This is a genomic window from Microbacterium sp. B24, from assembly GCF_000333415.1.
Classification (GTDB): Bacteria; Actinomycetota; Actinomycetes; order Actinomycetales; family Microbacteriaceae; genus Microbacterium.
In genome coordinates this window covers 1-48,138 of record NZ_BADB01000522.1, presented here as the reverse complement: position 1 = coordinate 48,138, position 48,138 = coordinate 1, and the positions used below count along the sequence as shown (strand labels likewise).

Here is a 48,138-nt window from a genome sequence, read left to right as displayed (position 1 = left end):
AGCTCGGTCCCGGGGATCCTCTAGAGTCCACGCGTGTACAATGTAACCATGACGAACACCACCGCCACAGCCACCCACTCCTCCACCGTCGGCTCCGTCGAGGTCGCCGCAGACGTCTTCGAGGAGGCTGGACGCTTCATCATTCACGTCCGCGAGAACGGCCGCCACACCGGCAGCGTGTACGTCGCCGACTCCGCTGCCGCGCGTGACGAGCTCATCGACATCATCCTGGGCCGCGCATGAGCGCCGCTCACGGCGTGCTCCTCTCCCACGCGTCGCGCGACTCGTGTGGTGACGACCTCGTGCTACCGGCGCCCTCGTTGGCCGCTGCCGAAGCGCAGCTCGCCGCGATCCGACGCGTGCAGCCTGGCGCCACGGGGGTCGTCATGCACCGCGGCCCGGACGGCTGGCGCACGGCCGAGGGGCTCACTGTTGCGGGCTACCTCACGCGATTCTAGTTGCGTGTGCGTTTACACGCGTGTACACTGGGACCATGACGAACACCACCGCTACCGCCACCTACCGCATCGGCGAGGCCGTCGAGGTCCGCACCATCGACTTCAAGGCAGCGGGGCAGCCGGTCCTCTGGGTCGAGGGCACGGTCTACGACGTGGCCGTCGTTGACGGGAAGCTCCTCGACGTCACCGTCGCGACCGACGAAGGCGTCAAGGCCGTTCGCACGACCTATCGCTCGCGCGCGGCGCTCCGCCCGGCCGGCGCCTAATAGCCCGAGAACATCAGCCCCCGGCTCATCCCCGGGGGCTTTCTCTTTTCCTCTGGGCAGCTTCCCGCCCGCTGGCGGCCTCCTCTGGCATGACCAACACCGAAGCACCCGAGGCCCCCGAGCCCGGCGCCTACGCATCCGAGGCGCTCGACCGAAAGCTGATCGAGTGGCGCAACGCGCCCAACGCCGGCCCGGTCGACCTGCGCCTCCACCTCCTCCGCACCGGCATCGCCGACTACATCGACGACTTCCGCCACCTCGGCAAGGGCTACGCCGCCGCACACGCCTCCGTCGTCGCCATCATCGCCGAGCTGCCCACGCCGGTCGACGAGGAGGCCCAGGAGGCCGCAGCCGCCGAGCTGACCGCCACCCTCGCCGCCGTACCGACCACCGCGGAGCCCACCCGCCGCACCTCCCGCAAGACCGACCCCAAGACCGAGGACTGACCCGCCATGCCCATGCTGACCTGCCCTTCGACCTGCCGACTCTGCTACCCGCCGCGCCCCGGCTCCGTCGGCGACCTCCTCGATGGCTCCACGCGTCCGCGTCCGGTCATCTACTTCCCCGCCTCCGCTCAGCCGGGCGCCCGCGTGAAGCTGACCTCGCGCGGCTCACTCGCGGGCCCGAAGACAACCGTCGAGTTCACCGTCGAGGCCGCGACCGAGCAGCGCGGGCGGATCGTCACCCTGCGCGCCTTCGGGCGGGACTACCGCGCCGTCGACTACACCTTCGAGCTGGTCAAGGCGGCACCGCCGAAGCCGGAGCCGCTGCCGACTGTGAGCGGCCTCTACGCCCGGAAGGCCGACCTCGACAAGAACCCGGCCAACCTCAAGGACGTTCGCCTGTTCGCCCTCTACGGGGGCAAGTGGTCGAGCTGGCTGCCCGGCAGCCCCTCCGTCATGAAGCACTACGACCTCGACAGCTTCAAGGCGCGCAGCGTCGGCGATCAGGTGCTCGTCCCCGTGACCGCTCCCGCCCCCGAGCCGCCGAAGGTCGCGCCGCGCTTCGAGCGGCGACAGGCGCGCTTCGGTACCAGCACGGTCTACGGCATTCACGACTCGGCGCTCGGTAAGTTCGCGCCCTTCGGCTACGCCGCCGAGGCGTCCGGCGACCTGTCCCGCATCGCCGACGAGTTCAACATGGACCCCTCGCGAGCGACGCGGTACATCTGGGATACCCTCCGCACCGGCTACTCGCTCATCTGACCCTTCCCGCTGGGCAGCCTGGCGGCCTTCCCTATTAGGAAGACCTCCACCCCCTAACACCCGCCGACCGGGCGCGCATCTACAGAATCGCGGCCCGGCGCGGGTGCCCTGACCACGAGTCTCGTGGGCCCACAGGCCTCCACTCGTGGCTATCGAATGACCGGTACAGGTCACGCGGACCCGTCGCTGGGTCTAGCTTCTACAGTCCCGCCTCGTTGCGGGTTTGGTCGCACGCTCTCACGAGGCGCGTGCGGTCCCCGGGGACATAGCTCAATTGGCAGAGCATCGGCTTCCAAACCCGAGTGTCTAGGTTCGATTCCTAGTGTCCGCCGCAACGGCGCCCATCTTCATGTCGCAGCTCAGCTCAACCGCGCGACTACCGGATGCGATGGGCGCCCTCGGAAGTGTGCGAATGGCTCGCACGCGGGCTGTAAACCCGCCGTCTTCGGACACCGCAGGTTCGATCCCTGCCGCTTCCACGAGGCCCGCACCGGGGCCGCCCTGAGCCCCCGGTCAGCGGGCCTACCAACGCCCCGACAGCGCGCATGTCGGGAGCTGTCCTGCCCGCCTATAGACGCCCTCATCGCTGAGGGCTGCGAGGTGAGCGTCTCCCCGACGCCCTCGCACCCCGCCCACGCGATACCCCCTACGCGTGAGGCCCGCCCCCTCCCCGAGCGTCCTCCTCTCCGCTCGGGTCGAGGGGGCTTTGTCGTGCGCCCAGGAGGTCACATGCCATGGGATACGAGCGATCGCAAGAGTCGCCTTCCTGACGATTGGAACACCCGCCGCATGCGCGTCCTGCGCCGGGACGGCTACCGCTGCCAGGCCCGAGATTCGCTCGGCTACCTGTGCGGGCAGCCTGCCAATCAGTGCGACCACATCGTTGCCGGCGACAACCACGAGCTCGACAACCTCCAGGCCCTATGCCGCTGGCACCACGCTCGCAAGAGTTCGCAAGAGGGCAACGCCGCCCACCCGCGTCGCCCATCCCAGCGGCGCCCACCCGAGAAGCATCCCGCGCTTCGCTAGCCCCCACCCCAGGGGAGGGTCTCCCCCTCCCCCGGGTCAACGCCTCCCGGGGCGGCATAGCGTCTGCCAGTGGATGCGCATGGGTCTCCGTTTTTCCGCCGCCCGTTTACAAGCCCCGAGGAGGTGCTCCGTGGCAGATTCCGCGACTTTCCGCGCCCGCTCGACCTGGAGCGCCCCCGCGAAGCGCACGTTTCGGGACATCGCCGAGGCGCATCCCGCCATGGATAAGGCGAAGCTAAGCGGCCTCTACGCCGCATGCGACCTCTTCTCGGCGGCCGACAAGCTCCAGCTCCAGATCGACGAGGACGGCCTCATGGTCGCCGGCTCGATGGGCCAGAAGGTCGCCCACCCCCTCATCTCCGAGGTGCGCCAATACCGCAAGGCCGCCACGGACGCCCTCCGCGCGCTCGGCCTCGACGGCCGCTCGGCGTCTTCCGCCGCAGGCTCCGCCCTGGCGACGAAGCGCTGGAGTTCCGCGCCGGCTGCCGGCGCCACCGTGACGCCCATCGGCGCCGCTCGCTCCGCTGCCCCGTTCTAAGCCACCTCTGGAGGCGTCATGGACGCCTTCGGCCTCCTCCCCCCTTTCCCCTCCGACCGCCCCACCGTCGGGCACGCCGTATGCGCGTGGATCGAGTCGACGCTCTACCGCCCCGACGGCGTCCCTGAGCTCCTCATCCTGACCGCTGAGCAGCGCAACTTCATCCTTTGGTTCTACGAGGTGGAGCGCGTGGGATCAGACGCGTTCGGTCGCCCCATCTGGCGCTTCGTCTGCCGTCGTGGCGTCCTCCGCCGCGCTAAGGGCTGGGGCAAGTCGCCCTTCCTCGGCGCCATCGCGCTCGCTGAGCTGTGCGGTCCCGTGGTGCCCGTCGACATCGACGAGCACGGCCATCCCTTCGCCGAGGGGCAGCCGCTCCCGTGGGTGGTCGTGGCGGGAGTCTCCGAGGCGCAGACCAAGAACACGACCGACGCTATCCGCGCGATGGCCGGTAACCCCGACTTCGTCGCCGCCTACGGCGTGGACTTCGGCATGACTCGCATCCTCACGCCTGGCGGCGGCAAGCTCGTGTCTGTCACCGCCTCGGCGTCAACTGCCGAGGGTGGCCGCTACACGTTCGCCATTCTCGACGAGACTCATCACTGGACTGCCTCCAACCGCGGCCATGACCTCGCCGACGTCATCCGCCGAAACCTCGGCAAGATGGACGGGCGGTCCATCGAGACGACCAACGCGCACGAGCCCGGTCACGACAGCACGGCTGAGAAGTCCTACCTCGCCTACCTCGCGATCCGCGAGGGCCGCGCGGACGCTGACGGCATCCTCTACGACAGCCGACAGGCTCCCGACGACATCGACATCACCGACCGCGAGGCGGTCAAGCGCGGCCTCGCTATCGCCTACGGCGATTCGCACTGGGTCAACCTCGACCGTATCCTCCGCGAGTTCTACGACCCGGACCTCCCACCCGAGCAGGCGCGCCGCTTCTACCTCAATCAGATCGTCGCGGCAGCCGACTCCTGGGTCTCCCCCGCGGAGTGGGAAGCGAACCGTAAGACCATTGCGCCGCTCGCGGTGCGCCAGGTCGCAAGGAGCGTAGAGGTGCCTTTCGACCAGGCAACGGAGCGCGAGCAGAAAGGCGCACGGCGCGACTGGGCCGACTGGGGCTTCACTGGTACGCCGAAGACCGCAATCCGGGACATCCCGGCCATGGAGGGTGACGAGGTCACCCTCGGCTTCGACGGCTCGCTGACGGACGACTCCACGGCGCTCGTCGCGGTGCGAGTCTCCGACGGTGCTGCCTTCCTCCTCGCCATCTGGGAGAAGCCCGAAGGCCCCGCAGGGGCCGGCTGGGCCGTCCCCAAGGACGATGTCCGCGCCGCCGTCGACTGGGCCTTCGCCCACCTCAAGGTGCTCGCGTTCTTCTCTGACGTCGCCTACTGGGAGACGGATATCGACGCATGGCGCGACGCCTACGGTGAGCAGCTCCTCGTGAAGGCAACGACCCGCCACGCAATCGGATGGGACATGCGCGGTCACCAGATGGACACGACGCGCGCCGCCGAGGCGCTGCACCGAGCCATCTTCGACCGTGACCTCCCGTGGTGCGCTCACGACCTCATGGCCGGCGCTTCGGCCGGCCTGAGCGGATCAGAGATCCTCCGGCGCCACGTACTTAACGGACGCCGTCGCATCAACCGATGGGGCGTCAGCTTCGGCAAAGAGAGTCGCGAGTCCCCCAAGAAGGTCGACGCCCTCGCCGCGCTCATGCTCGCCCGAATGGCGCGCACTCGCCTCCTCGCCGACGGCGCCTACACGAAGCGCCGCAAGCGCACCGGACGCGTCGCCGGCTTCTAGTTCGACCCGCGCCGCTGGCGCCGTACCCGGCTTTCGAGCCACCGCGGCGCCATGCGCGGGCCTTCATCTTCCCCTACCGCCTGGAGACCTCCATGACCGTTCCCACGGGCTTCGTCCATTGGCCGCTCGTCGGCGGTCCCGGCGTCGTGATCGAGGGCGAGGCGCGCCTGACGCTCGCCGTCGCGCGCGCCGAGGAGTTCACGCCGCCCGCGTCCGCCATCTCGCGGCAGATCGTCGTGCGCCTCGCTGACGGCTCGATGCCGGCGACCGAGCTCATGGTTGGCCGCTGGGAGATTGCGCTCTCGCTGGTCGGCGCCTCCCGGCCGCGCTTCTACTTTGACGTGACCCCGCAGCACACCGCGGCGGAGCCTCTCAGTCTCGCGCTCGTCGCGCCGATCACCCCCAGCGCAACCGAGCGACTCGTCGTCAATGAGCAGCTCCGCCGAGACGCTCTGGAGGCCGCGCAGGCAGCGGGGCTCTCCGCGGAGCAGGCGCGAGCCTCGGTCGACAACGCCGGCACGCAGGCAGCACGCGCGGAAGCCGCCGCCTCCCTCGCTGTAGACGCGAGCGACATAGCCGCCTCGAAGGCCGGCATTGCCGAGTCCGCACGCCTGGGCGCCGTGAACGCCCGCAGCGGCGCCGAGGCCGCGCAGACCGCCGCCATCGGGGCGAGGGACACCGCGGCCCAGAGCGCCATCGACGCCGAAGCGCAGCATGCCGCCGTCTCGGCGATTCGAGGCGAGGTTGACGCCGCCAAGGGCGCCGCCCTGGATGCCCGCGATGCCGCCGCTGCCTCGGCCTCCGACGCTCTCACGGCACGGTCACAAGCGCAGGCCGCAAAGGCCGAGGCCGAGACGGCAGCATCCGGCGCTGAGCTAGCGAAGGCCGTAGCGGTGACCATGAAGGCTGGCGCCGAGGCCGCTCTGAGCGCTGCCATCGGCGCCCGCGCCGACGCAGAGACCGCCCGCGACGTCTCACAGACGGCACGCGCGGCAGCCGAGACCGCACGCAGCGGAGCGGAGACCGCTCAGGATGCCGCACAGACGGCACGCACCGGAGCTGAGTCGGCCCGTAATGAAACCATCGTCGCCGTCAACAACAGTCCCGCGGAATGGACGGGAGCCGTAACGCTCACTGCCAACTTCACGCGGTCGGCCTACGTGCGTCGGCGGCTGACGGGCAACGTCACCTTGACGGTATCGCCCGGCGACACCGGCCGCGCCTACTCCTGCACCCTGGAGCTCACTCAGGACGGCACGGGCGGGCGCTCGATTCTCTTCGCGAACGTCGCGACGCCCTACGGCATCGCGATCCCGCTCTCATCCGCGGCCAACGCCGTCGACATCGTGCGCCTTGAGTGGAACGGCTCCCGCTGGGCAGCTTTCCTCGGCGGCGCGCAGCTCGTCATCCCTACCTCGTGGATCGTCTAGGAGACCCGCATGACTGACTCCCCCGAGGACCGCCGCAACGCGGTCATCGCCGAGGTCGTCGCCGCTGGCGGCGTAGTCCTCGCGACCGCACCGCTGGCGACTGCAGAAGACCCGCACACCGTGGCGGCATACCGGCTCTCGCTCGGCTCGCCCGACCTGACGACTCGCGCCGCGCTCGCGGCCATCCGCACGCGTACTAGTTCCGACCTCGCCGACCTCGTCGACTGGACGCCGGCCCCTGAACCCGAAGTGCTCCCCGAGCCTGAGCCGGAAGCGGAGCCCGTCCCCCTGGAGGACTAGATGCGCTCCGACATCGCTGACGCTCGCCTCGCCCCAGTCGTGAACTTCGTGACGAACCCAAACTTCGAGCGTGCGGCGCCGGGCACCGCCGTGGCGCGCCGCAACCTCGCGACTCGCCCTGACGCATCGGCCTTCAAGCCTGGTGCGGAGAACGGCGCAGGTTTCCAAAACAGTAGGTGGGGCGCGAACGGGACATATTCGCTAGTGGTGGGCGCAGATGGGCCGACGGTGTCGGCCGTGCGCCGCCTGACGACCTATGCCCGCTTCACGCTGACGACATCCGTGGCGGGGGGCCGAGGCTTCGAGCACACGCCCAACATCGAAGGCGGGAGCACCCCCGGGGGCGTTCTAGTGACCCCTGGGCGGACCATCACTGTCTCGTCATACTGGCGCTACCGCGCGACCGGGGGCGGAGTCTCAAGTCACGCCGTGATGCGCGTTCGGTTTGCCGACGCGGCCGGCGCATGGCTGGGGCCCGTAGTGTCCGCGCAGACAGTTGTCGCCCCCAGCGGACAGTGGGCTCGTCCATCGTGGACGGGGCCGGTCCCGGCCGGAGCCACATACCTGTGCGCTCAGACGACCGCGACGGGCACTGTCTCCGCCAGCCCTGGCGACACATACGACGGTACTGGCCTCCTCATCGAGTACGTGCCCGGTGTGCTCCCCTACTTCGACGGTGCGACGGTAGATTCCACAGGCATCGCGTATAGCTATGACGGTACGCCGGGCGCCTCGACGTCGACCGCGCGCGCCGAAATCGGCGAGGTCCGTAAGAACTTCTGCGCCCGCCCGCTCGGCCCTGCGTCACCTGTCAACACCGTCAGCGGCTACGGAGCCGTCAACGGCGCCACAATCAGCGGCGACGCTTCCGCGGCCGGCGTTGTCGTCGATTGCTCGGGCGGTACCGTCACGGACGCTGGGGTGGCCATAGGCGGAGTCGTCGCTGATCCTGGAGTCGCTACCGTCACTGCCAGCGTGGATATCACCGGCATTACTGCCGGGCAATGGCGGCTGAGTGCACAGGGTCCGTGGGTGGCCTCGTCTGTGAATGGCAGCTATGTGAGCATCGCCGCGGGAGAGACCAAGCGCATGTCGCTCACCTTCAACGTCACAGCCTCGGGCGTCGCTCGGGCGCTCTATGTTCTTCGCGGTCCAACCGCAGGCGGGAGCGAGAAGGCGCGCATATCGAGTGTGTTGGTCGAGGTTGCCGGCGCCGCGCTCCCGTTCTTCGACGGCTCGACAACACCGGACGTCGACCTCGTTCCCGCGTGGCAGAACACCGAGCACACCACCACGAGCACGCTATCGGGCGTGAAGGTCAACCGCGCGGGCTCGGTCCTGTATCACTCAATCGTGCGCTCTTGGACCGGAGACGCGCGCATCGACCGCAGAGACGGCGGAGGTGGATGGGCAGTCGCCGCTCAAGACCTTCCGAACGCGGCCGGGCGCACATACACCGTGCTCTGTGAGATTGAGGCACGCTCCGCGGTCTCTAGTGTCTCTGTCGGCATCGACCGATCCGGCCTCCCATCTGTGCCCATTGCGACGGAGTCGAGCCTCACTCCAGGGGCGGTGCGGGTGTTCCGCGCTACTTACGTGGGCAACGACGCTGGCAGCAACGCGCGCATCAACATCCCCATTGCACCTGTCGGGGCCTCCCTCGCGCTGAGGCGCATGGCCGTCATCGACGGCATTTACAGCGGCCCCTACCTCGACGGCGACATGCCCGGATGCATCTGGCGCGGCACCCCTCACGCCTCGCAGTCCGTCGGCTATCCCGCCACCGTCTGACACTGAACCCACCACGGCCCCGGCCCTCCACACGGAGGTGTCCGGGGCCGCCCCATTTCTACGCCCTGGAGGCCCTGTGCTGATCACGCCGAAGCTGGCCGCCGAGCTCGACGACAAGCTCCGCCGAGACCTCGGCTCGGATGCGCGCCTCGGGCTCCCCAAGCGCTACCTCGCGGGCGAGCATGACCTCCCCTACATGCCCCGCAAGGTCCGCGCCGAGTACCGCGACCTGGCGCAGAAGAGTCGCGAGAATTGGCTCCCTCTCGTGGTCGACGAGTTCGTCAAGGGCCTCGCTGTCGACGGCTTCCGCCTCCAGCGCGAGCAGGAGAACGTCCCCGCCTGGAGTTACTGGCAGGACAACGGACTCGACGCCCGCCAGACGATCACGCACCGCGGGGCGCTGGAGTACGGCACGAGCTACGTTCTCGTGCTACCCGGCGAGGACCGCTCGCGCCCCGTGATCAAGCCGCTGTCGCCCCTGCGCTCCGCAGCTTGGTACGCCGACGACGATGACGACTACCCCGTCGTCGCGGTCGTCCGCCTCGACGTCTTCACCGAGGGCGACGAGCGCCGGCAGCGAGTCGCGGTCATCGACGACACCAAGATCATCTACTACACGCGGCCGGCACACGGCGGCGACATGCGCTTCGAGCGCACCGATATCCACGGCCTCGGCGTCTGCCCGCTCGTGCGATTCCGGGACCGCCTCGACGGCGAGGCCCTAGGTCTCGTCCGGCCGTTCAAGCGGCATCAGGACCGGATCAACGACATCAAGTTTTCCATCGCGGTCGCGATGCAGTTCGCGATGTTCCGGCAGCGCTGGGCGACCGGCCTCGCGATCCCCGAGGACGAAGACGGCAACCCCGTCGAGCCCTTCCAGTCGGCCGTAGATCGTCTCTGGGTCTCCGACGAACCGACCGCCAAGTTCGGCGACTTCGCCCAGACCGACATCCGCGGTCACCAAGACGAGTACAAGGCAGCCGTCGCGGCTCTCGCAGCCGCCGCCCAGATCAGCCCCGCCATCCTGACCGGCGACCTCGTGAACGTCTCCGCGGACGCGCTCCTGTCGATCCGCACCGGGACCAACCGCAAGCTCGACGAGTACAAGCTCCTCTTCGGTGAGTCGTGGGAGCTCGTGCTCCGACTCGCCGCGCGAGCTGCCGGTGCCCCCGAGCCCGACGCCTCCGCTGAGGTCCGCTGGCGCGACACGTCCGGTGAGCAGATGGCCGCGAAGGTCGACGCTCTCGGCAAGCTCGCGACGATGCTCGGCGTCCCCGAAGAGGCACTCTGGGAGGACGTCCCCGGCATGACCGACGCGAAGCTCCAGCGCTGGCGTCAGCTCGCGAAGCCCGACGCCCTCGACTCTCTCACCGCGGAGATTCAGCGCCAGGCGGCAGCGGCAGAGGCAACCCTCGCCGCAGCGTCCAAGCCTCCAGAGGCTAGCGCGTGACGACGCCGCAAGAGTGGGACCGTCTCGCGCGCGCCCACATGGCGAAGCAAGTGACGGACGCCGGCAACGTACAGGCCGCGCTCTCCCGCCTATGGGACGAGACGGTCGACCCGGCAGACCTGACCCGATCCTTCCTCCGCTTTCGGGAGGCATCGGTCGACCTGATCATGGCCGGCCGCTCCATCTCGAAGGCGGAGGCGCAGCGCTACTTCGAGGCCGTGCACAACATCGCCGGCCTCGACAGCGACCTCGCCGACGTCTACTCGCCGGAGTACGGAGCGCGGCAGATCAAGAGTTCGCTCACCGCAGCTAGCTCCAAGTCCCTCGCCCGCGCCGAAGCGCTCGCGGCGAAGGGCCTGCCGGCTGCCGCCGCGCTGGAGATTGCGAAGCGCACGATGCTCGCCTCAGCGAAGCGTCAGATGCTCAACGCCGGCCGTGACCGAGTGATCGGTCTGACGCGCACGAGCGGATACGGCCGATGGGCTCGCGTCAGTGACGGGAGCCCCTGCGCCTTCTGCATGATGCTCGTCTCCCGCGGAGCCGTTTACACGGCGGACACCGCGCGCTTCCGAGCGCACGACGGGTGCGGATGCTCCGCACGCCCCGTGCAAGCCGGCGAACCGAAGTACAGCAGTCAGGCCCGCGACTTCCTCGACCTGTGGAAGACCAACGGCGGCACCGTCCAGGAGCTCCGCCTAGCACTCGACCGCCGCGCACGCGCTGGCGGGCTCGACCTCGCAGCCTGACCCCAAGCCCCTGAGCAAGCGCTCGGGGGCTTTCTCATGCGCCCGATGGCGCACCCGCACACCTCGGGAGGTCCGAGGGTGCAACCCGTCCCAGGAGGACGTTACGCATGGCCGAAACCGACAAGACCGCTACGCCGCCGTGGGGCGATGACTTCGACGCTGAGAAGGCGTGGGAGCTGATCACCACTCTCCGCGCAGCCGAGAAGACCCTCAAGACCGAGCGCAACGCGTTCAAGGCCGAGCGCGACGAGCTCGCGGTCAAGGTCCAGGGCTTCGAGGACGCAGGGAAGACGGAGGCCGAGAAGGCCGACGCCAAGGCGCAGGCGGATGCCGCAGAGCTCGCCAAGGCGCGCCGTGACCTCTTCGTCGAGCGCGCGCTCCGCAAGCACGCGATCCCCGAGGAGCTCGTCGAGTTCCTGACTGGCGATGACGAGGAGTCGATCCTCGCGAAGGCCGAGAAGCTCGCGGGTCTCAAGTCGGCCAAGCCCGACGCCGACGCGACCGACACGGACGCCGCGGACGCCGCAGCCTCCGGCCGTCCCAAGCCCGGCCTCAAGCCCGGCGAGGGCGGAGACGCCCCCGAGGAAGTCGACCTCGACGCTCTCGTCGCCTCGATCCGGTAAGCACCCCCACCCTCCAAACCTCCCGCGCCTCTGGCGCAGAAAGGGGCACTCATGCCTCACGTCTACGACTACGACGCCGCACAGGCCGCCGTCGTCTCCGCCAAGTTCGTCGAGCAGGACGGCTTCCTGTCCGCGCTCGTCGGCCACGACTACCAGGACGAGTTCCTTGCCCCTGGCACGGCGAACCGACCGATCAAGGTCAAGTTCCCGACCACGCTCTTCGCGCGTGAGCGGGACATCGACGACGTCACGAGCAACATCGAGCTCGACTACATCGCCGAGTCGGGCACCACGATCAACCTCGACAAGAAGATGGTCTATTCGGCCGTCCCGCTGTCGGAGGGCGACCTCAACCTCAAGCTGACCGACTTCTCGCGTCAGGTGCTCCGCCCCCAGGCGGCGGCCATCGCCGACGACATCGAGAACCGCGTCGCGACCAAGCTCCTCGCGGTGCCGCGCCCGTCGGCCGCGCAGTTCTCTGCGACCTACGACCCGACGAACCCCGTGAAGTACTTCACGGCCCTCCGCGCCTTCCTGCGCAAGCAGGGCGTCCCGCAGGCCGGCATCCAGGTCGCGGTCGGTGTCGGCATCTACTCCGACCTGATCAACGCCAAGGCGATCCAGGATGCCTCGCAGTCCGGCTCCACCGCCGCGCTCCGTGAGGGCCAGGTCGGCAAGGTTCTCGGCTTCACGCTGATCGAGTCGACGCGCCTCGCGGACAACGAGGTGCTCATGTTCCACAAGGACGCGGTCACGCTCGTCACGCGTGCGCCGGCCGTGCCCGCGGGTGCGTCCTTCGGCGCCTCGGTCGCCGAGGGCGGGTACAACCTGCGCTACCTCCGCGACTACGACGCGATGAAGACCGTCGACCGCTCGATCCTCGCGACCTTCGTGGGCGTGGGCATCCTGCCGACGTTCAAGATCGTCCGCAACCGCACCACGCGCGTCGCGACCTACGAGCCGATCCCGAACGGCGGCATCGCGCACATCCCGGATGTGACGGTCGCTGCCTCCTAAGCGAGGCCGATAGCTGACTCCATGGGCGGGCCGTTTACACGCGCTCGCCCATGGGGCTCCCCTTCGTCTCGATAGGAGCGCCATGCCCCGCACGATCCCACCGCCCCTGTCTGAGCTGGAGGTCCGCCTCGGCCTGGAGGAGGGCACCCTCGAAGGGACCGACAAGTCCCGCGCCGAGCGCGCGCTCGACGACGCAACATCCCTCGTCCTTGCGGAGGTCGCTACCTCCGTGGGCGAGAAGTGGGGCTCCGACGCTCCCGCCGTCGTCGAGCTCGTCGTGCTCACCGCCGCGCGCCGCGGATACGAGAACCCCCGAGGTATCCAGCAGGAGACCTTCGGCGCTCACACGGTCGGCCTCTCCGAGTCGACCGGCGTCTACCTCACGGCCCGCGAGCTGGCGCAGGTCCGCCGCGCGGCGACCGGCCGCCGCATGGTCGGCTACACCGGCTCGGTGCGCACGCCTTCCGCTTACGAGGGCGGCGACCTCCCGGCAACAACGTACATCCCTGTGGATGGCTCGCGCCCCGTCCCCTTCCTCAGCGCCGCTGACATCGGGAGTTTCTAGTGCTCACCTCGATCACATCTCCCTATCCCGTCTACCGCCTGCGCCCAGGCCGCCGCACCGACAGCGTCGGCGACGAAGTGACGTCATGGGACACGCCCACTAGCAAGCGCATCCCGCGTGCCGTGGTCGACGACGCCCAGGGCGGCACGACGCAGGGGCGCATCGACGGCACAGCCGACCTCCTCATCATCGGCGCCTTCGACATCGTGAGCGGCGACCGCGTCGAGTACCGCGGCGAAGTGTGGCGCATCGACGGCAAGCCGATCACGCGCCGCTCGCTCGCGACTGGCGACGTCGTCGAGGTCCGACTCAAGCGACTGGAGGTGACGCGATGAAGGCCACCCTCGACCGCGCCGCGATGGTCGCCCTCCTCAAGGGTCCATTCGGACAGAAGGTCGTGACGTCCGGCGCACAGAAGATCGCGCGCAGCACCTCGGCATCCGCGCACGACGGCCCCGTCGAGGCGGTCGTCGAAGACCCCCACGAGGGCAAGTTCTCGGCCATCGGCGCCGTGACGCTCGACCACCCGGGCGGCTACGCCATGGAGGCCAAGCACGGCTACCTGGCGAAAGCCGCGACGGCGCAGGGCTACCGCGTCTCTGGAGGTGCCGAGTGAGCTCCACTCCGATCCTCTACGCCTATACGCCGGTCCTCCTCCGCGATCACCTCCGGCAGCACCTCCCTCTCGTCCCAATCGGCGAGGGCGTGACGGTCTCGACGAAGCCACTCCCTGGCGCCGACGAGTCGCGCCCGCTCCCCTACGTGCGGATCTCCTCGGATGGCGGCGTCCGCACTCCCGGACTCCTCGCCACCGACGAGCTCCGCGTGAACGTCTGGCACCCCGACGAGGGCCGCTGTGCGCAGCTCGCCGCGCTCGTCGAGGCCATCGCCGTCGCCGGCCCCTGGCCCGACGGCATCCGCAGCGTCACCCCTCGCTCGCGCCCCACCTCGCCCGTCCCCGACCCGGACACGGACGACCCCATGGTCGCGCTCGGCGTCACCGCCTACCCGACCCCGCGCAACCTCTCCACCCTCAACTCTTAAGGACTGACCAATGGCAGGTAACGCCGCAAACACTTCCCAGTGGGCCGGGGCCGACGTCTTCATCGCGCCGACCGGCACCGCTGGCCCCTCCGACCTCACGACGCAGTGGGCCGCCGCCTGGCTCCCTGTCGGTCTCCTCGACGGCGAAGAGGGCATCACTGAGGCCCGCGAGCAGGAGTCGACCGAGAACTACGCGTGGGGCGGCATCCTCTACAAGCGCACGACCTCGAAGCACAAGCGGACCTTCCGCTTCGTGGCGCTGGAGACCAACGACACGACCTTCACGCTCGTCAACCCCGGCTCGACCCGTGCGACCGCGACCGGCGTGACCACGTCCGTCGTCAAGGTGCCGTCCGTCGGTGCGCAGTTCGCCGTCGGCTTCGAGCTCCGCGAGGGCACGAAGAAGAAGCGCCGCTTTGCGAAGACGGCGGAGGTCACCGAGGTCGCCGAAATCAAGGAGTCGGAGACCGAGCCGACCGTCTACGACATCACCGTCGTGGTCTTCCCCGAGTCGGACGGGACGCTCTACCGCACCCTCGAAACCGCCTCGGCGTAACCCTCTCTCTCACACCCCACCCGGGGCCGCTCGCGCGGGGCGGCTCCGGGTGCCTTTCCCATGCCCGCGCACCCTCACCTAACCCGCGCTAGGAGACCACATGACCGCTCGCAAGACTTCCACCGCTGCCGCAGACGCCATCGCCGCCGAGGCCGTCGCGGAGCCGATCACCTTCCCTTTCCAGGGCGAGACCTACTCCATCCTGCCGACGAGTGAGTGGACCTACTCCACCATCGTCGCATTCGAGCAGGGTCGCCTCTCGACCTTCCTCTCGGCCGTCCTCGACAAGGACAGCCTCGCCCGCTTCGCCGGCCACGACTTCAAGATCGCCCTCGTCGGCGAGTTCGTGGACGCCGCTTCGACCGCCGCAGGCATCCAGGGAAACTGACGGCGCTCGCCCGGCTGATCCGCGAGGCTCCCGACGCGGTAGAAGCTGACCTCCTCCGCTTCTACCGCGTGGACCTCGCGGACTACTTCCGCGGCGAGCTCTCACTACGGCGGCTGTCCGTGCTGATCAAGCACCTGCCCGCCGATGCCGCTGTCCAGCGCATCGCCCACAAGGGCGAGACGGCTTGGACGCGCGAGGAGCTTCTCCTCACTCACCTCATCCAGGTCTGGACCGGCAAGCCCCACCCGTGGCTTCCGAAGGCCGACCGCCGCTCGCGCTATGCGGACCTTCGCGCGCGCCTGGAGGCGCAGCAGCGTCGCCTAGCCAACCCCGAATAGGAGCCGCATGGCAGGGAACGTCATTGGTCACGCGACACTCAACGTGGTCCCGTCGACCAAGGGCTTCGGCTCCAGCCTCAACGGCGACCTTGCCGGCATCGGCGCCTCGGGTGGTCGCGCAGTCGGCAGCGCGATCACCTCAGCGATGGGCGCCGTGTTCAACACGGGCATGGTCGCTGTCGGCGGCGCGGCTGCCGTGGCCCTCACCAAGGGCTTCGGCCGCCTCGAAGCTATCGACACGGCGCAGGCGAAGCTCACCGGCCTCGGTCACAGTGCCGAGAGCATCACGAGCATCATGCAGTCGGCCACCGCGGCCGTCAAGGGTACGGCGTTCGGCCTCGGCGACGCCGCCAGCGCGGCGGCGCAGTTCTCCGCCGCAGGCATCCCGCTTGAAGGCATGGAGCGCTCGCTCCGCGTCCTCGCCAGCACCACCGCAGTCGCGGGCGGCGAGATGAGCGAGATGACCACCATCTTCGGCAAGGTCGCCGCGACCGGCAAGCTCAACGGCGAGGTCGTACAGCAGCTCGCCGAGCGAGGCGTGCCGATCCTCTCGCTCCTCTCGAAGCAGCTCGGCGTCACCGCAGCCGACGTCTCGAAGATGGTCTCCGACGGCAAGATCGACTTCGAGACCTTCCAGGCCACCCTTGAGGCGAACCTCGGCCCGGCCGCACAGGCCATGGGTGAGTCCTTCTCGGGCATGCTCTCCAACGTCGGCGCGGCCCTCGGTCGTCTCGGCGCGAATCTCGAAAAGCCCGCGTTCGAGGCGCTCAAGACTCTCTTCCCTGGGCTGATCAGTCTCCTCGATCAGTTCGGCAAGGCCGTTGCGCCGCTGTCCGCACTCATCGCTGAGGGCCTGAATCCTGCCGCTGAGCGGCTCGCCGGCTGGCTGTCGTCGATCAGCTTCGACGCCAGCACCGAGGGCGCCTTCGGCTTCCTTCTGGCCCTCGGGCCGCTCCTGCCCCTCCTCGGCGGCCTCCTCGGGCTCCTCGGCCCGATCATGTCCGCGCTGCCGATTGTCGGCGGTCTGTTCGCCGGGATCAGCGGCCCGGCTGGTATCGCCGCGGGCGCGCTCCTCATGCTCACCGCAATCCACCCGGCCGACCTCATGGCGGGCTTCGACGAGCTGGCACAGTCGTTCCCCGGCATCATCGAGAAGGTCGCATCGGGCGCCGCCTCGATGCTGCCCACGATTCTGTCCCGGGTCGTCGCCAACGCCGGCATCTTCGTCGAGGGCATCCTCAACGTCTTCACGGCGCTGATTCCCGCCATCGCGACAGCCATCCCGCAGCTTGTGACCGCCTTCGGCGCGATCATCCCGCAGCTAGTCGGAATCCTTCTGCACTCGGTGCCGCTCATCCTGACCGCGGCCCTGGGCCTCTTCCAGGGCATCATCCAGGCCATCGTGACGGTCCTCCCGCAGATCGTCTCGACTCTCGTCGCGCTCCTCCCTCAGCTCGCGACCGCGATTCTCGGGATGCTGCCGCAGATCATTTCGTCGGCTCTTGAGCTCTTCATGGGTGTCGTTCAAGGCATCGTCCAGGCAGTCCCGGTCATCATCACGGCGGTCCTCGACCTCCTGCCGGTCCTGATCAGCACGCTCCTCGGGATGCTGCCGAACATCATCGACTCGGCGCTGGAGCTGTTCCTCGGAATCGTGACGGGTCTGATCACGGCGCTGCCGCAGATCATCACGGCCGTCCTCGGGATGCTCCCTCAGATCGTCTCGACGCTCCTGGGCATGATCCCTCGCCTGATCGACGCCGCCGTGCGTCTCTTCACGGGGCTCGTCGATGCGCTGCCGATCATCCTGCCGCAGCTCGTCGAGGCGCTGATCGGGCTACTGCCCGTCATGATCAGCACGCTCATCGGCATGGTGCCGACCTTGCTCCAGGCCGGCGTCGACCTGATCGGCGGTCTCGTCTCGGGTCTGTGGAAGGCCGCGGGTTCTGTGGCCTCGGCGCTCCTCGACATCATCGGCGGCGCGGTCGACGGCTTCCTGAGCTTCCTCGGCATCCACTCGCCGTCCCGACTCTTCCGATCCTTCGGCGAGTTCACGGGCGAGGGCTTCGCAATCGGCATCCGCTCCATGGCCGGCGACGTGTCCAACGCCGCCGACTCGCTCGCGGATGCCGCCACCTCGTCGCTGTCCGGCTTCACGGTCTCGCCGTCTCTCGACGTGCCTGACGTGGCGCCGGCAAACGGACGCCCGGGCGACTTCCCGGGCGACGAGCCGGGGGCCCGAGGCGACTCCTACCCGATCCACTACTACGACTACTCGTCCTCCACGGAGGACAAGGCGGCCAAGCTCGCCCGCGCACGCGCTCAGCAGCAGGCGGCGATGGCAGCGGGCGCCTGGAGGTAACTGAATGGCTGACGTCGACCTGTCCCTCATCGCCCCATCTGGGAGCGAGCTCAGTCTCGCGTCGTCCATCTGGGATGCCGGGGCCTTTCGTGTCATGGACGGCACGTCGGGCCTCGGCCTCCCAGTCCAGCTCGCCGCGTTCACCGAGTCAGCCGGCGACGGTCGCCGCCTCGGCAACGTGCGGACCTCGGGCCGGCAGATCAACCTCGTCGTCGGCATTTTCGAGGAGACGCGGGCCGCCGTCCAAGCGCGCATCGACGAGCTCGCGGATCACCTTGCGCATGCTGACGGCCTGCCACTTCCGCGGCTCCGTGCGACCTACGCGGACGGCACAGCTCGAGAAATCGAGTTCGTCCACTCGGGCGGCGGTACGGCCGGCCTCACGGCCATGGGTGACACGGCGACCGTGCTCCCCCTGGTGCTCGATTGCGTCTCCGCGTACTTCACGGACGTCAACTTCCAGAGCTTCACTGTCGCCCAGGCGCAAAGCTCCCAGACGTTCCTTGAGTCGCTCCCCAACGTCTTTCTCCTGCCGTCCGGCGCCGTCGGCTCGATCCAGGTGACGAACCCGGGCAAGGCCCCTTCCTTCGTCGAGTGGGAGCTCAAGGGCCCGTTTACACGCCTGCGTGCGGAGTGCGCAGGGCAGGTATGGGAGTTCGCTGCCCCGCTGGCGGCCGGCGAGACCGTCTTCATCCGCAAGACGAGCGCCGGGATCACCGTGACCGACGCAACGGGTGCCAACCGCTACGCGAGCGTCGCCGACGCCCCGCGATTCTTCCAGCTCCCTCCGGGCACTTCGACACTCCTCGTCACCATCGAGGGCACGAGCACGGAGACGCGCGCCATCGCTCGCTACAAGCCCCGATACCGGCAGGTGTTCTGACCCATGACCAACCTTGTCGTTCAGGTGCGCGACCGCAGCCTCGCGCGTGTCGGCATTCTCTCCGATGAAGACCTCGTGTCCCTCACGCTCAACCCGGCGCGGAACGATGTCGGCACTTGGAGCATCCAACTCCCCCACATGGTGCGCGGCGAGTCCGGGGTCTGGGAGCGTCACCGCATGGCCGCGGCGCTCGCCCAGCCCGGCGCCGGCATCATCGTCGACCTTCCTGGAGGCCGCCGCTTCTCCGGCCCTGTCTTCGCAGCCAAGTTCGTCGAGTCCACCGAGGACGTGCGCGGCTCTTGGGAGTTCACAGGGGTCACGGACAACATCGTGCTCCGCGACCGTCTCGCCTTCCCAGACCCCGCGGTCACCGACGCTCAGGCGTCGAGCATCTCTTCCGCATACGACGTGCGCACGGGCAAGGCCGAGTCGATCCTCCATGGCTTCGTCAACGCCAACATCGGCCCTGGCGCGCAGCCGGCTCGACGAGACCCCCGGATCGTCATGGGTGTCAACGGCGCACGCGGGCAGACCCGGACCAAGTCGGCCCGCTTCTCGACTCTCTTGGAGGTTCTGCAGTCGGTCGCAGCTACCGACAACCTCCTCTTCGACGTGATCCAGGTTGACGGGCACCTGGAGTTCCGCACCTGGCAGCCGGCAGACCTGACCGACACCGTGCGTCTCGACGTTGCCACCGACGGGCTCGACAGCACGGGCTACAGCTACGGCGGCCCCGCGGCTTCGAGCGTCATCCTCATGGGGCAAGGCGAGGCGTCGGATCGCATGATCCGCACGCGCGTCGCCGACGATGCCGACGAGCTGGCCTCGCTCTACGCCCGCCGTATCGAGGTTGTCGTCGATGCGCGCGGGACTGAGGAGGTCGCCGAGCTCGACGCCCGGGGCGACGAGGTACTCGTCACGAACGGCTCACCGATCACTTCGCTTGAGGTCGTCCCGTCGTCGATCGACACCGACGGCGATGGTCACTGGGAGGGAGATGTCTGGGTCGTCGACCGCCCGCCGTGGTGGGTCGGCGACCGTGTGACGGTCACCGTCGCAGGCGAGCCGGTCAAGGTGAGCGTCACGGCCGTCAGCGTTTCGGTCTCCCCCGACGGCATCTTTGCGACGGCGACCGTGGGCGACGCGGCAGGCTTCGACCCCGAGAAGGCCAGCGGCGCCCGGCTGTCTAGCGTCGAGTCTCGCGTCTCCTCGCTGGAGCGCAACGCCGGATCGGGAGGGGGCTCGCCGACAGGATCGGTCATCAGCTTCGCAGGCGCGACCGCCCCTCGCGGGTGGCTCATCTGTGACGGCAGCGTCTTCGATCCGGCCCAGTACCCCGACCTCTACGACGTGATCGGCACGACCTACGGCGGCACGGCATCGGCGCCTCGACTGCCCAGCCTGGCGGGCCGGGTGCCCGTCGGCGTCGACAACGCGCAAACGGAGTTCGCCACCCGAGGCAAGACGGGCGGCGCCAAGACGCACACCCTGTCGGTCAACGAAATGCCGTCCCACGATCACGACTTCGAGGGGCAGACATTCTCGTGGGGCGGCTCGGGGTCGGTGTCTCTCGACTCGAATCCTCAAGCTGTTGCGCGCGCCTCTTGGGGAAATGGGCTCTACACCTGGCAAGACCGGGATGGCTGGGCAGACACCTACGCGCGGGGCGGAGGCCAGCCGCACAACAACCTCCAGCCATACATCGCGCTCCTCTACCTGATCAAGGCGTAACGCCTCCCGCCAAGGGCCATCTGGATTCTCTCCAGGTGGCCCTTTCGCATGAAAGGACACCATGGCCGACTACGCCTACCCGAAGGCCCTCACGGGCATGCAGGACACGCAGTGGTCCAACTTCATGGCGGCCATCCTCGCCGACGGGGCCTTCACCGCAACGGCGTTCGCGCCATCGGCCAACGGCTCCGGCATGACCGTCTCTCTCGCCCCGGGCGAGGGCATCATCCGCGGCATCCTGACCGGCGACGCCTCTGCCGCCTCGGTCACCATTCCCGCGGCGCCGGCAGCCGGCCAGACTCGCATCGACACTGTCGTGAAGCGGCTGGACCGCTCGGGCACTCCGGTGATCAAGACCGTCGTGCTCTCGGGAACCGCGTCGAGCACCACGCCGAGCGCACCGGCCCTGACGCAGAACCCCTCTGGCGTCTGGGAGTGGCCGGTCGCCGACGTCCTCGTCGAGGGTGGCGCCACGAGCATCGCCGCGGCGAAGGTCACCGACCGCCGTTCGCTCTCGTCCAAGCCCGTCACCTCCTACTTCACCCGGCCGTCCTCCCCGGTCCCGCTGGCGCTCGGCTTCAACCGCTCGACGGGCAAGTGGGAGTTCCACGACGGGAGCACCTGGCGCGAGCTCGTGCCGGCGATCACCGCCGCCGACCTTCCGACCGTGCCCATCGCGAAGGGCGGCACGGGCGCGACCACGTCCTCCGACGCTCTCAAGGCCCTCGGCATCTTCGTGCAGGCCACCGATCCGGGGCACGCCGACGGCCGCGTCTGGATCAAGGGATAGCCCGTGCCCGCAGCATCCGCGAACCTCTCTGGTCAGTATCGCCTCGACATTGGGTGTGACCTCGCTTGGCAGGACGCCGCAAGCAACACCTCCGGGGTCAATTGGTACCTGAACCTCGTGAAGCTCTCCGGCTCGGGTTACTGGAGCTACAACTCGAATCCGTGGTCGGTGACCGTGGCCGGGCAGAACTGGTCTGGCGGCTTCACCTACGACTTCCGCAGCTACTCCGTCCTCACGCTGGCCTCCGGCTCGAAGACGATTGCGCACGCAGCCGACGGGTCGGCATACGTCAGCTTCGCGGGATACGCCGCGATGGACAGCCCCAGCGGCTCCGCCAATCCCTCGGGCGGCATGTGGCTGCCGGCCCTCGCGTCGACACCGCCCACGCCGCGCCTCGCCTCGGCGAGCTCCACGCCGACGTCGCTGAGCGCCACCTTCTCTATCAGCGGCGACGGCCGCTCGGCGATTCAGGAGTGGCAGTTCGCCTACGCCCGCGATGGCGACTCCTACGCCTTCATGTCTGTCGGCTCGGGGAGCTGGAGCCTGCCCTTCAACTGGGGCGACCGCGACCCGTCGACTCTGCACCGCGTCGAGGCCCGCTGCCGTAACGGCGTCGGGTGGTCGCCGTGGACAGGGCCGAACCTCCTCGGCACGCAGAGCGGCATGCGTGTCTCCCGGGCCGACGCCTGGAGCGCTCCTGACGCCGCAATCCAAGTATCCCGCGGGGGCCAATGGGTGCCCGCTCCGACCCGTGTGTCGCGCTCCGGTGCGTGGCGCGCCGCTTCGTAAGGCAGCTCATGTCCGACTCCTCCCCGCCCACCGAGGGCACTGTCCTCGTCACGCTCGCACGGCTTGAGGGGAAGCTCGACGCCAACCTCGCCGCCCACGCCGCCGACCTCGGCGCGCTCAAGGACAGCCGCGTCGACCACGAAGGCCGGCTCCGCTCGCTGGAGTCCCGGCCGACCGTCTCCCCCGCCCAGCTCTGGGCCGGCCTCATCGGCACCGTCGGCGTCATCGGCGGCCTCATCGCCGCGACCAACGGCGTCGTCAACCTCATCACCCCATAGGAGGGCAATGTCCTACTGGACCGACTTCTGGGGCGCCTCGTGGCGCCGCACCAATCCCTACGGCACTCCCGGCTCCCGGGCCGTTTACACGAAGGGCTATCACCGCGGCGAGGACATCGCCAACAACGGCCAGGTCGCCGACATCCCTGCGCTTCGCTCGGGCGAGGTCATCGACTCCGGGCGCTCCTCGGTCATCGGCTTCTGGGTCTGCATCAAGCCCGACGCCGACCCGAGCCGGCGCGACATCTACTGCCACATGTTCGAGCCGAGTGCGAAGCGCTCCGGGCGTGTGAACGCGGGCGACATCATCGGCCGGATGGCGACCTGGGGCGAGTCTCCGGGCACCGGATGGACTGGACCGCATCTGCACTTCGTCGTGTCGGACCTCTCTGACGGCGGACACAACACGTCTCGCGCCGACTTCGACCCGCGGCCCATCATCACCGCGGCCCTCGCGAACGGCGGCAACGCACCGGCTCCGGCACCCGCGCCCGCAGCGAGCGGCGGCCAGGTGTTCGACGTTCCTGGCGAAGGTCAGTACTTTTACTGGCAGTACGACAACGCTCTCGCCGGCAACTACGACCCGTCTCAGCTTCTCCGCGGAGGTCAGACGCTCGCCGTCGTCGAGAACCCCGGCACGGGCCCTGTCAAAGTCCGATGTGCTGACGGTGACCTCGTGTGGGTCGGCACGCGACGAAGCCCCGCCGCCGTGCGCGGAGGGACTCCCGCGCCGGCACCCGCGGCTCCGGCCGTCGAGTGGTTCGACGTTCCTGGCGAAGGTCAGTACTTCTACTGGCAGTACGACAACGCCCTCGCCGGCAACTACGACCCGTCTCAGCTTCTCCGAGGTGGGCAGACCCTCCGCGTCGTCGAGAACCCCGGCACCGGCCCCGTCAAGGTGCTGTGCGCGGACGGCGATCAGGTCTGGGTCGGCACCCGCCGCAACCCTGCCGCGACCCGTCGCGGCTGATCGAAAGGCTCCCATGTCCCTGACTCGCGCAGACATCCGAGCGGCCGTCAAGGCCGCCAGCACGGCCAGCCCTACGGTGCTGACCGCCGCCTTCTGGGCGGACCTCGCGGAGCGCGTCCTGACCTCCGCGGCGGGCGGTGCCCTCGCCGTCGTCACCGCAGCTCCGTTCGCCCTGGGTGAGGCCGCCTCCTGGGAGGCGGTCGCCGTCGGCGCCGGCACCGCGGCCCTCGTGTCCTTCCTCAAGGGCATCGCGGCCTCGGCGTCCGGCACCGGCTCCGCCAGCCTCGCCCCCAGCGTGTAAACGCACCGGCCCCCGTCTCACTTCGAGGCGGGGGCCTTTCGGCGTTCCCGGGCAGGTTCGCCCCGGCTGGCGGCCTATCTCTGCATGACCACCACCACACCCCGCCCCATCGCCTTCGCCGACATCCGCGAGGGCGACACCATCCGCGCCACGAAGACCGGGTCCGAGCACGTTGTCGCCTACGTCCTCGTCCAGGCGGTCAACCCGTGACGCTGCCGCTGATCGGCTTCGTTGGCCGCAAGCGTTCCGGCAAGGACACGGCCGCCAAGACTCTCGTCGCGGAGTTCGGGTACTCGGCCGCCGCCTTCGCTGACCCGCTCCGTGACCACCTCGCCGCTGTCGACCCCATCGTCGGCATCGACGATGGCCGGCGCGGCGTGCCGTGGGTCCGCTACTCCGACGCGGTCGCGGAGCTGGGCTACGACGGAGCCAAGGACCGCTACCCCGAGCTTCGCCGCCTCCTCCAGACGGAGGGCACCGACGGCGTCCGCGACACCCTCGGCACCAAGTACGGCCTGCGCGAGCTCCTCGACGGGCACGACGTCTGGACCGCCATCGCGCAGCTCCGCATCGATCGTGCGCTCCAGTACGAGGACATCGCGACCTACGGCGGCAGCCCCCTACGGCGGGTCTGGCGGGAGCTCCTCGCATTCACCGACGTCCGCTTCCTCGACGAGGCCGCCATCGTCCGCGACAACGGGGGCGTCCTCGTGCGCATCATCCGCCCGTCGACTGACTCCGTCGCCGACGCGCACCGCTCCGAGACGGAGCTCGACCTCATCGAGGTCGACCACGAGGTCGTCAACGACGGCACGCTCGAAGACCTCGCCGCCAAGGTGCGAGCGATCGTCACCTGAGTCCAAGGCCCCGCTTCCCGAACCCATCGGGCGGCGGGGCCTTTCTGCGTGTCATGCGTGCGAATACACACGCGCGTCGTCCCCCGTGGTACGTTCGTGCCATGCCCACCGACACGGCGATTGACGAACTGCGCAAGCGCGCCGCGAAGCACATGCGCGCATGGCGTAACGCTGACTCTCCGCAGGAGCGCGCGACCGCCACGAAGGGCGCCGCGGAGACTCTCGCTGACGCCCGGACGCACTTCTACGACCGCGACGGGAAGGCTGACCTCCTCGGCCGGTCATATGACTACCGCCTCTTTGTGAAGGGTGCGCTCGACGACGCCGGCATCCCTCAGGTTGCGCGCTCGTCGCTCCAGGCGGCCATCCGCTACCACATCTCGCCGATCCTCCATGAGCGCCACGGTGAGGAGCTCGTCGAGCGTGGCCTCACCTCCGGTTCGACCCGAGACCGCGGACGCCAGCGGCGTGAGCGCGAGTCAGAGGTGCTCCACGCCTTCAACGGCGGCGCCCCCATCACCGACTACGCCGAGGTCGTCCAGGTCGCACACCTCGCGCGCGCAGCCTTCAACCGCGTTCGACATGTCGATGTGCCCTCTGACGGCAGCGCCGAGCTGATCACGGAAGCGTTTACACGCGCCGCGAAGGCCGCTCGCGACGCCGCAGCGCGGGCGACCGGCGACTGACGGGGACGAAAGGGACGGTTCTAGCGTCCCTTCACTATTCCTCTCTCTAGTCTTCTCTCTCTAACAGGAGGAACAGGGAAGGGACGCTCTATTCGTCCCTTCCGTCCCTCGCCGCGCCGGCCGCCGCAACCTCGGGCAGTCCGGCCCCTCCTGGCGGCCTCTCCTCGTGTCCCTATTCCCCCGACACGAGGAGGCAGTCGCTACATGACGACGCCCAAAGTGAACACGATCAAGCGGCAAGACAGCCGCTTCTACGTGGAGCCGCTCAGCGGCGAAAAGTACCCCGGCGTGACGAGCGTCCTGAACATGCTGCCCAAGGAGTTTCTCCAGTGGTGGCAGGCCAAGATGGTCGCAACCGCGGCGGTCGAGGAGCTCGGCACGGTCGTGCAGATGACCCTCCGCGACCCGCAGGCCGCCATCGACCACCTCAAGGGCGCTGCCCGGCGCAACACCAAGGCCGCCGCCGACACGGGCACCGCCGCGCATGACCTCTTCGAGCGCCTCGCGAAGGGCGAGGACGTCGGCCGCGTGCACCCCGACCTCGTGCCGTTCGTCGACCACTTCAAGGAGTTCCTCGACGTCAAGCAGCCGCGCTTCCTCCACATGGAAGAGACGGTCTGGAGTGATACGCATCGCTATGCAGGGTCGTTCGACTGGATCGCAGAAATCGACGGCGAGGTCGTCTTCGGCGACTCGAAGACGACGCGCTCCGGCATCCATGAGGAGGTCGGCATCCAGCTCGCGGCGTACCGCTTCGCCGACTGCCTCCTCCGCCCCGACGGCACGCGCACGCCGATGCCGAAGACCACGGGCGGGGCGGTCATCCACGTCCGTCCCGAGGGCTGGCAGCTCGTCCCGGTCAAGGCCGACGAAGAGATGTTCGAGGTCTTCCTCCACCTCCGTGCGATCTTCGACTACGAGAAGGGCGGCAAGTCCGCCGTCGTCGGCCGCCCCATCGCGTCTGGCCCGAGCGAGGCCACGGCCGCCGCACCTCGTCGCCGGCAGCCGGCCGCTCGGCGGGCCGCATGAGCGCCGCGCGCGACCATATCACCGACATCCTCGGCCAGCGCGTCGAGGTCGGTGACCGCGTCGCCGCGGCGGTGACCGGCTGGCGCACCTCGTCGCTCGTCGTCGGTCGCGTCGAGAAGCTCACGGCGACGCGCACGACAGTGCGTCTGGAGAAGCGGACGGGCTACGCCTACGGTGACGTGTCCGTGGTCGACGACTCGCTCGGCCGCATCGTCAAGCTGCCCGCGGAGGTGACCGAGTGATCCACGGCAGCCGCGAAGACGTCATTTGGCTCGCCGGCCTCTGTGAGGGCGAGGCGACCTTCGACCTCCAGCGCGGAAAGTATCCGCGCATCCGCGTCGGTATGACCGACCGCGACACGGTCGGGCGCGTGGCGTCGCTTCTCGACACCTCGATCCGGCTCCAGTACCGCCCAGCGCCGGCATCGCCCATGTGGCACGCGGAGCTCCAGGGCTCCCGCGCCGCCGCCGCTATGCGCGAGCTCCTGCCCTTCATGGGCGCACGCCGGTCGCAGCGCATCGCCGAGGTGCTGGCGGCGGACACGTTCCGTCGCATCCCCGGTATCAAGTCGATGCCCGGCCCGATGCTGGCGCGCCCTCTGGGCATCGCCAAGCCGGCGACCGCGGCGTAGATGAGAGAGGCCCCCGACGAGCGCATTGCTCCAGTCGGGGGCCTCTGGCCGTCTTCCTCGTCTTCCCCAAGCTCGTCGGAAGACGTCCTTTGTCTCACCTAGATACTAGTTCCTCGACCTTCTCACGCGCAAACTGACTTGCGCGTGTCGCCCCCTCCTCGTGAGGGGGCTTTCTGCGTTTCTGGGCAGCTTGCGCGGAACTGGCGGCCTCCCCTCTCACAACCACCAGTGAGAGGAGTTGCTCCCCATGAGCACGCCCACCCCCATCGCCCGGAAGGACATCAAGCTCGGCGACATCGTCCGCGCCACGAAGGGCACCACCTCGGTCCAGAGCACGGTGAGCGATATGTCGCCCAGCCGCGCCTACCTCCCGGAGCTCTCCATCGGCGAGGCGCCCGACCGGACGACGCTCGCCGGCTACGAACGCCGGGGCTTCACCTTCGAGCTGATCAAGGCAGCGCCCAAGCCGCTGCCGACGGAGCCCGGCTTCTACATCCAGGAGCGAGACGTCGCCAACCCCGCCGCCGCGAGCGGCATCCGCCTCCTCCGCGAGGCCGGCCGCTGGTACTACACGAACGTGACTCACGGCGCGTGGGTCGCGGACGGGCTGGCCTCGGTCGCCCGGGCGCATGCAATCTCGCCGTTCGTCCGACTGGAGGTCGCCAAGTGACCGCGCCGAACACCTTCCAGCTCGCCATCCTCCGCGGCCTGAACACGACCGGTAAGCACGTCTTCGCCGGCATCGAGTCGGCCGAGGACCGCGCCGTCCGCCGTCGCCTCGACCGCGCGACCGCAGCCGCGAAGCTGCCGCGTAACCATGACGGCCGCCGCGCCCGGCTCCTGGCGCAGCGCAGCTCGCTCCGCGCAATCGCCCGCGGCATCCGTCGTCAGGGCGAGCCCGAGGTCTCCGAGGAGGTGGCCGCGTGACCGCCGACCGCTACTTCGTCACCGCAGCCGACGGCACCACCGAGCTCCGCGAGGTGCCCCTCCCGGGGCTCCTCCTGGAGGTCGTCCAGGCTATCGACGAGGACAAGGACTACACCGAGGCGCCCTACCGCGAGTACACCCGCGACGTCGCCAACGCCACGGTCGCAACGTCCAAGGTCGTGCCTGTCGAGGGAAGTGACGAGAACCTCCACAAGGTCGTCCTCGACATCGACATACCCGCCAAGCTCGTGCCGTCGAGCACGCCCGGCCACTCGCACCTCTACATCGACAAGGCGATGCCGTGGGGCGACTACGTCGACCTCCTCGAAGTGCTCACCGACGTCGGGCTGATCGAGCGCGGCTACTTCGACGCCAGCGTCGCCCGCGGCCACACCGCAGCGCGGCTGCCGTGGGTGAAAAAGGGCGAGCCGAAGCACCGCGGCGAACTGGAGGACTTCCCCCTGTGACCTCCTCGTCGTTCACCGCCCACATCCGCATCGCGAAGACGACCACCTCGCCCGCGACGAGCGGCGACCGCTACGGCCAGAACGCCAAGCCGGCATCGCGGGACGTCGAGGAAGTCGCCGACTTCACGATCCGCGGCGACTCCGTCGCTGCCGTCACGGCCAAGGCCGCCGCTCACCTCCAGCTCCTCAACCCCGAAGGGACCAACTCATGACCTCCGCCGTCATCATCCGTCAGGCCATCAGCTCACTGTCCAACGCGCAGCTCCGCGACCTCGTCGACAAGTCCGTGGCGGCAGACCCGAACTTCGTCGAGCGCCAGCTCGCGACCGTCCTGCGTCCCGACCCGGGCACCTCCGAAGCCCCCGCGGTCGTGATCGACGCGGACGGCGACCTCTGGTATCGCGCCGACGACGGGCTCTACACGATGACCGAGGGCGCTGCCGTCGGCTCGGAGTCGCTCGATGAGCTCCGCGACCAGTACGCGCCGGTTCGCGTCTACGTCGAGGGCCCGGTCCTGTGAGGGCCGCGACCTGGCCGGCAGACGTCAAGGCCGGCGCCCGCGTTCGTATCGCGAAGGTCGACGACCCGGCGCGTGACGTCGAGGGCCAGCTCGCCCGCGTCGACTTCGATGGGGAGCTCGTCCTCATGGCGCCCGTCTCGCACGGCGGCAGCCTCTACACCGGAGTCTTCCCGTCCACGCCGGGCGTGACCGTCACCGTCCTGCCGCCGCCTCCGCCGCAGCTCCCGACCGCCGCGGGCTACTACGTCGATACGGACGGGGACGTGTGGCGCATCCGGGACGAGGGTGCCAAGCCCTACTTCCTCGGCGAAGCCGACATCAACGACCCCGAGAGCTACCTCCCCTTCACGCGTCTCGTCCCCGAGACCTCGACAACCGACTGACCCGCACCTCTCCACGAAAGGCCCACCATGGCATTCCCCACCTTCAAGTCCAAGCCGCTCGGCGCCCGCCTGGTCGAGAAGGGCGAGGCCCTCCGCACCGAACAGGCGAAGAAGGCCGACGCCTCGCGTTCGTTCGCGACCCTGTCGGCCGGCGCCGCGCAGGACAGCACGACGGCCGGAGTCCACGCCGCCGCTGTCGAGCGCGCCATCGCGATCCTCGACGACGCGGGGGTCAGCCTGTGACCCTCAGCCTCCGCCCCCAGGTCCGGCCTCGCCGACCGCTCGGCCCGGTGCACCTCTACCCCGAGCCGCCGAAGAAGCTCGCAGCCGGCTCGCCGGTCGCGTCGAGCAACGGTCGCATCCACGGGAAGGTCAAGACCGTCCTGCCCGGAGACCGTTACCTCGTCGACTGGGAGGTCGAAGGCTCGACGGTCCAGTCCGTCAAGCCGCGCCGCGCGCTCCTCTCCCGCTTCACCTCCACCTCTCCCGACCCCAAGAAGGGCAACCGCTCATGACGTTCACATCCATCCGACAAGCCACCGATGCCACCGCAGGCGACATCGTCCGCGCCACGAAGGGCGAGACCGTTATCGTCGGCGAGGTCGAAGAGGCGCGCCGGGACTATCGCACGGTGAGTGTTGCCGGGCTGGATGTCCGGCTGAACACCCTCTTCGGCGAAGGCTTCACCGTCGAGGTCAAGCGGCAGGAGCCGCCCCTCCCGACCAAGCCGGGCTACTACGAGGCGGCCGACCGCTACCCGATGGGACGGCGACCGATGAAGCACCCGTACCTTCTCGCCGAGGACGGCAAGTGGTACGCGTCGTACAGCGGCGGCACTCAGTTCAAGCCGGAGAGCGTCGAGCACATCCGCAGCCTCGGCCGCCTCGTCCTCCTCGGGAGCAAGGCGTGACGGCGGCCGTTGCCACGGTCGAGCTCAAGCCTTCGCTCGACGCTGACGCCTTCGCGGCAGCCGTCCGCGCGGACCTGGCTGCCGGCCTGCGCAAGTTGGCCGCCGAGCTCGACCCGCCCGCTACGTCGCCCGCTCCGCTCCCCCGCCTGCGCGACTCCGACGGTGACATCTGGACACCCCTGGAGAACGGCCTCTACCGGGCGGCGGGGTCGCATCTCCAGTTCATGCCGGCTCGCCCTCGCGCAGAGGTAGAGCGCACCTGGGGACCGGTCCGCGAGCTCCCGCCCGCGTGATCGAAGACCCGGACCCGGAGGCGCTTGACGCCTACGAGCTGGACGATCCGAAACACCCGCAGTACACCCCCACGCTCCTCGACCGCACCGAGGAGTAGCAACCCGACCCCCGCCCTAGCACACGCTCGGGGCGGGGGTCAAGTGCTTTCTGGGCAGACGCTCCCCTACTGGCGGCCTTCCCTTTCGTCCCCATCCGAGCGGCGCACAACGCCGCCAGACGAAAGCACATCACCATATGGCACTCAAGGTATTCGGCACCGACCCCGCGACGCAGCCGAAGCTGCGTCAGTCCTTCGCGGACGACGTCGTCGGTCGCTTCCGCGCCGGCCACTCCGTGAACGGGCGACCCGCCTCGCTCGAAGAGTGGCGCGTCACGACCGGCGACCCGGAGGTCGCAGCCAAGGTCCACGAGCTTCTGGGCGGCGACGCCCCGCAGAAGTTCGAGACCAAGGGCGAGGACGACATCGAGGTCTTCACGGCATCCGCCGAGGTCGACATCGTCATCGTCAAGCCGATCCGTCAGCGCATGGTCTTCTGGTCGCGCGCCAACAAGCTCGTCTACGCGACGGACGGCGAGTGGAAGCTCGACGACTCCGGCAACCCGACGGATGAGCCCGACCCGGACGCCTCGCTGAGCTTCGCCGAGCGCAAGCAGAAGGGGCAGGACGGCCTCGGCCCGGTGCCCGACACGGAGCTCTACTTCCGCCTCGCCGCCGACCCCGACCTGGGCATCTTCAAGTTCCAGACCGGCTCCTGGGGCCTCGTGCGCGACCTCGCCTACGACGGCACCGAGGACATCCTCGCCGACGCTCTCGCCGATGGCGACGGCAAGGCGTCCGCTGTCCTCAAGCTCGTCCCCACGAGCTTCGTGGCGAAGAACGGCCCGCGCGCCGGCCAGACCGTGAGCTTCACGAAGTCGGCGATCACCGACATCAAGGCCGCGGCGTAGTGGCGCCGTTCTTCTCCGTCGGTGTGACGACCGTGAACGGCGGCGCGGGCCTCGGCCCCGTCGTCGTTCAGGCCGCGAACGCCGACGCAGCGCAGGAGCGCTTCCTTGAGCGCGAGCAGACCACCATCTTCGACCTTTCGCAGTCGGGCCTCGCGGCCTGGACGATTCAGGAAGTCGTCGCGGATGACGAGCCCGACGCCTGACCTGGCGTCGCGTATCCACATCTCGCCGGCCGTCCTCGTGGGCGGCTTGCTCCTCGTGCTCTGCGCGCTCGCTGTGCTGATCCCGTAACACCGTCCCCCTCTGGCCCCTGCCCGGCATTCCGCCCGGGCGGGGGCCTACGTGTCTACAGAAAGACCCCGCATGAACCCCTCGCGTCAGATCACCGTTTACACGAGCCCCTCCTGCGTCCAGTGCGCGATGACCAAGCGCAAGCTCGACGAGCTCGGCGTCCATTACGCGGTCGTCGACCTCGCCGTCCCCGAGCACGCCGAGGCGCACACCTACGTGACCGGCGTCCTCGGGTACAAGGCCGCGCCCGTCGTGGCCGTCTACCTCGGCGCGGAGAACGACCTCGCCGACCATTGGCAGGGCTACCAGCCGGAGAGGCTGGAGGCGCTGGCGTGACCTGGATTCACCCGGTGCCTCCGCTCTCGGGTTGGCGCTATCACCTTGCGCGCGCCCGCTTCGTCTTGCGGCTTCGTAACCCTCTCGCCTGGCGCCTCGCCGTGCTCGTGGGACTCGCATACTCCCCATCGGTCGCACTGGCAGGGCCCCGACATGGCTAGCCCTTCCAAGGCCAAAGGCACCCGCTGGGAGTCCGACCTCGTCAAGCACTTCACGGCAGCGGGCATCCCGGCCCGTCGTGTCGCGCAGTCGGGCGCTCTCGACGTCGGTGACCTCCACGGCATCGAGCCGTTCGTCGGCCAGGCGAAGAGCTACCGGGACATGGTCGCCGCGTTCCGAGACGGGGTCGCGGGCGCCAACGTGCAGGCCCGCCGCGCCGGCCATCCGTTCGGTGTCGCCTTCGTGAAGCGCCCCGGCAAGGGCACGGCCGACGGCTACGCGGTCATGGACGTCGAGACCTACACACGCGTGCTCCAGCACATCCGCGACGCCGACGCTCGCCGCCCCGCCTGCCGCCGCGTGCACGTCAACTAGCGGGCACCTGGGCGTCGACTGGCGGCCTTCCTCGGCATGACTCCAAATCTCATCGCCCTCGACCTCTTCGCTGGCACTGGCTGGGGCGTCGCTAGTCGGCGCCTCGGCATCGCCGAGCATGGCGTCGAAATCATGCCCGAGGCCGTCGCCACCCGCGAGGCAGCAGGTATGCCCACCATCTACCGCGACGTGTGGGACGGCCTCCTCCCTCGGACGTTCCTCTCCGCTGACGCCCTCGCCGTGCTCGATGCATACAACCTCCTCATCGCCTCGCCGCCGTGCCAGACGTTCTCGACAGCGGGTAAGGGTGCGGGCCGGAAGGCGCTCGAAGACGTCCTCGGCTTGATCCGCTCCCGCGCGTGGGCGCTGCCGGATGACGGCCTCCGCCGCGCCGCTGAGAAGGCTGGACTGGACGACCGCACGGCCCTCGTGCTGACGCCTCTGGCGTACGTCTACCGCGACAAACCCCGGTATGTCGCGCTGGAGCAGGTGCCGACCGTCCTCCCTGTCTGGGAGGCGATTGCCGTAGTTCTCCGCGAAGAGTTCGGATACTCCGTCGCGACGGGCATCGTGAACGCGGAGCAGCACGGCGTACCGCAGACGCGCCGCCGAGCGATCCTCGTGGCGCGCCGCGATGGCGGCGTGGCCCGCCTTCCGCGGCCGACGCACTCGCGCTTCTACCCGCGCGACCCGCAACGCCTCGACGAGGGGGTCGCCAAGTGGGTGTCCATGGCCGAGGCGCTCGGCTGGGTCGACGTCGCCGCCGAGGTTCGTGCGCGGGTCAACGACCAGAGCGGCACGCCCTATGACGCGGAGTGGCCCGCGAAGCGCCCGGCTCTGACTGTCGCCGGTCGCGACCTCGTGCCCCATCCGGGTGCGACCGCCAACCGCTTCAACGGCTCGACCAAGAGCCGCAACGACGGTATCCGTCTGTCAGCGGAGGAGCTCGCTGCCGTGCAGTCCTTCCCTCCCACGTGGCGCGGCCTCACGAACCGACCGGCCCCCACGATCACGGGCGGTGGCACCGAAACCGGAGGCGCCGAACCCATCGCAAAACTCGCGCGCTACACCTCGCAGCCCGACTGGGTGGGGAGCACCGAGCGCCTGACGCCCGCGGAGGCCGCGACCCTTCAGACCTACCCCCGCCCGTTCCCCTTCCAGGGCACCAAGGGGAAGCAGTTCCTCCAGATCGGCAACGCCGTCCCGCCGCTTCTCGCCGAAGCCATCCTCCGCACCTTCATCGACTAGGAGCCCCATGCAAACCCTCTCCGACCTTCTCGACCGCCTGGGCGGCGTGGAGGAGACCCCCGACGGTTACCTCGCAACGTGCCCGGCACACGCCGATTCCCACGCCTCGCTCCGCGTCACGACCGGCGACAAGGGCAACGTCCTCGTCGCGTGCCGCGCGGGCTGCAAGACGCCCGACGTCATGGCAGCACTCGGCATGACGATGCGCGACCTCGCGCGCCTCGGTGTCGGCGATGACGTGCCGAAGGCGAAGCGGGCGACCGCCGCCCTGCCGGCCACGCCCGCGGCCATCGCCTCGCTCGCGATGCGCCTCGACGGATACGCCGCGGCTCTCATCGGTAACCCCCTCGCGGGCGAGTCGCCTGTCGCCGAGGCATACGCCTACGCCTCTGACCGCTTCGGCCTCGCCCCCGAGGACATGACCCGACTCGGCCTCGGCTACGTGGACGACATCGGCGGAGGCCCGCGCCTCGTCGTCCCCTTCCGCACGCCCGAGGGCGTCGCGCGCAACTTCCAGGCTCGCGCTCTGGAGGCCGATGCAGCCGTCCGCTGGCAGGGGCCGAAGTCACCCGAGGGCGGCTCGTGGTCCCCGCTCGGGTGGTTCCCCGGTGAGTCGGGCTGGCCTGAGGTGCTCGTGTGCGAAGGCCCCGGCGACGCTCTCACGGGGGCGGCGCTCGGCTACGACACCATCGGCATCGCTGGCGCGTCTCGCGTCGGCAACCCCGCCATCATCGACGAGGTCGCCGCGTGGATCGGAGACCGTGAGGCTGTAGTCGCGGGCGACGGTGACCCTGCCGGCCGTCGATTCTCCGCGACGTTGGCGAAGGGTCTCGCCGACCGCGACATCCGCGTGCGCGTGCTGAATGTCGGCGACGGTCTCGACCTCACCGACTGGCGCGCTCAGAACCCGGGCGCATTTGCACGTGAGGTGATCCGCGCCATCGCCGCCGCCGAGCCCGTCGAGTCCAAGGCTGCCGCCCTCCTCGCGTGGGACGAGTCCCGCTACTCGCTCACCGACCTCGGCGGTGCCCGCTACCTCCGCGACTACGTCGAGAGCATCGACTCGGGCGTGCGCTACACACCGGAGGCCGGCTTCCTCCTCCTCGACGGCGGCGTCTGGCGCCCTGACGAGCGGCAGGCGATCCGCACACACGCGCAGAAGGTCGCTGACATCGTCAAGCGTCTCGCCATCGAGGCGGCCGTCATGGCGAAGTCCGCGTCGGAGGACGATCAGGCGCCGAAGAAGCGGGCCGCCCGCTTCCAGCGGTACGCCGCGCACGTCCAGACGACGCGTGGCATCGACTCGATGCTTCGCGAGCTCCAGGCGGTCCAGGGTGTTCCCGCGGTCCTCGATGACTTCGACCGGCACCCGGACCTTATGGCCGTTCGTAACGGCGTGCTCGACCTGCGCACGGGCGAGCTCCAGCCGCACGACCCGACTCTCCTCCTCACCCGCCGCCTCGACTTCGACTACGACCCGAAGGCGAAGGCGACGCGATGGGAGGGCTTCCTCGGCGAGGTGTTCCCGGACGAGCCCGGCATGCCGGCCTACATCCGGCGCCTGATCGGCTACGGCATCACCGGGCACACCGTCGACCAGTGCTTCGCGGTCCTCTGGGGTACGGGCGCGAACGGCAAGAGTGTCCTGACCGACACCCTGACTGAGGTGTTCCGCGAGTTCACCGTGACGACGCCGTTCTCGACCTTCGAGGAACGACCGAGCGGCGGCATCCCGAATGACCTCGCAGCTCTCAAGGGCGCCCGGCTCGTCATGGCATCCGAGGGAGAGGCCGGCAAGCGGATGGCCGAGGCCGTGCTCAAGCGGGTCACTGGCCGCGACCTCATCGCCGCGCGCTTCATGCGCAAGGAGTTCTTCGAGTTCCGGCCGACGTTCCTCCTCCTCCTCGCCACGAACAACAAGCCGCAGTTCCGCGGGCAGGACGAGGGCCTCTGGCGCCGCGTCAAGATGCTTCCCTTCGTCAGGTACTTTGCGCCGGACGAGCGAGACACTCGGCTCGGGCAGAAGCTCCTCGACGAGCGGCAGGGCATCCTCGCCTGGGCTGTCCGCGGTGCAATCGAGTGGTACGCGCAGGGCCTCGGCGATCCGGCCAGCGTGACGGCCGCGACCAAGGAGTATCGCGAGCAGTCGGACGTCCTGGAGGGCTTCCTCCCTGGTGAGTTCGCCGCTGACCCCGAGGCGCAGATCGAGGCGACCGTCCTCTTCCGCGCCTTCCAGGAGTACGCCGACGAGCACAACCACCGCGACCTCAAGGGTTGGAGCTCACGCGCGTTCTACGGCGCCCTCGGAGAGCGTGGCTTCCCCAAGCGCAAGACGCGCGGCAAGTGGGTCATCGACGGCATCCGCCGCTCACGGGCGGTCGACCGCATCGCCGAGAGCGAGCTCGATGAGGACGTGCCGAAACTCGCGCGGGCAGCTTCCGCCCCGCTGGCGGCCTCTCCCTCCGTACCCACCATCAAGGGCGTCGACCTCAACGACGTCATCTAGCAGGAAGGCCCACCGTGGCACGCATCGACAACCTCTACATCGTGACTGAGCGCCCGTATTACCGATCGGGCGGCGCCAAGTTCTACCTCGACGCCCGCGACGAGCTCGGCGCGAACGCCCCCAAGGTCGGCGACGCCGTCCGCATCGACGAGCCCTACACGGACGCCGACGGCGACTACGAGATGCGTAATGGCGCGGCAATCTCCGCGGATGTCGTGGTGAGCGTCGAGCGGATCGTCTCGGCGTACCGCGCCGCGCAGGACACGACGACGCCGGAGGAGCCGCTCGCCGACTGGGAGCGCGAGCTTCTCGGCGTCGAGGACAAGCCGAAGGCGAAGCCGAAGGTCTCCGGTGACGCCCGGGCCCTCTCGGTCTCCGCCGTGGCGACCGAGCTCTACGAGCGCACGGACCTCGACGGCGAAGCCATCGACCTCGCCATCGCCTACGCGCTCCTGCGCACCGAGGGCATCCTCTAGCCCCTCCCTTCCCCCGCAACACGCCCCGCCCCTTCGCTGCCGACAGACCGAAGGGGCGGGGCTCGTCGTCGTTTACACGCGCCCCGAGCGCTGGAGAGCCATGATCCGCACCGACCGCGCGCCGCACACGCACATCGCGCAGACCACAGACATCGTCCCGGGCTGCCCCGCGTGCCGCCTCATCCGGCCCGCCGTGATGACCCGCACCCTCTACCCCTATCTCCCCGCCGTCGTCGGCCCCCTCCCCTCCCCCGAAGGCGCAGCATGATCACGCACACTCACGTCGTCTCCGGCGACCTCTGCCACGTCCACATGCCGGAGCGCCGCGACGAGCTCGATGGCTTCTGGGCGTTCTTGTCCCGCGGCGACAAGGTGATCGGCCTCGACACCGAGACAACAGGCCTCGACATCTACGGTGCTGCCTTCGGCGTCCGCCTCGTGCAGTTCGGAAACGCGCTCGAAGCGTGGGTGCTCCGCGTCGACCTCTTCCGTGAAGCCATTGTCGCCGCCCTTCGACAGGACCGCGTCTTCGTCATCCACAATGCCGAGTTCGACGTGCGCGTCATCGACCGCCACCTCGGCGTCCGCATTGAGGAGCTCGCCTCCCGCGTCGTCGACACGCGCATTCTCGCCCACCTCCTCGACCCACGACAGCCGCACGAAGGCGGCGCCGGCCTTTCCCTCAAGCCGCTGTCGGCGATCTACGTGGACGACGCCGCACCCGACACACAGGAGGGCTTGCACGCGGTCTTCCGCACGATCCGCAACCCCGAGACCGGGAAGCTCTGCACGAAGGACAACGGGTGGCGGTACATCCCCATCGATCACCCGACCTATGTGCTCTACGCCGGCCTCGACGTCATCCTCGTCACTCGTCTCTTCCACGAGCTTGCGCCCCTCATCCGCGACCTGGCGCTGAATGACCTGTCCAAGTTCGAGCATCACCTTTCCGCGCTCCTGTCGATCATGGTGCGCAAGGGCATGCGTCTGGATGTCCCGTACACCGAGGGGCTCGTCGGCACACTCGGTGACGAGGCGGCGACCTTCCGACAGAAGGCCGCGCGCTACGGCGTCGAGAACGTCAACTCGACCGCACAGATTGCCGCCGCCCTCGTCGGCATGGGCGAGACGCTGACGGAGACGACCGACTCCGGTGCGCTCAAGGTCGACAAGGGCGTGCTCCTGCCGCTCGCCGACCTGGAGATGCGCACCTGGGAGCGCATCGGCGCTCGCGAGCCGAACCCGCTCGCCGACGCGGTCGTCCGCGCCAAGCGCGCGGAGAAGTGGGCGACCAGCTACGGGCAGGCGTTCCTCGACCTGCGTGACAGCGACGACCGTATCCACGCCAGCATCGGCGGGCTGCAGGCGCGCACCGCCCGCATGTCGGTCTCTCGCCCGCCGCTCCAGCAGCTTCCCTCGTCGGACTTCATGGTGCGCCGCGCCATCGTCGCAGACCCCGGCAACGTCTTCATCTCCGCCGACTACGACCAGGTCGAGCTTCGTGTGCTCGCCGCACTGGCCGACGTGAAGGCGATGAAACAGGCGATTATCGACGGCGTCGACCTCCACGGCTACACGGCAGCACTCATCTACGGCGACGCGTTCACGAAACCACAGCGCTCCCTATCCAAGGGTGTCGCGTTCGGCAAGGTCTACGGCGGCGGGGCGACGACCCTGTCGCGGCAGACCGGCGCGCCGATTGACGATGTGCGCCACGCCATCGCCGAGTATGACCGCGTCTATCCCGAGGTGAAGAAGTACGCCGCCCGCCTCCAGCGGCGCGCCGAGTTCGGCAAGCGCGAGGTCGTGACCGTCTCGGGCCGACACCTGCCGCTCGACCGCGACCGCCTCTACGCGGCCCTGAACTATGTGATCCAGTCGACCGCTCGTGACGTTGCCGCCCAGGCAATCGTCGATGCATTCGACGCCGGCCTCGGCGACTACCTGCGCCTCGTGATCCATGACGAAGTCCTCGCCGAAGCCCCGCAGGCAGAGGCCGAGGACATCGCGCGCGAGCTCGGCCGCGTCATGACCGGCCCGTTCTACGGCGTCCCGCTCACGGCGACCGGTGACGTCACCGGCCGCAACTGGGGAGCCGCCTACGGCGCCGACCCGCTGGCGGGTTGGTAATGGCCGTCGTCGTCATGCCTCCCCTCGGCGCCCTCGTCGCGACGATGGCGATGGCTCAGCGCCAGCGAGACCTCCTCCCCTGCCCGTCGTGCGGTGGCGACCGCCTCCGCACCGACTTCACCGGCTCCGGCCGGTGCCATGCCCCTCTCCCCCGAAAGACCCCCATGCCATGACGCTCTCCCACCGCGACCTCTTCGACAACCTCGCCGCCGCCGCGGGCCACGCCGCCAAGTCCCTCGTCGCCTCCTCAGCGATCCAGTGGCAGCCCGGCGCCCGCCTTCGCGGCGAGGGCGGCGGCAAGTCGAGCGGCACGGTCAGCGACCCGACCTTCGCCGTCGTCAGCGACGCGCGACGGCTCAAGGTGCGTGCCGCTGTGGTCGCCGCAGAGCGCGACCTCGACCGCGCCGCCCGCGTTCTGAGCGCTCGCGCGCGGCAGCTCGACCTCGCCATCGAGGCGCACGAGGACGCCGACTAGCACGACCTTCCGACACGCCAGATGAGCAGACACGCGCGAGGCGCCTCACGCGTGTTACTGTCATCGCACCCCAAGCTCGCACGGCCTACGGCGTAGGCGCGCGTCTATTCGTCGCGCCCTCGCCGTAGGTCCGCCGCGTGTGCGTTTGCACGCGAGGCGTTACTCGCGCGTGCTCGGGCCCATCCAACAGAGCACACGAGAGGAAACGTCATGCTCACCACCGCCATCGCCCGCGTCTTCACCGCCCCCACCCGCCCCCTGGAGCCGCTCCCCCTGGAGGTCGAACGCGAGCTCATCGCCGCAGCCAAGCTGAGCGATGAGCGCGCCTATGAGGCGCTCATCGACCAGTACGCCCCCGCAATCCGTAAGGCCACGCAGCGCGAGCACCGCCGCCTCCGCGACTCAGGCGTCGACATCGACGAGGTGCGCTCGCTCGTCCTCCTCGGCTTCGTCGAAGCGGTCGCGACCTGTGAGGGGGAGCGCCTGGCCGGCAACATTCGCCCTGCCATCGCGCGCACCATCGACGCCGAGCTGCCCTCCCCCAGCGCCGTTACCGTGCCGGCGCGCACGATGTCCCGCTTCATGGCCGTTCTCGCGGAGGCCGGGGGCGACATCCAACTCGCGGCGGAGCTGGCGCCATCCATGGACCTGTCGGTCGAGACGTTCCACTCGGTGCGCGAGGCGCTCCGGTCGTGGGACTCGCTGGAGGGCCTGACGGAGGACGGCGAGGAGGGCCACGGTCACGGCCGCGACCTCGACGCGGCCTCGGCGATCCTCACCGAACGGGGCTATGCGAGCGTGGAGGCCAAGGCCATGTGCGCAGCGGCCTTTGCCGCCATCGCCCACGACGAGAAGGCCACGCTCGTCGTCCGCGATGCCTACGGCTTCTCCGACTACCGCCCCCTGTCCGACGCCGAGGTTGCCGAGCGGCGCGGCATGTCGCGCTCCGCCGTGCAGCGCACGCGAACCGAAGCGCTCGGCACCATGCGCCGCGAGCTGGGCGTCGAGGTCTCCGCGTGAACGATCACCTTCGTGTAGGCCACCACGTCATCACGCCCGACGGCGTGGGCTTCATCCGTGACCGCTCGACGCGAGGCGGCTACATGGAGCCGATCATCACCGAGCGCGTCGCTGTAGTGTTCCGCGACGAGCCGACGGAGGACGCACCCCTTGGGCGAACACGTTGGTATCTCGCGGAGGAGGTTCGGCCCAAGCCGGCGTCGGGGCCCCGGGAGTCGGTTGAGGCATTCATGACCCGCAAGTCGTCGCCGACGTGGAAGCCGCCTAAGCGCAAGTTCCAGTCGCCCGGCATGCGGCCTGTTCGCAAGCTCAAGGACGATGCCTTTGAAGTGCTCATGCGGGAGATGGGAGCGTCTCGTGTCTCGTGAAACACGCCTAGTTGCGTGTGCGTTTACACGCGTCTATGCTGAACACATGACGAACAACCGCCGCAGACCCGTGACCTCCATCGACCTCGCTCCCGCTCGACCGAGCCGTGACGCATCACTCTTCGCACAGCACTTCGCTACGCGCGAGCAGTGGCTCGTCGCCGCCGTCGAGCAGCTCCGCCCCCTCTTCGCCGAGCTGGGCCACGAGCTCCCCGTCGTCCGTGTGTCGGTTGGCTGGGGCTCGTCCCGCGCCGCCGCGACGCTGGGCGAGTGCTGGCACCCGAAGAGTGCGACGGACGGCATCGGCCAGGTCTTCATCGCTCCCTCGCTCGACGACACCACGCGCATCCTCGGCGTACTGACCCACGAGCTCGTCCACGCCGTCAACCACGCGAACGACCAGAGCGGGCACGGCGCCCCGTTCGCTCGCATCGCGAAGGCGCTCGGCCTCGAAGGCAAGATGACCGCCACGACCGAGAGCGACGAGCTCAAGGCGAAGCTGGCGGCCATCGGCGAGCGCCTCGGCGCCTACCCTCACGCAGCGCTGACGATGAACGCGGCCGGCGACGACGGCGCGAAGAAGCAGGGGACGCGGATGCTCAAGGTCGCCTGCGCAGAGGGGTCGGGCTACATCGTCCGCATGACCCGCAAGTGGCTCGACGAGTTCGGCGCACCCTCCTGCCCTTGCCACGGCGATCAGATGGCGGAGGCGGCGTGATCAATCCCGACGACCTCGGCCCCCTTGGCCTTCCCCTCGCGGGCCTGGCCTGGGGAGCGCTCCTCCTCCCCCATATCGCCGCGCGCCTACGTGCTCGACGCGTAAGGCGCTCGGCGCGATAGCATCGACCGAACACCGAAAGGACCGCACCGCATGGCTGACCAGTTCAAGACCAAGACCGTCCGCACCGAGCGCCAGGCTGAGAAGCTGATCCGCAAGGGCTGGGAAGTCGTGTCGTCCACCTCAAGCGGCACTTGGCTGACTGGCAAGCGCACGGTCATCATCCTCCGCACGCCGCGCTAAGTCGCCGGAAACTCGAAAGCCCCCGCTCTCCTCTTGGAGGGTGGGGGCTTTTGCTTGTCGCCGACACGCCCGTTGGTAATAGGTCATGCTAGATGTATTCCATACGACCTATTGCTAACCTTCCACGCATGACGAACGCCAAGAACAAACGTCCTCGGGCCGTGCTCTACTCGCGACTCTCGCGTTCAACCATCGAGTCTACGTCGATGACGGGCCAGCGCGACGACCTCTACACCCTTGCCGAGCGAGAGGGATGGGACATCGTCGCGGCCTTCGACGATGAGGGTAAGAGTGGAGGGCGCAAGCGGGAGAACGCCGAAGAGGCCCTGCGCATGCTTCGCGACGGCGAGGCCGATGTGCTCGCCGCCTACAGCGTCGACCGGTACAGCCGGCAGGGCATCGGCGAGGACGCCGAGGTCATTCGAGTCATCGACCGTCGCGAAGCACAGGCGCGACGTGGCGAGCTGCCGCCCGCACTCGCCTACTTCGCCCGCGAGGGCATCCGCTCCGACTCTGGGAGCGACTGGCGCCTGCGTTTCGCGCTCTCCTCCGAGATGGCTAAGGGTGAGCGGGACGTCATGGTGTCGCGGCGGAAGGCGTCGATTGCACGTCTCCAGGAGGCGGGACGATTCACCGGTCGCGGGCCGGCACCCTGGGGCTACCGCTCGGCGCCGAACCCTGCCGGGGGCGGGCGCATCCTCGTCGTCGACCCGACGGAGGCCGCCGACATCCGCGCCGCCGCTCAGCGCCTCATCGACGGCGAGAGCGCGACGGCGGTGTCGAAGGCTATGACCCGCGCGGGCGTGCCGACCCCGCGATCCCCCTACCGGCTGGCGCTTCTCAAGGGGGAGCCTCTCGACGGCGACCTCGCGCGCGGCTTCTGGGCGGTGCCGAGTCTCATCCAGGCACTCTCATCGCAGTCCTTGCTCGGCCGTATCGCCCGCACCGGCCGCAATGCCGACCCTCACGCAGCGAGGTACGGCTCCCCCGTGCTCGACCGCGACGGCCTCCCGCTCCAGGCGTTCGACCCCATCCTCACTCTCGACGAGCACCTCCAGCTACGTGCCCGGTTCTCGCACGGCGAGGGGCGCGGCCGGCAACGGACACGCAAGGCGGCACGCCTCGGCTCCGGCCTCGTCTTCTGTGGCGTGTGCGACTTCAAGGTGTACGTGGTCTCCTCCCAGGGGCACGCCTACTATCGGTGCTCCGCCGAGGCGCGCGGCTCCCTCGCCCACCCAGGCGGCCTGCGCGTGAAGGCCGACATCGTCGAGGCCGCCATCACGCAGGAGTACCTCGGCGCCTTCGGCCGCCTGCGCGCGGTGCGGTACGTCGAGCGCGACACGGCGCCCGCACTGACCGAGGGCGTTGCGCAGCTCACCGAGCGCATCCAGTCCTTGAGTGCTGCCATCGCGGCGCCGGGGGCCGACGTGCTCGCGCTTGCCCCCGAGATTGCCGACCTCCAGCAGCGGCGCGACGCTCTCCTCGCCGCGCCCGCAGAGCGCACGGTGCATCGCGAAGAGCTCGGCGGCACCTGGGCTGACGTATGGGCCTCTTCGGACGTAGACGCACGGCGTCGTTACCTATCTGATACTTACGACCACTTCCTCCTCTACCCTGCCGACCGCAGCCCCAGAGTTTCAGGGGTACTCAAGCCTTCACGCGACGAGGCGCCGGAGTACTACACCCCTGCGCCGGCCTGAGTGGCGAGCGACGCGACGATATATCGGGTTAGTGTCTTCTAATGAAAGACCCAGGCTGGACTACGCCGGGGACGAAGGGGACACTTCAAGCGTCCCTTCCTTATTCCTCTCTCTAGTGCTTGCTCGCTAGTAGAAGGAATAGAGAAGGGACGCTCAAACCGTCCCTTCCGTCCCTCTGGGCCTCAGCAACCCGGACAGCGCCGTCCAGCCTGGACCTCCGCCCTTCCCCCCATGACGTCCCCGAAGCGTCGTGCGGGCAAGGTGACCCCCCGCAGGAGCGAAGCCAGCATGCCCCACTCTCTCGTCGAGGTCGCCGCGCGCCATTTAGTCGCCGACGCCCGCACGATCACCGCCGACCGCCACCCGTGGGCGCACGATGAAGATGGCGTCATCGTCGGCCCGCTCCTCTCTGCATACTTCGCCGCCACCGCGGACCTCTACGAGTACCTGATCGACACCGAGGGAGGTGTCGGGGCCTCGGTCGAGGCGACGGCCATTCTCGCCGGCCTCGCGAGCCTCCTCCCTGCGCCACCCGAGGGGCTGCCCGAGGTGACGCTTGGCGACTTCGACAGCCGCGCCGACAGCATCGTGGAATGGTTTGCGGCAGTGCGCGACGCTCGCACGCTCGGGCTGCCGAGGATGTCGGGGTCCGTTCCGATCCCCGTCTCGGCCACCCTCGACGACGAGCCGGCGCCCATCCGCGTCGTGGGACACGAATAGACGCGCAAGGCGCCTTGCGCATGTAGCCTCGCGCGAGTAGCGTGGGGCCATGACGAACACCACCGCACCATCGCCCACCCGTCCCGTCGCGCCGCTCGTCGGCATGCACTCTCGTCGTCCGCTGACCGCGGATGCCGTCGAGAAGCACGTCGCCAACGTCGAGCGCGGCGGCGGCTTCGCCTTCTACCTCGCCGTCCTCGACAAGGTGCCCGGTCAGCTCTGGGAGCGCGCCGCTGAGGGGCGGCGAGTCGCATGACCATCGACGCCACGCCGAACCCCGAGAGCGAGCTGCCGGCGCGTGACCTTCGCCCCGGCGACACGTTCCGCCTCGGCGCCCCTGACGGCGCCCTCGTCGAAGTGATCCGCGCCTACCGCGTGACCGCGACGACGCCGCCCATCGAACTCGCCATCCGTCGGGAGGGCTCCGCGCGCGTCGCCAACATCACGACGACGGCGCTCGATGCCCTGGGCATCTTCGAGCACCGGAAGGCAGCCGAGTGACCGCCCTCCTCGCCGTGGCCGCGACCCTCGCGCTCGCGCTGGCGCTCACTCTCGGGGCTATCGCCGTCCTCCTCATCCGGCGCCGCCGCGCCTAGTGGGCAGCGGTCGCCCTACTGGCGGCCTTCCCTCTCACCAACACTCTCCCTCCCCTGTCCCGGGCCTCACGCAAGACGAGGCCCGGGACGGGCCTGTGCCGGGAAAGGCAACCCCTATGGACCCCCTCCTCTACTTCGTCCTCGTCTGCGTCGCGGCTGCCGCGTGCTTCCTGGTCGGCTACTACGCACCCTCGCCCGCCGCCCTCGCCAAGCGCACCGCTGACCGCTGGCCTCACCTCCAGAACGACGAGTTGCGCCGCCTCTTCGATCAGGCGGTCGCAAAGGCCAAGTGGCAGCACGAAGCCGGCTACCACGACAGCGCCCGCGGCTCGCACCGTCGAGCCCGCCGCTTCGCCCGTGCCCTCGCCTCCCGCGGCGTCGCTGTGACCGCGGCTTACGAGCGGCCCGCCGCGTGACCCTCACCTTGCCGCCTACGACCCGCAGCATCCCGATCACCATGCACATCGACGCTGCCGACGACCACGACGAGCCCGGCGAACGCCGCGTACCCCACGAGCCCCGCTCCGCGCGCGACCGCGCCTTCGGCCTCCCGGTGATCGAGGAGCCCCGCACGGACTTCCAGGTCTTCGCGGATGCGGTCGCCGCGCTCCGCGACGAGCTCGCCGCAGCCCTCAGCATTCCGCCGCTCGTGGAGCGCGTGGCCGGCTTCCTCGACCTCCTCGCCACCCGGCGCGCCCGGCGCATCGCCTATCAGGTGTCCGCCTATCAGCGGGGCATCACCTCGGCGGCTGCCGGCATCCCCCTTCGCTTCGTCGCTGACTACGAGTGGCGCGAGCGTCACCTCGTCGAGCCCTACGCCCGCATCTCAACCCGAAAGGCCCTCGCATGACCTCCGCCCAAGCCCTGCCCGGCGACGCCGCCCACGATGACGGCATCGCGCGCGCTGTTCGCGCGGTGGAAGCGGTCATCGCTGAGCGCGACGACGCCCTCGCCAAGCTCGCCGCTATCGCCACCATCGTCAACGACCCGACCATCCCTGTGTCGACCCGGCTCCTCCGCGCCAGTGAGACCCTCGCATGACCTCACTGGCCGACGCTGCCCAGCGCAAGACGCGGGCGCACTCTCGACTGATCGAGGCGACGAAGCAACTCGCCGACGCACACCGCGAGTATGAGACCGCATGCGCGGAGTTCCGCGAGGCTCAGCCGGCGACTGCCCCGCGCCCCTTCCAGGTCGGCGACGTCGTCAAGCTCGGGCCGAAGGCGCAGGAGCTCCACGACGTCATCTCGCGGCGCTACGGCGCGGGGCGCATCCGTATCCGGCAGCACTCCACGCGCGTCCCCCGGGAGGTCGCGGTCTCGCGTCTCGTGCTCGTGCGCGCCGCGGATGCCGACGAGGCGGGCCCGGGCGCATGACCGACCCTCGCTATGCCCGCTGGCGGGCCTACGCCGAGTCCAACATCGCCACGGGCTCCGGCAGCGTGCCCTTCCTCTCGTCCTCGGCGACCGTCGAGCTCCTCGACGTGCTCGCGCGGACCGAGGCCAAGCTCGACGCTGTCCGCGTCGCAATGGCTCCCGAGGCGACTGTCGCGGCCCTGGCCGCCCGAGGCTTCGACCCCACCTCTGACGGTCCCCTCGACCTCCCTTACCTCACCGCGTTCGCCGAGTACTCGGTCGAGCGCACCGCCACAATCCGAAAGGCCCTCGCATGATCCGCAAGACCCGCACCAAGATCGCCGCCGCCATCCTCGCCCTCGGCGTCGCCGCCGCCGCTCTCACGGGCTGCACCTCCGACGCCAAGAAGGCGAGCGAGAACATCTCGACCGCGGCCGACAACTTCGAGGTGCAGCGCCTCATCGTCGGTATCAACGCGATCACCGACAAGGTTCTGTTCTCCGTCGAGGGCCGATGCTCGATCGCTCGCGACGGCGACCTCGTCGTGACGTGCAAGCACGGCGAGAACGACTACCGGAAGCACTACCTCGGCCTGTCCGACAACGTCACCTTCATCTCGACGCAGCTCGAAGGCATCGACGTGTCGGTCTACCACACGCGCATCATCCTCAAGCCGGAGAACATCCTCCCGGGCTTCGACCTGAGCGTGGGCCGCCAGTGACCCGCCGAGCCCTCGCCGCGCTCGGCGCCGTCGTCCTCGCCGCCACGTTGGCCGGGTGCGCGGCGACGGGCGCCGAGCAGGGTGCCTCAACGGACGCCCTGCGTCAGGAGTCGATCACCCTCCAGGATGGCCGCACCGTCCAGTGTGTCGTCTACTCTGCGCCCTACAAGGGCGGTCTCTCGTGCGACTGGGTGGGCGCCCGATGACCGGTCGCGTCTTCTACACGTCCGACCTCCACCTTGGGCACGAGAACGTCGCCACCCGTCATCGTGGCTTCGAGTCCTCGGGCGACCACGACAACGCCTTCGTCGACATGTGGCTCGACACGGTCGAGACCGGCGACACGGTCTACGTCCTCGGCGACGTCGTGGGACGCACGCGCGACGCTCGCTACGCCCTGGCGCTCCTCAGCGGCCTCCCAGGCACCAAGCACCTCGTCGCCGGCAACCACGACCCGGTCCACCCGATGCACCGCTCGACGTTCGCGAAGGACATGCCGGCGTGGCTGGAGGTATTCGACACGGTCGCGCCATTCCTGCGCCGAAAGCTCGTCGGCCGCGAGCTCCTCCTCTCGCACTTCCCTTATGCCTCGTGGGGCGAGGGGCCTGCGCGAGGTGGGGCCGAGGCGGCTCGCTATCCGCAGTACCGCCTCCCGGACCTCGGCACTCCGCTCCTGCACGGCCACACGCACGGCGCGGAGCGCGCCCACGGGCACAGCCTCCACGTCGGCCTCGACGCGTGGGGCGGCAAGCTCGTGCCACAGGAGACGGTGATCGAGTGGCTGTCGGGTGTCCCCGCCCCGGCGTAGCCTGCCGGCATGGACCCTCGACCCGGCGCCAAGCTCGGCCCTCCCGACGAGCGCCTGGAGCTCCTCTACCTCCGCGCGGGGTCGGAGCCTCCGGGGGCTCGTCCGCGTCGTGATGGCGTCGACATCACCGACCGTCCCGACCTCTGGACGCCCTATCAGCGGATGCAGCGCGAGGCTTACGAGGCCCGCGTCGCGAGGTATCGACGGGATGGCCTTCTCTAGTTGCGTGAGTGTTTACACGCGTGTAGACTGAGACCACAACAACAGAGAGGAGGTGGAATGTCCGAGATTGTGGACAACGTGGTCAAGCTGATCACCGCCACCGCAGCCCTCATCACAGCCCTCGCGCTGTGGCGTAAGGCTGGGGAGCGGAAGAAGGACTGACCGCGAGGGGCCGGAAGTAGAACTAGTACCTCCGGCCCCACCGTCCATCATCGGACCTCAACCATGACCAAGGCAATCGGATACTCGGCCGCCGTCGTCGCGCTCGGCGCGGCAGCCCTCGCTTTCATCGCTGG

At 69.3% G+C, this 48,138-nt stretch carries 72 protein-coding genes and 2 tRNA genes; all 74 read left to right on the top strand.

The window, feature by feature from the left end; genetic code table 11:
* Positions 1–48 precede the first annotated feature (48 nt).
* The 74 genes from I5I_RS15545 (at position 49) to I5I_RS15200 (ending at position 47,842) form a co-directional block, all read left to right on the top strand.
* Entirely contained in the window at positions 49–243 is a 195-nt protein-coding gene (locus I5I_RS15545; RefSeq protein WP_036321869.1) for a hypothetical protein, read from the top strand.
* On the top strand, positions 240–458 hold the full coding sequence (locus tag I5I_RS15540) for a hypothetical protein (RefSeq protein WP_036321868.1): 219 nt from the start codon (positions 240–242) through the stop codon (positions 456–458). The genes I5I_RS15545 and I5I_RS15540 overlap by 4 nt, the downstream gene beginning before the upstream one ends.
* A gap of 35 nt (positions 459–493) precedes the next feature.
* A complete protein-coding gene (locus I5I_RS15535; protein ID WP_036321867.1) occupies positions 494–724 on the top strand; it encodes a hypothetical protein in 231 nt (76 codons plus the stop codon).
* 89 nt (positions 725–813) lie between these two features.
* The gene (locus tag I5I_RS15530; protein ID WP_036321866.1) at positions 814–1,170 is read left to right on the top strand and encodes a hypothetical protein; all 357 of its coding nucleotides are present in this window, start codon (positions 814–816) and stop codon (positions 1,168–1,170) included.
* 6 nt (positions 1,171–1,176) lie between these two features.
* Positions 1,177–1,929, top strand: coding sequence for a hypothetical protein (locus tag I5I_RS15525; RefSeq protein WP_036321865.1), 753 nt, complete (start codon positions 1,177–1,179; stop codon positions 1,927–1,929).
* A gap of 259 nt (positions 1,930–2,188) precedes the next feature.
* A tRNA-Trp gene (locus tag I5I_RS15520) sits at positions 2,189–2,261 on the top strand.
* Positions 2,262–2,329: 68 nt separating this feature from the next.
* Positions 2,330–2,408: transfer RNA gene (locus I5I_RS16990), tRNA-OTHER, on the top strand.
* Between the two features lie 680 nt (positions 2,409–3,088).
* Positions 3,089–3,496 (top strand): P27 family phage terminase small subunit, encoded by a 408-nt coding sequence (locus I5I_RS15510; protein WP_036321859.1) that lies wholly within the window; start codon positions 3,089–3,091, stop codon positions 3,494–3,496.
* Positions 3,497–3,514: 18 nt separating this feature from the next.
* Positions 3,515–5,311, top strand: coding sequence for a hypothetical protein (locus tag I5I_RS15505; RefSeq protein ID WP_051039681.1), 1,797 nt, complete (start codon positions 3,515–3,517; stop codon positions 5,309–5,311).
* A 92-nt stretch (positions 5,312–5,403) separates the two neighbouring features.
* The gene (locus tag I5I_RS15500) at positions 5,404–6,741 is read left to right on the top strand and encodes a hypothetical protein (protein WP_036321856.1); all 1,338 of its coding nucleotides are present in this window, start codon (positions 5,404–5,406) and stop codon (positions 6,739–6,741) included.
* A 9-nt stretch (positions 6,742–6,750) separates the two neighbouring features.
* Positions 6,751–7,041, top strand: coding sequence for a hypothetical protein (locus tag I5I_RS15495; protein ID WP_036321855.1), 291 nt, complete (start codon positions 6,751–6,753; stop codon positions 7,039–7,041).
* 657 nt (positions 7,042–7,698) lie between these two features.
* Positions 7,699–8,832, top strand: a complete 1,134-nt coding sequence (locus tag I5I_RS16985; RefSeq protein WP_148285583.1) for a hypothetical protein — start codon at positions 7,699–7,701, stop codon at positions 8,830–8,832.
* A 76-nt stretch (positions 8,833–8,908) separates the two neighbouring features.
* Complete coding sequence (locus I5I_RS15485; protein WP_051039678.1) at positions 8,909–10,282, top strand: phage portal protein; 1,374 nt, start codon at positions 8,909–8,911, stop codon at positions 10,280–10,282.
* Complete coding sequence (locus I5I_RS15480) at positions 10,279–11,028, top strand: VG15 protein (RefSeq protein WP_036321851.1); 750 nt, start codon at positions 10,279–10,281, stop codon at positions 11,026–11,028. The genes I5I_RS15485 and I5I_RS15480 overlap by 4 nt, the downstream gene beginning before the upstream one ends.
* A 107-nt stretch (positions 11,029–11,135) precedes the next feature.
* The gene (locus I5I_RS15475) at positions 11,136–11,651 is read left to right on the top strand and encodes a hypothetical protein (protein WP_036321850.1); all 516 of its coding nucleotides are present in this window, start codon (positions 11,136–11,138) and stop codon (positions 11,649–11,651) included.
* A 51-nt stretch (positions 11,652–11,702) separates the two neighbouring features.
* On the top strand, positions 11,703–12,668 hold the full coding sequence (locus tag I5I_RS15470) for a P22 phage major capsid protein family protein (protein WP_036321849.1): 966 nt from the start codon (positions 11,703–11,705) through the stop codon (positions 12,666–12,668).
* Positions 12,669–12,750: 82 nt separating this feature from the next.
* Entirely contained in the window at positions 12,751–13,233 is a 483-nt protein-coding gene (locus I5I_RS15465; protein ID WP_036321848.1) for a hypothetical protein, read from the top strand.
* Positions 13,233–13,568, top strand: a complete 336-nt coding sequence (locus I5I_RS15460) for a hypothetical protein (RefSeq protein ID WP_036321847.1) — start codon at positions 13,233–13,235, stop codon at positions 13,566–13,568. Before I5I_RS15465 ends, I5I_RS15460 begins: the two co-directional genes overlap by 1 nt.
* Positions 13,565–13,849: a hypothetical protein gene (locus I5I_RS15455; protein WP_036321841.1), complete on the top strand. Its 285-nt coding sequence runs from the start codon at positions 13,565–13,567 to the stop codon at positions 13,847–13,849. The genes I5I_RS15460 and I5I_RS15455 overlap by 4 nt, the downstream gene beginning before the upstream one ends.
* A complete protein-coding gene (locus I5I_RS15450; protein WP_036321834.1) occupies positions 13,846–14,277 on the top strand; it encodes a hypothetical protein in 432 nt (143 codons plus the stop codon). Before I5I_RS15455 ends, I5I_RS15450 begins: the two co-directional genes overlap by 4 nt.
* A gap of 10 nt (positions 14,278–14,287) precedes the next feature.
* A complete protein-coding gene (locus I5I_RS15445) occupies positions 14,288–14,833 on the top strand; it encodes a phage tail tube protein (RefSeq protein ID WP_036321833.1) in 546 nt (181 codons plus the stop codon).
* A 100-nt stretch (positions 14,834–14,933) separates the two neighbouring features.
* Positions 14,934–15,221, top strand: a complete 288-nt coding sequence (locus tag I5I_RS16605; protein WP_083868059.1) for a hypothetical protein — start codon at positions 14,934–14,936, stop codon at positions 15,219–15,221.
* A 68-nt stretch (positions 15,222–15,289) separates the two neighbouring features.
* On the top strand, positions 15,290–15,559 hold the full coding sequence (locus tag I5I_RS15440; protein WP_083868058.1) for a hypothetical protein: 270 nt from the start codon (positions 15,290–15,292) through the stop codon (positions 15,557–15,559).
* A 7-nt stretch (positions 15,560–15,566) separates the two neighbouring features.
* Positions 15,567–17,921: a phage tail protein gene (locus I5I_RS15435; protein WP_036321832.1), complete on the top strand. Its 2,355-nt coding sequence runs from the start codon at positions 15,567–15,569 to the stop codon at positions 17,919–17,921.
* A gap of 4 nt (positions 17,922–17,925) precedes the next feature.
* Positions 17,926–18,804, top strand: coding sequence for a phage tail domain-containing protein (locus I5I_RS15430; RefSeq protein WP_036321831.1), 879 nt, complete (start codon positions 17,926–17,928; stop codon positions 18,802–18,804).
* A 3-nt stretch (positions 18,805–18,807) separates the two neighbouring features.
* On the top strand, positions 18,808–20,535 hold the full coding sequence (locus tag I5I_RS16155) for a Gp37-like protein (protein ID WP_051039677.1): 1,728 nt from the start codon (positions 18,808–18,810) through the stop codon (positions 20,533–20,535).
* A gap of 61 nt (positions 20,536–20,596) precedes the next feature.
* Positions 20,597–21,325 carry a hypothetical protein gene (locus I5I_RS15420; RefSeq protein WP_036321830.1) on the top strand — a complete coding sequence of 243 codons (729 nt, stop codon included), beginning with the start codon at positions 20,597–20,599 and terminating at the stop codon, positions 21,323–21,325.
* Positions 21,326–21,328: 3 nt separating this feature from the next.
* Complete coding sequence (locus I5I_RS15415; protein WP_148285582.1) at positions 21,329–22,114, top strand: hypothetical protein; 786 nt, start codon at positions 21,329–21,331, stop codon at positions 22,112–22,114.
* Positions 22,115–22,122: 8 nt separating this feature from the next.
* Positions 22,123–22,392 (top strand): hypothetical protein, encoded by a 270-nt coding sequence (locus tag I5I_RS15410; RefSeq protein ID WP_036321828.1) that lies wholly within the window; start codon positions 22,123–22,125, stop codon positions 22,390–22,392.
* 7 nt (positions 22,393–22,399) lie between these two features.
* Positions 22,400–23,362, top strand: coding sequence for a M23 family metallopeptidase (locus I5I_RS15405; RefSeq protein ID WP_036321827.1), 963 nt, complete (start codon positions 22,400–22,402; stop codon positions 23,360–23,362).
* 13 nt (positions 23,363–23,375) lie between these two features.
* The gene (locus I5I_RS16980; RefSeq protein ID WP_036321826.1) at positions 23,376–23,663 is read left to right on the top strand and encodes a holin; all 288 of its coding nucleotides are present in this window, start codon (positions 23,376–23,378) and stop codon (positions 23,661–23,663) included.
* Positions 23,664–23,747: 84 nt separating this feature from the next.
* Positions 23,748–23,873 (top strand): hypothetical protein, encoded by a 126-nt coding sequence (locus I5I_RS17830; RefSeq protein WP_275574475.1) that lies wholly within the window; start codon positions 23,748–23,750, stop codon positions 23,871–23,873.
* Positions 23,870–24,520 (top strand): hypothetical protein, encoded by a 651-nt coding sequence (locus I5I_RS15395; RefSeq protein ID WP_051039676.1) that lies wholly within the window; start codon positions 23,870–23,872, stop codon positions 24,518–24,520. The genes I5I_RS17830 and I5I_RS15395 overlap by 4 nt, the downstream gene beginning before the upstream one ends.
* Before the next feature lie 101 nt (positions 24,521–24,621).
* Positions 24,622–25,206 carry a hypothetical protein gene (locus tag I5I_RS15390; RefSeq protein ID WP_036321824.1) on the top strand — a complete coding sequence of 195 codons (585 nt, stop codon included), beginning with the start codon at positions 24,622–24,624 and terminating at the stop codon, positions 25,204–25,206.
* A gap of 204 nt (positions 25,207–25,410) precedes the next feature.
* Complete coding sequence (locus I5I_RS15385; protein ID WP_051039675.1) at positions 25,411–26,235, top strand: hypothetical protein; 825 nt, start codon at positions 25,411–25,413, stop codon at positions 26,233–26,235.
* Positions 26,232–26,477 (top strand): hypothetical protein, encoded by a 246-nt coding sequence (locus I5I_RS15380; RefSeq protein ID WP_036321823.1) that lies wholly within the window; start codon positions 26,232–26,234, stop codon positions 26,475–26,477. Before I5I_RS15385 ends, I5I_RS15380 begins: the two co-directional genes overlap by 4 nt.
* Complete coding sequence (locus tag I5I_RS15375) at positions 26,474–26,866, top strand: hypothetical protein (RefSeq protein WP_036321822.1); 393 nt, start codon at positions 26,474–26,476, stop codon at positions 26,864–26,866. Before I5I_RS15380 ends, I5I_RS15375 begins: the two co-directional genes overlap by 4 nt.
* Positions 26,867–27,113: 247 nt before the next feature.
* The gene (locus I5I_RS15370) at positions 27,114–27,536 is read left to right on the top strand and encodes a hypothetical protein (RefSeq protein WP_036321821.1); all 423 of its coding nucleotides are present in this window, start codon (positions 27,114–27,116) and stop codon (positions 27,534–27,536) included.
* On the top strand, positions 27,533–27,793 hold the full coding sequence (locus I5I_RS15365; RefSeq protein WP_036321818.1) for a hypothetical protein: 261 nt from the start codon (positions 27,533–27,535) through the stop codon (positions 27,791–27,793). Before I5I_RS15370 ends, I5I_RS15365 begins: the two co-directional genes overlap by 4 nt.
* Positions 27,790–28,260 (top strand): hypothetical protein, encoded by a 471-nt coding sequence (locus I5I_RS15360; protein ID WP_036321817.1) that lies wholly within the window; start codon positions 27,790–27,792, stop codon positions 28,258–28,260. Before I5I_RS15365 ends, I5I_RS15360 begins: the two co-directional genes overlap by 4 nt.
* Entirely contained in the window at positions 28,257–28,472 is a 216-nt protein-coding gene (locus I5I_RS15355; RefSeq protein ID WP_036321814.1) for a hypothetical protein, read from the top strand. Before I5I_RS15360 ends, I5I_RS15355 begins: the two co-directional genes overlap by 4 nt.
* Entirely contained in the window at positions 28,469–28,780 is a 312-nt protein-coding gene (locus I5I_RS15350) for a hypothetical protein (RefSeq protein ID WP_036321805.1), read from the top strand. The genes I5I_RS15355 and I5I_RS15350 overlap by 4 nt, the downstream gene beginning before the upstream one ends.
* A complete protein-coding gene (locus I5I_RS15345; RefSeq protein ID WP_036321803.1) occupies positions 28,777–29,163 on the top strand; it encodes a hypothetical protein in 387 nt (128 codons plus the stop codon). Before I5I_RS15350 ends, I5I_RS15345 begins: the two co-directional genes overlap by 4 nt.
* A gap of 27 nt (positions 29,164–29,190) precedes the next feature.
* The gene (locus I5I_RS15340) at positions 29,191–29,406 is read left to right on the top strand and encodes a hypothetical protein (protein ID WP_036321801.1); all 216 of its coding nucleotides are present in this window, start codon (positions 29,191–29,193) and stop codon (positions 29,404–29,406) included.
* Positions 29,403–29,678, top strand: a complete 276-nt coding sequence (locus tag I5I_RS15335) for a hypothetical protein (RefSeq protein WP_148285581.1) — start codon at positions 29,403–29,405, stop codon at positions 29,676–29,678. Before I5I_RS15340 ends, I5I_RS15335 begins: the two co-directional genes overlap by 4 nt.
* Entirely contained in the window at positions 29,675–30,073 is a 399-nt protein-coding gene (locus tag I5I_RS15330) for a hypothetical protein (protein WP_036321790.1), read from the top strand. The genes I5I_RS15335 and I5I_RS15330 overlap by 4 nt, the downstream gene beginning before the upstream one ends.
* A complete protein-coding gene (locus I5I_RS15325) occupies positions 30,070–30,366 on the top strand; it encodes a hypothetical protein (RefSeq protein ID WP_036321787.1) in 297 nt (98 codons plus the stop codon). Before I5I_RS15330 ends, I5I_RS15325 begins: the two co-directional genes overlap by 4 nt.
* A 235-nt stretch (positions 30,367–30,601) precedes the next feature.
* Positions 30,602–31,315, top strand: coding sequence for a recombination directionality factor (locus tag I5I_RS15320; protein ID WP_051039674.1), 714 nt, complete (start codon positions 30,602–30,604; stop codon positions 31,313–31,315).
* Positions 31,315–31,518, top strand: coding sequence for a hypothetical protein (locus tag I5I_RS15315; RefSeq protein WP_036321784.1), 204 nt, complete (start codon positions 31,315–31,317; stop codon positions 31,516–31,518). The genes I5I_RS15320 and I5I_RS15315 overlap by 1 nt, the downstream gene beginning before the upstream one ends.
* A 160-nt stretch (positions 31,519–31,678) precedes the next feature.
* Complete coding sequence (locus tag I5I_RS15310; RefSeq protein WP_036321782.1) at positions 31,679–31,942, top strand: glutaredoxin family protein; 264 nt, start codon at positions 31,679–31,681, stop codon at positions 31,940–31,942.
* Positions 31,943–32,095: 153 nt separating this feature from the next.
* Positions 32,096–32,476 carry a hypothetical protein gene (locus I5I_RS15305; protein ID WP_051039673.1) on the top strand — a complete coding sequence of 127 codons (381 nt, stop codon included), beginning with the start codon at positions 32,096–32,098 and terminating at the stop codon, positions 32,474–32,476.
* Between the two features lie 168 nt (positions 32,477–32,644).
* Entirely contained in the window at positions 32,645–33,724 is a 1,080-nt protein-coding gene (locus I5I_RS16150) for a DNA cytosine methyltransferase (protein ID WP_187289972.1), read from the top strand.
* 7 nt (positions 33,725–33,731) lie between these two features.
* Positions 33,732–36,230 carry a phage/plasmid primase, P4 family gene (locus tag I5I_RS15295; RefSeq protein WP_051039671.1) on the top strand — a complete coding sequence of 833 codons (2,499 nt, stop codon included), beginning with the start codon at positions 33,732–33,734 and terminating at the stop codon, positions 36,228–36,230.
* A 14-nt stretch (positions 36,231–36,244) separates the two neighbouring features.
* Complete coding sequence (locus I5I_RS15290) at positions 36,245–36,706, top strand: hypothetical protein (RefSeq protein ID WP_036321780.1); 462 nt, start codon at positions 36,245–36,247, stop codon at positions 36,704–36,706.
* A 100-nt stretch (positions 36,707–36,806) separates the two neighbouring features.
* On the top strand, positions 36,807–36,974 hold the full coding sequence (locus I5I_RS17225; RefSeq protein WP_187289971.1) for a hypothetical protein: 168 nt from the start codon (positions 36,807–36,809) through the stop codon (positions 36,972–36,974).
* On the top strand, positions 36,971–38,836 hold the full coding sequence (locus I5I_RS15285) for a DNA polymerase (protein ID WP_036321778.1): 1,866 nt from the start codon (positions 36,971–36,973) through the stop codon (positions 38,834–38,836). The genes I5I_RS17225 and I5I_RS15285 overlap by 4 nt, the downstream gene beginning before the upstream one ends.
* A 169-nt stretch (positions 38,837–39,005) precedes the next feature.
* Positions 39,006–39,311, top strand: coding sequence for a DUF7169 domain-containing protein (locus tag I5I_RS15280; RefSeq protein ID WP_036321776.1), 306 nt, complete (start codon positions 39,006–39,008; stop codon positions 39,309–39,311).
* Between the two features lie 210 nt (positions 39,312–39,521).
* A complete protein-coding gene (locus I5I_RS15275; protein ID WP_036321774.1) occupies positions 39,522–40,331 on the top strand; it encodes a hypothetical protein in 810 nt (269 codons plus the stop codon).
* On the top strand, positions 40,328–40,699 hold the full coding sequence (locus I5I_RS15270; RefSeq protein WP_036321765.1) for a hypothetical protein: 372 nt from the start codon (positions 40,328–40,330) through the stop codon (positions 40,697–40,699). The genes I5I_RS15275 and I5I_RS15270 overlap by 4 nt, the downstream gene beginning before the upstream one ends.
* Before the next feature lie 46 nt (positions 40,700–40,745).
* Positions 40,746–41,417, top strand: coding sequence for a SprT-like domain-containing protein (locus I5I_RS15265; protein ID WP_187289970.1), 672 nt, complete (start codon positions 40,746–40,748; stop codon positions 41,415–41,417).
* 153 nt (positions 41,418–41,570) lie between these two features.
* Positions 41,571–41,720: a hypothetical protein gene (locus I5I_RS17220; protein WP_187289907.1), complete on the top strand. Its 150-nt coding sequence runs from the start codon at positions 41,571–41,573 to the stop codon at positions 41,718–41,720.
* Between the two features lie 128 nt (positions 41,721–41,848).
* Positions 41,849–43,420 carry a recombinase family protein gene (locus I5I_RS15260; RefSeq protein WP_036321764.1) on the top strand — a complete coding sequence of 524 codons (1,572 nt, stop codon included), beginning with the start codon at positions 41,849–41,851 and terminating at the stop codon, positions 43,418–43,420.
* A 288-nt stretch (positions 43,421–43,708) separates the two neighbouring features.
* Positions 43,709–44,140, top strand: coding sequence for a hypothetical protein (locus I5I_RS15255; protein WP_036321763.1), 432 nt, complete (start codon positions 43,709–43,711; stop codon positions 44,138–44,140).
* Between the two features lie 49 nt (positions 44,141–44,189).
* Positions 44,190–44,396, top strand: coding sequence for a hypothetical protein (locus I5I_RS15250; RefSeq protein WP_036321762.1), 207 nt, complete (start codon positions 44,190–44,192; stop codon positions 44,394–44,396).
* Positions 44,393–44,641: a hypothetical protein gene (locus I5I_RS15245; protein ID WP_036321760.1), complete on the top strand. Its 249-nt coding sequence runs from the start codon at positions 44,393–44,395 to the stop codon at positions 44,639–44,641. The genes I5I_RS15250 and I5I_RS15245 overlap by 4 nt, the downstream gene beginning before the upstream one ends.
* Positions 44,642–44,852: 211 nt before the next feature.
* A complete protein-coding gene (locus tag I5I_RS15240; RefSeq protein WP_036321758.1) occupies positions 44,853–45,152 on the top strand; it encodes a hypothetical protein in 300 nt (99 codons plus the stop codon).
* Positions 45,149–45,586 (top strand): hypothetical protein, encoded by a 438-nt coding sequence (locus I5I_RS15235; protein ID WP_036321756.1) that lies wholly within the window; start codon positions 45,149–45,151, stop codon positions 45,584–45,586. The genes I5I_RS15240 and I5I_RS15235 overlap by 4 nt, the downstream gene beginning before the upstream one ends.
* Positions 45,583–45,777 carry a hypothetical protein gene (locus I5I_RS15230; protein ID WP_036321755.1) on the top strand — a complete coding sequence of 65 codons (195 nt, stop codon included), beginning with the start codon at positions 45,583–45,585 and terminating at the stop codon, positions 45,775–45,777. Before I5I_RS15235 ends, I5I_RS15230 begins: the two co-directional genes overlap by 4 nt.
* The gene (locus I5I_RS15225; protein WP_036321750.1) at positions 45,774–46,112 is read left to right on the top strand and encodes a hypothetical protein; all 339 of its coding nucleotides are present in this window, start codon (positions 45,774–45,776) and stop codon (positions 46,110–46,112) included. The genes I5I_RS15230 and I5I_RS15225 overlap by 4 nt, the downstream gene beginning before the upstream one ends.
* On the top strand, positions 46,109–46,408 hold the full coding sequence (locus tag I5I_RS15220; RefSeq protein WP_036321747.1) for a hypothetical protein: 300 nt from the start codon (positions 46,109–46,111) through the stop codon (positions 46,406–46,408). Before I5I_RS15225 ends, I5I_RS15220 begins: the two co-directional genes overlap by 4 nt.
* Positions 46,405–46,812: a hypothetical protein gene (locus I5I_RS15215; protein WP_036321745.1), complete on the top strand. Its 408-nt coding sequence runs from the start codon at positions 46,405–46,407 to the stop codon at positions 46,810–46,812. Before I5I_RS15220 ends, I5I_RS15215 begins: the two co-directional genes overlap by 4 nt.
* Complete coding sequence (locus I5I_RS15210) at positions 46,809–47,018, top strand: hypothetical protein (protein ID WP_036321742.1); 210 nt, start codon at positions 46,809–46,811, stop codon at positions 47,016–47,018. Before I5I_RS15215 ends, I5I_RS15210 begins: the two co-directional genes overlap by 4 nt.
* On the top strand, positions 47,015–47,620 hold the full coding sequence (locus tag I5I_RS15205; RefSeq protein ID WP_036321739.1) for a metallophosphoesterase: 606 nt from the start codon (positions 47,015–47,017) through the stop codon (positions 47,618–47,620). The genes I5I_RS15210 and I5I_RS15205 overlap by 4 nt, the downstream gene beginning before the upstream one ends.
* A 9-nt stretch (positions 47,621–47,629) precedes the next feature.
* Positions 47,630–47,842 (top strand): hypothetical protein, encoded by a 213-nt coding sequence (locus tag I5I_RS15200; protein WP_036321737.1) that lies wholly within the window; start codon positions 47,630–47,632, stop codon positions 47,840–47,842.
* Positions 47,843–48,138: the final 296 nt, after the last annotated feature.

What these genes read in the sequence shown, in the direction of transcription:
- I5I_RS15545 (WP_036321869.1), top strand. Translation starts at nt 49, where the DNA reads ATGACGAACACCACCGCCACAGCCACCCACTCCTCCACCGTCGGCTCC.
- I5I_RS15540 (WP_036321868.1), top strand. Translation starts at nt 240, where the DNA reads ATGAGCGCCGCTCACGGCGTGCTCCTCTCCCACGCGTCGCGCGACTCG.
- I5I_RS15535 (WP_036321867.1), top strand. Translation starts at nt 494, where the DNA reads ATGACGAACACCACCGCTACCGCCACCTACCGCATCGGCGAGGCCGTC.
- I5I_RS15530 (WP_036321866.1), top strand. Translation starts at nt 814, where the DNA reads ATGACCAACACCGAAGCACCCGAGGCCCCCGAGCCCGGCGCCTACGCA.
- I5I_RS15525 (WP_036321865.1), top strand. Translation starts at nt 1,177, where the DNA reads ATGCCCATGCTGACCTGCCCTTCGACCTGCCGACTCTGCTACCCGCCG.
- I5I_RS15505 (WP_051039681.1), top strand. Translation starts at nt 3,515, where the DNA reads ATGGACGCCTTCGGCCTCCTCCCCCCTTTCCCCTCCGACCGCCCCACC.
- I5I_RS15500 (WP_036321856.1), top strand. Translation starts at nt 5,404, where the DNA reads ATGACCGTTCCCACGGGCTTCGTCCATTGGCCGCTCGTCGGCGGTCCC.
- I5I_RS15495 (WP_036321855.1), top strand. Translation starts at nt 6,751, where the DNA reads ATGACTGACTCCCCCGAGGACCGCCGCAACGCGGTCATCGCCGAGGTC.
- I5I_RS15475 (WP_036321850.1), top strand. Translation starts at nt 11,136, where the DNA reads ATGGCCGAAACCGACAAGACCGCTACGCCGCCGTGGGGCGATGACTTC.
- I5I_RS15470 (WP_036321849.1), top strand. Translation starts at nt 11,703, where the DNA reads ATGCCTCACGTCTACGACTACGACGCCGCACAGGCCGCCGTCGTCTCC.
- I5I_RS15465 (WP_036321848.1), top strand. Translation starts at nt 12,751, where the DNA reads ATGCCCCGCACGATCCCACCGCCCCTGTCTGAGCTGGAGGTCCGCCTC.
- I5I_RS15455 (WP_036321841.1), top strand. Translation starts at nt 13,565, where the DNA reads ATGAAGGCCACCCTCGACCGCGCCGCGATGGTCGCCCTCCTCAAGGGT.
- I5I_RS15445 (WP_036321833.1), top strand. Translation starts at nt 14,288, where the DNA reads ATGGCAGGTAACGCCGCAAACACTTCCCAGTGGGCCGGGGCCGACGTC.
- I5I_RS16605 (WP_083868059.1), top strand. Translation starts at nt 14,934, where the DNA reads ATGACCGCTCGCAAGACTTCCACCGCTGCCGCAGACGCCATCGCCGCC.
- I5I_RS15435 (WP_036321832.1), top strand. Translation starts at nt 15,567, where the DNA reads ATGGCAGGGAACGTCATTGGTCACGCGACACTCAACGTGGTCCCGTCG.
- I5I_RS15430 (WP_036321831.1), top strand. Translation starts at nt 17,926, where the DNA reads ATGGCTGACGTCGACCTGTCCCTCATCGCCCCATCTGGGAGCGAGCTC.
- I5I_RS16155 (WP_051039677.1), top strand. Translation starts at nt 18,808, where the DNA reads ATGACCAACCTTGTCGTTCAGGTGCGCGACCGCAGCCTCGCGCGTGTC.
- I5I_RS15420 (WP_036321830.1), top strand. Translation starts at nt 20,597, where the DNA reads ATGGCCGACTACGCCTACCCGAAGGCCCTCACGGGCATGCAGGACACG.
- I5I_RS15410 (WP_036321828.1), top strand. Translation starts at nt 22,123, where the DNA reads ATGTCCGACTCCTCCCCGCCCACCGAGGGCACTGTCCTCGTCACGCTC.
- I5I_RS15405 (WP_036321827.1), top strand. Translation starts at nt 22,400, where the DNA reads ATGTCCTACTGGACCGACTTCTGGGGCGCCTCGTGGCGCCGCACCAAT.
- I5I_RS16980 (WP_036321826.1), top strand. Translation starts at nt 23,376, where the DNA reads ATGTCCCTGACTCGCGCAGACATCCGAGCGGCCGTCAAGGCCGCCAGC.
- I5I_RS17830 (WP_275574475.1), top strand. Translation starts at nt 23,748, where the DNA reads ATGACCACCACCACACCCCGCCCCATCGCCTTCGCCGACATCCGCGAG.
- I5I_RS15390 (WP_036321824.1), top strand. Translation starts at nt 24,622, where the DNA reads ATGCCCACCGACACGGCGATTGACGAACTGCGCAAGCGCGCCGCGAAG.
- I5I_RS15385 (WP_051039675.1), top strand. Translation starts at nt 25,411, where the DNA reads ATGACGACGCCCAAAGTGAACACGATCAAGCGGCAAGACAGCCGCTTC.
- I5I_RS15380 (WP_036321823.1), top strand. Translation starts at nt 26,232, where the DNA reads ATGAGCGCCGCGCGCGACCATATCACCGACATCCTCGGCCAGCGCGTC.
- I5I_RS15370 (WP_036321821.1), top strand. Translation starts at nt 27,114, where the DNA reads ATGAGCACGCCCACCCCCATCGCCCGGAAGGACATCAAGCTCGGCGAC.
- I5I_RS15350 (WP_036321805.1), top strand. Translation starts at nt 28,469, where the DNA reads ATGACCTCCGCCGTCATCATCCGTCAGGCCATCAGCTCACTGTCCAAC.
- I5I_RS15340 (WP_036321801.1), top strand. Translation starts at nt 29,191, where the DNA reads ATGGCATTCCCCACCTTCAAGTCCAAGCCGCTCGGCGCCCGCCTGGTC.
- I5I_RS15330 (WP_036321790.1), top strand. Translation starts at nt 29,675, where the DNA reads ATGACGTTCACATCCATCCGACAAGCCACCGATGCCACCGCAGGCGAC.
- I5I_RS15320 (WP_051039674.1), top strand. Translation starts at nt 30,602, where the DNA reads ATGGCACTCAAGGTATTCGGCACCGACCCCGCGACGCAGCCGAAGCTG.
- I5I_RS15310 (WP_036321782.1), top strand. Translation starts at nt 31,679, where the DNA reads ATGAACCCCTCGCGTCAGATCACCGTTTACACGAGCCCCTCCTGCGTC.
- I5I_RS15305 (WP_051039673.1), top strand. Translation starts at nt 32,096, where the DNA reads ATGGCTAGCCCTTCCAAGGCCAAAGGCACCCGCTGGGAGTCCGACCTC.
- I5I_RS16150 (WP_187289972.1), top strand. Translation starts at nt 32,645, where the DNA reads ATGCCCACCATCTACCGCGACGTGTGGGACGGCCTCCTCCCTCGGACG.
- I5I_RS15295 (WP_051039671.1), top strand. Translation starts at nt 33,732, where the DNA reads ATGCAAACCCTCTCCGACCTTCTCGACCGCCTGGGCGGCGTGGAGGAG.
- I5I_RS17225 (WP_187289971.1), top strand. Translation starts at nt 36,807, where the DNA reads ATGATCCGCACCGACCGCGCGCCGCACACGCACATCGCGCAGACCACA.
- I5I_RS15285 (WP_036321778.1), top strand. Translation starts at nt 36,971, where the DNA reads ATGATCACGCACACTCACGTCGTCTCCGGCGACCTCTGCCACGTCCAC.
- I5I_RS15280 (WP_036321776.1), top strand. Translation starts at nt 39,006, where the DNA reads ATGACGCTCTCCCACCGCGACCTCTTCGACAACCTCGCCGCCGCCGCG.
- I5I_RS15275 (WP_036321774.1), top strand. Translation starts at nt 39,522, where the DNA reads ATGCTCACCACCGCCATCGCCCGCGTCTTCACCGCCCCCACCCGCCCC.
- I5I_RS15265 (WP_187289970.1), top strand. Translation starts at nt 40,746, where the DNA reads ATGACGAACAACCGCCGCAGACCCGTGACCTCCATCGACCTCGCTCCC.
- I5I_RS17220 (WP_187289907.1), top strand. Translation starts at nt 41,571, where the DNA reads ATGGCTGACCAGTTCAAGACCAAGACCGTCCGCACCGAGCGCCAGGCT.
- I5I_RS15260 (WP_036321764.1), top strand. Translation starts at nt 41,849, where the DNA reads ATGACGAACGCCAAGAACAAACGTCCTCGGGCCGTGCTCTACTCGCGA.
- I5I_RS15255 (WP_036321763.1), top strand. Translation starts at nt 43,709, where the DNA reads ATGCCCCACTCTCTCGTCGAGGTCGCCGCGCGCCATTTAGTCGCCGAC.
- I5I_RS15250 (WP_036321762.1), top strand. Translation starts at nt 44,190, where the DNA reads ATGACGAACACCACCGCACCATCGCCCACCCGTCCCGTCGCGCCGCTC.
- I5I_RS15245 (WP_036321760.1), top strand. Translation starts at nt 44,393, where the DNA reads ATGACCATCGACGCCACGCCGAACCCCGAGAGCGAGCTGCCGGCGCGT.
- I5I_RS15240 (WP_036321758.1), top strand. Translation starts at nt 44,853, where the DNA reads ATGGACCCCCTCCTCTACTTCGTCCTCGTCTGCGTCGCGGCTGCCGCG.
- I5I_RS15230 (WP_036321755.1), top strand. Translation starts at nt 45,583, where the DNA reads ATGACCTCCGCCCAAGCCCTGCCCGGCGACGCCGCCCACGATGACGGC.
- I5I_RS15225 (WP_036321750.1), top strand. Translation starts at nt 45,774, where the DNA reads ATGACCTCACTGGCCGACGCTGCCCAGCGCAAGACGCGGGCGCACTCT.
- I5I_RS15220 (WP_036321747.1), top strand. Translation starts at nt 46,109, where the DNA reads ATGACCGACCCTCGCTATGCCCGCTGGCGGGCCTACGCCGAGTCCAAC.
- I5I_RS15215 (WP_036321745.1), top strand. Translation starts at nt 46,405, where the DNA reads ATGATCCGCAAGACCCGCACCAAGATCGCCGCCGCCATCCTCGCCCTC.
- I5I_RS15205 (WP_036321739.1), top strand. Translation starts at nt 47,015, where the DNA reads ATGACCGGTCGCGTCTTCTACACGTCCGACCTCCACCTTGGGCACGAG.
- I5I_RS15200 (WP_036321737.1), top strand. Translation starts at nt 47,630, where the DNA reads ATGGACCCTCGACCCGGCGCCAAGCTCGGCCCTCCCGACGAGCGCCTG.